The organism is Sphingomonas edaphi (assembly GCF_003583725.1).
In the GTDB taxonomy this organism is placed as follows: Bacteria; Pseudomonadota; Alphaproteobacteria; order Sphingomonadales; family Sphingomonadaceae; genus Sphingomicrobium; species Sphingomicrobium edaphi.
This window is the reverse complement of sequence record NZ_QXTF01000001.1, coordinates 445821-501975: the sequence shown is the minus strand read 5'-3', so window position 1 is coordinate 501975 and position 56155 is coordinate 445821. Positions and strand designations below refer to the sequence as shown.

The following is a 56155-nucleotide window of genomic DNA, read 5'->3' as shown; positions in this document are numbered from 1 at the left end:
CCCGATTGTTGTGACCAGCCGGCAAAGTGGAGAATTTCCACGATCTCCGGGGACTTTCCGCCGATGGCCGCCGCCGCGAAAGCAGCTTCGGCACGTTTGGCGGCGCCTTTTGTTAACCCGGGCGCGCGTTGCCGCAGGACATTGGTCGCGCCCATCGTCCGTAGGTCCTTCACCAAGGCGCTAAGGGTCGAGTAGCGCAGGGTGACCCGATCCACGTCCACGACTGGCATGCCAAAGCCCGCTGCCGATAATAGGCCCGCCAACGACGACGCTTCGATCCGCGGATGGGTCCGTGCCGTCACGCGTCCGCTCTCTCGCTCCGCCTCAATCAGCGACGAGCGCAACAGGGGCAAGCTGTTGCCTCCAGCCATCGCCCCGATGAGCAAAGAATCCGGCACCAGTGCGCGGTGGATGAGCGTCAGCGCTAACGGCAGGTTGTCGACGGTATCGAGTGTCCCAATCGCGATGCAAAGATCGAACTGTTCGATGCCGAAATCGAACATATCCTCCTCAACCGCCAAGCCGCCGGCGGCCTCGGCAAACATTGGACCGGGATCGAATATTTCGACCTCGTCCGAGAACCGGCGGACCCGTTCAACCCACGCGCGGTCCGGACAGCCGAGTAGCATTGCGCGCCGGAACGGCCGGGCGACGTCCCGCAACCGGTCGAGGCACTCATCGAATGCGCGATCGAGAAGGAAAAGTTCGGGGCCGAGCCGCGCGGCGCGGTCGCGGCGGAGCGCCCGCAGTTTGGGATCGAACAGCTTGCTAGTCACGGGCGCGCTTGTGCGGCCGTGTTGCGCGCGCGACAAGTGGCGAAGGATGTCTTTACCAGCCGGAGCTGGGCGGAAGCCTGTGTAAGGGCGCTTCGCAAGGTTGGCACGGCGGATGGAGCCGGATTGCTCGGCAAAGGTGGTGCGCCACTCGCAGTTGATGCGTTAAGGCGTCAAACGGTCTTGAAGGAGTCGCGCGTTGTCGAAGGTTGAAATCTATACCAAGCAGAGTTGTGGATTCTGCATCCGCGCCAAGAAACTGCTCGACATGAAAAAGGTCGACTATACCGAATATCCCGTCGACATGGGCGGCGCGAAAAAGACCGAAATGGTTGAACGCGCGGGCGGCCGGATGACCGTTCCGCAAATCTTTATCGACGGCCGCCATATCGGTGGCTGCGACGCCCTGATGGCGCTGGAATATGACGGCAAGCTCGACGCCCTTCTCGCCGCATGAACCTCGTTCGTATTGCGATTTTCCAGGCACAGAGCGGGATTGATCCGGCCGCCAACGCCATGCGGCTCGCGCAGGCCGTGAGCGATGCAGCAGCGGGCGGCGCGATCATGCTTTTTACGCCCGAAATGTCCGGAATGCTCGATCGAGATCGCGAGCGCGCGTTCGATAAGGCTCGTCGTGAACCCGACGACCAAGTGCTTGCCGCGGTCCGTGCGGCCGCCGCTCAACATCGTATCTGGGTGCATCTGGGCTCATTGGCGCTTCGCGGAGAAGGCGAGAAGCTGGTCAACCGGGGATTTGTCATCGACCCGGCGGGCGAAGTTCGCGCTCGTTACGACAAGATCCACCTGTTCGACGTCGACCTGCCAACGGGCGAAAGCTGGCGCGAATCCGCCATGTACCAACGCGGCGAAAAGGCAGTGATCGTACCGGACACGCCGGTCGGCCGACTGGGTTTGACGATCTGCTACGACGTTCGGTTTCCCGAGCTGTTCCAGCGACTCAGCGACGACAGGGCTGATGTCATCGCCGTCCCCGCGGCATTCACGGTTCCGACCGGAAAGGCGCACTGGCAGGTCTTGCTCCGAGCGAGGGCGATTGAGGCGGAAGCATTCGTTATCGCTGCGGCACAGGCGGGGCAGCACGAAGACGGTCGCGAAACATACGGGCACTCGCTGGCCGCTGATCCTTGGGGGGAACTCCTTCTGGAAATGGACAACCGACCCGGTTTGGCCTTCGCTGACCTTGACCTTGCCCGCATATCGGACGTGCGGAGCCGCATTCCCGTCCACCAGCACCGCAGGCCCATCGCACCGCTAGCGAATTGATTCGCTCGCATTGCTTTCCTAAGGGAGCGGCAAGTGGCTCCGTAGCTCAGCCGGATAGAGCGACGGTTTCCTAAACCGCAGGTCGCAGGTTCGAGTCCTGCCGGGGCCACCATTTTTCGTGAGGGACGCAATGCTCCGCCGGTTGTTTCATGACCATCCCAAGTCGCTTGGAATGAGCTGGACCCAGCATGGGGCGGGCGCGTTATTGATCGGCGCAAGAATGGTGGGGTCGGGTCTGGCCTGCATCGTTCACGCAGCCGTGCCCGGCCTGTTCACCGAGACGGCCGGGCGGACGGTGACCAGCCTTCACAACCAGATGATGAAGCGTAAATCGGGCGCTGCCGATCCTGCCGCGTGGCCCGACTATGAAATCTGACTTTGCCCGCGCCGACGTGCTGATCGTCGGCGGTGGCTTTTCGGGCACGATGCTCGCCGCGCAGCTTGCCCGGCGCAGCCTGTCATCCATCATTATCGAGGGCGCGGATCGAGCCGGTCGCGGCACGGCATTTTCGACGCCAGAAGAAGCTCATCTGCTAAACGTTCCTGCCGCGCGGATGAGCGCTTGGCCTGACCTGCCCGATGATTTCGCCCAGCATGTGCAGCGCCACGGCTTCACGCCTGCCGACTTCGTGCCCCGCCAGGAGTTCGGCGATTATCTTCGCACAATCTTGGATGAAGCGATTGCCGGGGGTTGCGTTCAACTAATTGCAGAGGAGGCTTCTGACGCGTCGCCCGTTTGCGGCGGATGGACGGTCGAGGCAGGCGGGAAGGCCTATGAAGGCAGGGCTCTGGCACTGGCGCAGGGTAACCTGGCGCCCCAAGTGCCGGGCGTCGCCCGGGATCTCCCGCGCAGCATGTTCGTCAATGACCCGTGGAGCGAAGAGGGCCAGGCCGCGATCGCGTGCGCTGCCGAGGACGGCGCGGACGTCCTGTGCATCGGCACCGGCCTGACGATGGTCGATGTCGTGTTGAGCCTGACCGAGGCCGGTCATGCGGGCCGTATCCTGGCAGTATCGCGGCGCGGCTTGGTCCCCCGTTCCCACGCGCCTAATGAAACAGCGCCCGTCGAGCGCGATGATGTGCCGCAGGGGTCGCTGCTCTCGCTGTGGCGTTGGCTTCGGAAGCGGACCGCCATCGTCGGCTGGCGTGCTGCGGTCGACAGCCTGCGGCCCCATAGCCAGGCGCTTTGGCATTCGCTTGATACAAGGGAGCAGAAGCGCTTCCTGCGCCACGCGAGGCCTTGGTGGGATATACACCGTCACCGCATTGCGCCGCAGATCGCGGATCGGCTGGAAGGCATGGTGAAGGATAGGCGGCTGGAGGTCATGGCCGGGCGGGTCGCGTCGCTGGTCAGCGACGGCGCGGCAGTCGACGCAGCGATTACGCCGCGGGGCGCCTCGCAGGACCTACGCCGACGGTTCGGACTGGCGATCAACTGCACCGGGCCGCTCGGCGCCATCCGCTTCACCCGCGACCCGATGCTTCACAACCTTCTGTCAGCCGGACGGGTCGAGCCCGACGGATTGGGGATGGGATTGCAGGTCGATGGCCGCGGGAGGGCGGAAGGATCGGAAAGGCTGTGGGCGGTTGGGCCGCTGACCAAAGGCGTATGGTGGGAAATCGTCGCCGTTCCCGATATCAGGCAGCAAGTAGCCGTTGTGGCGGACGACATCGCCGAGGAGCTTGAACAATGACTGGAAGTCCGGATGACGGCGACTTGGTGAGCGGTGCCCCAAAGATCGCCGTACCCGACGACGTGGCCGATGCGGTCCGGACACTGATCCGCTGGGCGGGCGACGATCCTACCCGCGAAGGCCTGATCGATACGCCGCTACGGGTCGCTCGGGCATGGAAGGAATATGCAAAGGGCTACACCGAGGAGCCGGCTCTCCACCTGTCGCGGACGTTCGAGGAAGTCGGCGGTTACGACGAAATCGTGTTGCTTAAGGACATTCCCTTTCAGAGCCATTGTGAGCACCACCTTGCCCCGATCATCGGCAGGGCGGCTATCGCCTACCTACCCGGCGACAAGGTCGTCGGCATCAGCAAGCTGGCGCGGGTCCTCCACGGATTTGCCCGTCGGCTACAAGTGCAAGAGCGACTGACTGCGGAGGTTGCCGACTGCATTTGGGAAAATCTCGAACCTAAGGGCGTCGCGGTGGTTATCGAGGCGAGCCATGCCTGCATGACGGCGCGGGGCGTGGGGACACCTGGCGTGATGATGACGACCAGCCGGATGATGGGGTGTTTCCGCGACGACGAGCGGAGTCGGAAAGAAGTGTTAGCCCTGATGGGTTATTAACTTTTCGTTTAATCAAATTTGTTGCATTGATTAATTAACCGGGTTACGCACGCCGCCGGACGACCTCGCCCGTCGAACGTCTAACCGTGACGGGGCCGCCCAGAGCAGGGGTGGTCGAACTGTCGCCCCGTGACGCAGAACGAGGGGGACCATTGATGAAAGCATATGTTTCGACAGCCCTGGCCGTAGCGCTGGTGCTGAGCGCCGCCGCGTGCAAGCAGCAGCCGGCCGAGACCAATATGCCCGCAGGGGCCGAGGCTGCCGCCGCGGCTTCGCTGGAGGCAATCAACGGTACCTGGAAAGTCGACCTGGCGAGCCTGAAGTTCGAAGGCCGGCCCGACGAATATTCGCTGAAGGACGGAAGCTATGGCTGCGTAACCTGTACGCCGCCTCTCACTGTTGCGGCTGACGGGGCGATGCACGCGGTTGCTGACCGACCCTATTACGACGCCATGTCGGTCAAGGTGGTCGATGACAGGACGGTCGAGTTCCGGCGCCAGAAGGGTGGCAAAGACGTCTCCGTCGTGACGCAAAGCGTGTCGGCCGACGGGAATGTGCTGACCACCAAGTTCAAGGACATGACCACGCCGGGCCAGACCATCGAGGGCACCAGCACCGCGCGGCGTGCGGGCCCGGCCGCGGCGGGTGCGCACGCGATTTCGGGCCAGTGGAAGCCCGATAAGATTTCCGACTACACCGAGGAAGCGCAGAGCCTGACCTTCAACGTCGCCGGCGATACGGTGACGTCTAGCGGGCAAGGGCAGAGCTACAAGGCCGAACTGGGCGGGCCGGCGGTACCGCTTGAAGGCGATACAGGCGGGACGATGATCAAGGTCGCCCGGGAAGGCGCCAGCGCGCTGCGCGAAACGCAAATTCGCGACGGGAAGGAAATCGGTTACTCGATCATCACGCCGAGCGCCGACGGCAAGACGGTCAGTTATGTCTATACTGACAATCGCGATAGCACCAAGACGAGCTGGACCGGCAACAAGACAGCTTAGGCATCCCCGCCGCAACGGGGTGCAACCTGGGCAGCGCCGCGGGGGCGGCGCTGCCCAACTTCGTAACAAGGAAAGCTAGTTGGCAGTGCCCAGCGCGGCGCCGGCGCGCGCGGCGTCGAACGGGTAACGGACAATCGCGCTGAATCCGTCGACGATGGCGCGGGCCGCGCGGGCGATGGTGCCCGGCCGGTCGACGCCTTGGCGGGCGAACATCGCGACGGCTAGCCGGCGACCGTCAGGCAGGGTCAGGAAGCCGACGTCACTGGTGTAGTTGTTGAGCGTGCCAGTTTTGTGCTGAACCCTGACGTTAGAGGGGAGCAGGCCGCGTATCCGGTTCTTACCGGTCGCGCAGCGGGCCATCAGGTCTAGCAGGTAGGCCTTGCTCTGCGGCCGAAGCATTTCGCCGCTGTCGAGGCGGCGGAGAAGCTGGACCATCGCGCGGGGCGTCGAGCTGTCCCGGATGTCCCACAGGTCGCGGCGGGCAGCGAGAAGCTGTGCGATGTTGCGATCAATGCGCAGGCCAGTCACGCCTTGTTGCGTCAGCCAAGCCTGGACCATCGACGGGCCGCCGAGATTGCGCAGCAACATGTCGGTCGCCTGATTGCTCGAATGGATCATCATCGCTTCCATCAGGCTGCGGGCGGAGCGGCCACCAATAGTGTCGTCGAGCGAGCGGCGGCCATGCTCGACCTGAGCCAAATAATTGGCAGCGACGGCGATCTTGACCGTGCTGGCCATAGGAAAGGGGGTATCAGGATCGACCCCGACCAGTTCGCCGGTCTTAAGGTCGAGCGCCGCGATGCCGACGTTACCGGGATTGTTGCGGATGAGCGAGGCTAGCTGCTGTTGCAGCGGTTGGTAGCGCGCAGGGGCTTCGGCAAGCGCCGGCTGAGCCAAAAGCGTCAGCCAACAGATGAAAAACGCAATGACCCGCATGCCTCTCCCGCCTCTATCGCTGTACCAAACTGCCATTTTGCCCCGTCAAAAGTGACCGAATGGTTAACGAGGCTTAACGCAACGCCGCCGGTGCGGCCACCATGCCGTTAACAGGTGAGTCTGGATTTCGCACGGGTCGTCGCAAGAGAGATTTGGGGCGGGCCCCCGGCTGCCCGCCCGGTATTTGCGACGCTGGAATGTGGGGCGCCGCGGTTGTGCAAGCCGGACGGACAGGGGGAGGGTGGCCTTGTCCGCCCGGCACGCAATTGGGGAGCGCAGACGCTACGCACGCTCAGCCCGAACAGGCGAGCAACGCAGTACAAGGTCTCGCGTCCTTGAAAACGGCAGATAACCGCGGGAAGTTGCGCGTTAACGGTTAACCGATAGGCAATTCGCGACGAACCGTTGAGGCCTGCTCGAAGGTTGTTCGACACCAACTCATCGCGAATGCAGCCCGAGAGTCCGCCGAATTCGCAACCGCGGCAGACGCCTGACTAGTATGTCGAGTGAGAGGTCGGTGCCGGCACACTTGGGTGGCAGAAGCAAGTTGCGAACGGATGACGGATGGCCATGAAAGAAAGCCCTCCGGCGTCGGGGGCCGCCGGAGAGCTTTCCTGTCACTTCCCCATGAGGATGGGGGCGCTAGCCCCCAGAGCCAGCGGATCCTTAAGGGTAGCGGACCAGCTGTGCGTATCGATTCGCCACTGAAACTGGCAATGAACGAAAGTTAGAAGCTTTCGCTTTTTCCCGCCGCGGGCGAACCAGCTAGGGACGATTGTCCCTCGATGATCTGGTAGAATCGGTGACCGACTGGTCATGACCGCTCTTGTCGCTGAAGAAGGACAGGGCAAACAGGCCGCAGCCCAGCAGGATCGAGAAGAAAACGCCACCGAGCGTCGCGACTACGAGATGCAAGTATAGCTCCCCAGTGAACGCCAGGTAAGCGATTGCGCCGGCTGACACGACGACACCGATGGCGACGATCCAACGGACCATGCGGATAAACTCCGCCATGGCCTTGTCCCGGGAACTTTCCATACGCGCGATATAGGGTCCGACCCGCCGCAACCCAAGGGCAATCCCCGCGCAAGTGACTGGACTCCGTCGGTGGGCAGACCTAACGCCGCAACGAGAAGGTGCAGAGGGAACATGGCTGAACAGGTTGCTTGGGAAGATTTCCAGGGATCGTCCGATTTCAAAGGAGCGGACGTGCACCTACCGGACGGAACGGTCGAGCGGATCGAGAAAGACCGGCTGGGCGAGCCGCTGTTCCGCTTTGCAGCCAAAGACCAGATGCTGAACGCCCACCAGATGCTACAGACGCTTCTTCACCAGACAAAATCAAGCCTGCAGGATTACATCCGGCAGTCGACGATTGACGAAGCGGCGGCGAAGGGGGAGGGACGGATCAAGCCCTTATTCCAGGCCCACATCGCCAAAGGCGGATTCCAGTTTCTTAAGGACGGCGGCCTAGTTGATTTCGACAAGCTGCTGTTCGACGTGGAGTTGGTGGTGCGGCCACGAACGTTGACGAATTCGGAATCCCGATAACATTCGAAATTGACCCGTCCCAGTTGTTACGTCGGGTTACGATAGGCCCATTAAGATGCCGAGCAGGGGCGTTGGACGAAGCTGGTCGCCGCCGCGTCACTTAACTTCCTGCTCTCGCAATCTCTGCGCTGATCTAGCACGGCCTCGCAGAGGCCGAGATTCGTCAGTTTTTTCCGACCGTTGCGTGCTGCGCTCAGTTAGAGTGCGACATTTGGGCAACAGCACTTGGAATTGAAGAGTTGCGCCGCAACCGACCCTCTCATAATGTGTTCGGGCAGTTCTGTCCTAGAATGCATTTGAAAGGGGATATCTATGCGGAAGCTGGCCATTTTGGCAGCGCTCGCTTCGACCGCGCTGGCGACCCCGGCTGTCGCTCGCGACAAGTCGTGGTACGCTGGCATCGAAGGCGGGTTGATGCTCGTTGAGGATACCAATCTTGACATCGTCACCGACGATGGCGTGACCCGCACCGAGTACAACAATGCCATCGTGCTCGATCACAAGACGGGTTTCGATGTTGACCTCATTGGCGGTTACGACTTCGGAGGCTTCCGCCTCGAAGCCGAACTCGGCTGGAAGCGTGCTTCGCTCGGCGAAGCGCTGATCGAAGGCGACTTCACCGGTGGTCCGGACGTGCAGGCTGACGTTGACGGTAGCGTTCGCGTTCTGTCTGCGATGGTCAACGGCCTCCTCGACTTCGGTGACGACGATAGCTGGAACGGCTACGTTGGCGCCGGTGTTGGTGTTGCTCGGATCAAGCACAGCTTTAACGACGATGATGAATTCGACGTCAGCGAAGCCGACAGCGGTCTGGCCTGGCAGGTCATCGCTGGCGTTCGCAAGGCGATCAGCGCCAACGTCGACCTGGGCCTGAAGTATCGCTTCTTCAACACGTCGCGCTTCAAGTACGGCAGTGTTGATGATGGCGGCGCGATCGACGGCAAGTTCCGTTCGCACTCGCTGCTCGCCAGCCTGATCTTCAACTTCGCGCCGCCGCCGCCGCCGCCGCCGCCGCCGCCGCCCCCGCCGCCTCCGCCGCCTCCGGCGACGCAGACGTGCCCGGACGGCTCGGTGATCCTGGCGACCGAGGCGTGCCCGCCGCCGCCGCCGCCGCCGCCGCCGCCGCCGCCTCCGCCGGAGCCGGAACGCGGCTAAGCCGGTTGGCTTAGGCCACAAAGTTACCCCGGGAGAGCTCAGGCTTTCCCGGGGTTTCTTTTTGCGCCGTTGTCAGCGCGCGGGGCATGACCTAGGCATGCGCATATGACGAAACAGTCGCGTTGGATGTTCGGACTGGCTGCAGTCCTGATGGTGTGCAGCGGAACTACTTTCGCGCAGGAAGCGGCGCGCGCCGATGGCCCGTTCATGGTGTTCTTCGATTGGGGAAAGCCGGACCTCAATCGGGATGCGGAAACGATCCTGAATCAAGTTGTGGCAACGTATCGAGCTAATCCCTCGAGCCGCCTCCAACTGACCGGGCACAGTGACCGGTCTGGAGAGGCGGCCGTAAACCGGCAATCGGCGCTGAACCGCGCGAAGCATGTTCTCGACTATCTTGCCGGTAAGGGAATCCCAGTTCATTCGATGACTGTCGCCTCGGCCGGGGAGGAGCGCCCGCTTGTCCCGACCGAAGATGGAGTGCGCGAGGTTCAAAATCGTCGTGTGGAAATCCAGTTCAGGAACTGATCGTGCGCCGTTGAACCAGTTCGGCCAACCCGCGTTCAACATCCCGACATCCATGGAGGAACGGCCCGTGTCCAATCGTCAAATAGCATTCAGTCTTGCTGCCGCCATCGGGCTAGCGGCTTGCCAGCAGCAGGCAGCCAACGATTCCAACGTCAACGACAGCGCCAATGCGACGATGACCGAGCCGGCGATCCAGCCGATGACGGCACAACTGCTCGACGGCGCTGGCAAGGCGATTGGCGACATTCAGGTGAGTGAGGATGCGAACGGGGTCACGTTGCGCGTATCGGCGGCCGGATTGCCGCAAGGAGCACATGGGGTGCACCTGCACGAGATTGGCAAATGTGATACGCCCGATTTCAAGAGCGCCGGCGCACACTGGAACCCGGCGAGCAAGCAGCATGGGCGCGATAACCCAATGGGGGCGCATCTCGGCGATCTCGCCAATTTCGACATTGGCAGCGGGCCGGCATCGACGAGCTATCTTGTGGGTGCCGTCAAAATGAGTGGAGCCGAAAACGCGTTGGCCGATGCGGATGGCACCAGCCTCGTGATCCATGCCAAGGCCGACGATTACAAAACCGACCCGAGCGGCGATAGCGGCGACCGTATCGCGTGCGCGGTGCTTGCGCCCGCGCAGGGCGGCTAACGCAAATTTCGCCAGCTCAGTCGGCGACCATAAGGTCTGATTGACCCGCCTTGGCCTTCCTCGGCCGCTTCTTGACGACCGTGTCCGATACGGGCTGCACTGGTGACTTCGCGAGCACGGACTGAAGATACTGGCCGGTAAAGCTCCGCTCGTTTGCGGCGACCGCTTCTGGTGTCCCTTCCGCGACGATCTCACCGCCGTTAACGCCACCGCCCGGGCCAAGGTCGAGGATCCAGTCTGCTGTCTTTATAACATCCAGGTTGTGTTCGATGACGACAACGGTGTTGCCCTGTTCCACAAGGGCGTGAAGGACTTCCAGAAGCTTGCGGACGTCTTCGAAATGCAGACCGGTCGTGGGCTCGTCGAGAATGTAGAGCGTATTCCCAGTGGCGCGGCGCGAGAGTTCCTTGGCGAGTTTGACGCGTTGGGCTTCGCCGCCGCTGAGCGTCGTCGCCTGCTGACCGACCTTAATGTAACCGAGGCCGACCTCCGCCAGCATCGCCATCTTGTCCCGAATGCCCGGAACCGCCTTGAAGAATTCCACCGCATCCTCGACCGTCATGCCGAGCACGTCGGCGATGCTCTTCCCCTTGAATTTCACTTCCAGCGTTTCGCGGTTGTAGCGCTGGCCGTGGCAGACGTCGCAGGTGACATAGACATCGGGAAGGAAGTGCATCTCGATCTTCAATAGGCCATCGCCTGTGCACGCCTCGCAACGTCCGCCCTTGACGTTGAACGAGAAGCGGCCGGGTTTGTAGCCACGCGCCTGGCTTTCAGGAAGGCCGGCGAACCAATCGCGGATCTGGGTGAAGGCGCCGGTGTAGGTCGCGGGGTTGGAGCGGGGGGTGCGGCCGATCGGCGACTGGTCGATGTCGATCACCTTGTCCAGATGCTCGAGCCCCGCGATCTTGTCGTACTTTCCGGCAAGAATGCGCGCGCCGTTCAGTTGCCGCGCGGCAGCGGAATACAGCGTGTCGATGGTGAAGCTGGACTTACCCGACCCGGAGACGCCCGTGATGCAAGTAAAGGTACCCAGCGGGATGGACGCGGTTACGTTCTGTAAGTTGTTTTCGCGCGCGCCGTGGACGGTGAGCTTTTTGCCGGTACCTTTGCGGCGGGTGGCATGCATCGGGATGTGGCGGCGACCTGAGAGATAGTCAGCGGTGAGGCTGTCCTCGCAGGCGAGCAACTCGTCGAGCGTTCCCGCGCAGACCACCTCGCCGCCGCGCACCCCGGCGCCGGGGCCCATGTCGATGATATGGTCAGCAGTACGGATCGCATCCTCGTCATGTTCCACTACCAGCACGGTGTTACCGAGGCTCTTCAGACGCTTCAGCGTCTCAAGAAGACGGTCATTGTCCTTTTGGTGGAGACCAATCGAAGGTTCGTCGAGGACGTAGAGCACTCCCGACAGGCCGGAGCCGATCTGGCTGGCAAGGCGAATGCGCTGGCTCTCGCCACCACTGAGCGTACCACTTGTTCGGTCGAGGTTGAGATAGTCCAGCCCGACATTGTGAAGGAAGCCAAGGCGCTCGTTGATCTCCTTGAGGATAACGCGCGCGATCTCGTTCTGCTGCGAAGTGAGGTGCTGGTCGAGCGAGGAAAACCACTTGAGCGCTTCCGCTACCGAGCGGCGCGCGGACAAGCTGATATCCTCGCCCGCGATCTTCACCGCGAGCGGCTCGGGACGGAGGCGGGCGCCGCCGCAGGTCTCGCACGGATGACTCGCCTGATACTTGCTGAGCTCCTCACGCATCCAGGCGCTTTCGGTCGACATCATGCGCCGCTCAAGATTGCCCAATACGCCCTCGAAAGGCTTCTTCACTTCATAGCTCTTGCGGCCGTCGATGAAGCGCAACGTAACGGGTTTGCCCTTCGTGCCGCGAAGCACAGTGTCGCGCGCTTGCTCAGGCAAGTCCTTCCACGCAGTTTCGAGCGAGAAGTCGTAGGCGCGAGCGAGGCTGCCCAACACCTGCATGTAATAAGGAGAAGGCGGCTGCGACTTGGCCCAGGGCACGACGGCGCCCTTCTGGATGCTGAGCGCGTGGTTGGGAACGACGAGATCCTCGTCGAACTCCAGCTTTTCGCCTAGGCCGTCGCAGGCAGGGCAGGCGCCTTGTGGGGCGTTGAACGAGAATAGTCGCGGCTCGATCTCGGCAATGGTAAAGCCGCTCACCGGGCAGGCGAATTTTTCGGAGAAAGTGATGCGGCCAATCGGCGCGTGGGTGGCGAGCACCTGGCGTTCGGCCGCCTCTTCCAGCGCAGCCGCAACGCCGGTGCGCTCGCTGCCCTTCGGGTCCTGCGGGTCCGCGGGGTCGAGGTAAGCCAGACCCTCCGCCAGCTTCAGCGCGGTTTCGAAGCTATCCGCCAGCCGCGTTTCAATGCCTTCTCGTACGACGATGCGGTCGACGACGACTTCGATGTCATGCTTGTATTTCTTGTCCAGCGCCGGCGCTTCCTCGATCGCGTAAAATTGCCCGTCGATGCGGACGCGTGTGAAGCCAGCCTTCTGCCATTCCGCCAGTTCCTTGCGATACTCGCCCTTGCGGCCCCGGACGACCGGGGCGAGGAGGTAGTGGCGCGAGCCTTCGGGCAGGGCCATCACGCGGTCGACCATCTGGCTGACCTGCTGCGCTTCGATCGGCAGGCCGGTGGCGGGGGAGTATGGAACGCCGACACGCGCCCAGAGCAGACGCATATAATCATAGATTTCGGTGACCGTAGCGACCGTCGAGCGGGGATTGCGTGAAGTCGTCTTCTGTTCGATCGAGATGGCAGGCGACAGACCATCGATATGCTCGACGTCCGGCTTCTGCATCATCTCCAGGAACTGACGGGCATAAGCGGAGAGCGACTCCACGTAGCGCCGCTGGCCCTCGGCATAGATGGTGTCGAATGCGAGGGACGATTTTCCCGATCCGCTGAGGCCAGTGATGACCGTCAGGCTTTCGCGCGGAATCTCGACGTCGATGCCCTTGAGGTTGTGCTCGCGCGCGCCACGGACGGAAATATGGGTCAGCATAAGGCCAATTCGTTCCAGCTTTGTTCTTGATTACCGCGAGCGACGCGAAGGGTCAACGCGCATCCAAGATGGTGATTCTCCGCCCGCCTTCAACCGGTCAGCGGATAGGTCGTGACCGCTTCATAGTGAGCACCCTCGTGGCCAAGACGACTTTCATAGAGAACGAATTGATCGACCTCCCATGAATTGGAACAAAGGCTCACATTGAGCTGGAGAAATTCGTCAAGCCGAGGCTTTGGCCCCTTCCAACGTGCCAGCGTGATATGGGGATGAAAGGCTCGGCGTTCGGCGGTAACGCCGGCCGATTGGCAGGCGCGTTCGACCTTTGCTGCAAGCGCCCTCAGCTGCTCCTTCGGCGTGACGTCTGCCCATAGCGTTCCGCGACGATGTTGCTCGAACTGCCCGACGCCGGCCAGCGCGAGATCGAATTTTTCGAAACGGATCCTGTCGAGCGCGAAAGCAATGTCCTCAGCCAAGGGCCGCTCCACCTCGCCGATGAAACGCAGCGTCAGGTGAAGCTGCTCGTCGTCCTGCCAGCTGATGTCTGGAACCCCGTCCATTGCGTCCAGCAACAGGTCCCTGATGAGGGGCGGCGGACGAATGGCGACGAACAGGCGGTGCATGCGTTTCCTTTCCCGCAAATGAACGAGCCGAGCCATGTCCGGTTTCGCTTGAACATGGGGCGAACATTTCCGATATTATGCCCATTCGGGGATGTGTCGGTGAGGCCCCCCAGAAGAGGAGAGAGAATGCAGAACCAGTATGACCCGCGCACGACGAACGCGTCAGGCTTCGGCCCGGCCGTTTCGGTCGGTGTGCCCCGGGCCGCACGTGATGCGGGCCTGCGGTCCTACATGCTCAAGGTTTACAACTACATGGCGTCGGGCGTGCTTCTGACCGGCATCGTCGCGCTGTTGTTCGCGCCTTATGCGCGCGATGTCCTGATCAACGCCAGCGGAACCGGGCTTTCCGGCCTCGGCTGGCTGATCACCTTCGCCCCGCTCGGCTTCGTCCTCGCGATGAGCTTTGGCATCAATCGCATGTCCACTGCGACGCTGCAGTTGATGTTCTGGGCCTTTGCGACGGTCATGGGCCTCAGCATGTCGACGATCTTCATCGTCTACACCGGCGTGTCGATCGCCCAGACCTTCTTCGCGGTCACTGCGGCGTTCTTGGGCCTTAGCTTGTGGGGTTATACGACCAAGAAGGACTTGTCGGGTTTCGGCACCTTCCTGATCATGGGTGTGGTTGGCCTGCTCGTCGCGATGGTCATCAACATCTTCCTGCAGTCGAGCGCCATGGCGCTGGCGATCAGTGCGATTGGCGTCCTGCTGTTCGCCGGCCTGACCGCCTATGACACGCAGAAGATTAAGTCGATGTACGCCTATGTCGCGGGCACGGACATGATGGGTAAGTCGATCATCATGGGCGCACTGACGCTCTACCTCGACTTCATCAACATGTTCCAGTTCCTGCTCAGCTTCATGGGCAACCGGGAATAGTCTCACCGGAACGCGAAATGACGAAGGCCCGGCGGAGCGATCCGCCGGGCCTTTCTATTTATGAAATTGGGATGTCCGAGAAAGGTCGAGCGTGGACGCCGGACCTTACCGCAAATGGCGGTTGAAAAAGCGGATCGTGCGGCCCCAGGCGAGGTCTGCGGCTTCCTTGTTGTAGCGCTCGGCCGACGTATCGTTGTTGAAGGCGTGGTTGGCGCCGTCATAGGCTTGGTAAGTAACCGCCTTTCCCGCTGCACGCAGCGCCGCGACCCATGGGAACAGCGTTTGCGCCACGCGCTGGTCGAGGCCTGCGTGATGGATTAGCAACGGCGCCTGCACCTTCGATGCTTCCGAAGGGTCGGGAGCGGGGCCGTAGTAGCTCACGCCCGCGTCCAGCCCTGACCCCGCCGCGACCGCGACGCGGTTGACGAATGCGCCGCCCCAGCAGAAGCCGACGATGCCAGCCTTGCCGTTAGTCTTCTTGTCCTTCTTCAAGCGCTCGACCAAGTCGGTCGCTAATGCGACTGACTGGCCAAGGTCGAGTTTGCCAATCGCATCGCGCGCCGCATCCTCGTTGGCGGGCGTACCCCCAGACGGTGTCAGCATGTCGGGCGCGACGGCCATAAAGCCGTCCAGCGCCAAGCGGCGGGCAACATCGCGAATATGATCGTTGAGGCCGCGATTTTCGTGGACCACGACTACCACCGGTGGGCGAACCGCGCCTTTCCTGAGCGCGACATAGCCCTTCAATGGATTGCCAGCTATCAGCTCGCCTTCTCGCGTCACCAGCCGCTTGTCGCCGGCGGGGACGATAGCGGCCGCAGCCGGGCTGGCGGCAATGGTCGCGATCAGGCTGCTCGCGGCAGCGGCGCTCCCCGCAATCAGCGTCATTCGCGCAAAAAAATCGCGGCGATCCATGCCCTCATGGGTGAAGCGGTCGTAAAGCTCGATGGCCTGCTGAAGCCGGTCGGGATTCATAGTGGAACGCCCCCTCGTTGCTGCGCTTACGGTCAGCAACATTCCGGCACTTCATCCGGTTCCCGTCAACCCACCGGCTGCATTTCCGCGATCAGCTTGTTGTCGATGTCCTTGGCTCGCTTGTAGGCATCGCGCTCGGACAGCCGATCGGCATAGGCGACGAAGCTGTTCAGTTTCGGCAACGTGCCGAACTGGACGCCCCACAGAACTGCACTGCCAACATACACGTCCGCAGCAGTGAACCGAGGCCCGCAGATGAAGTCGCGCCCTGCGACGTGTTCGGCAAGCGTATTCACCGCCAGATCGTAATTGCCGTAGCCGAACATCCGGCTGCGCTCTTCGCTGGGTTCGAAGCCAGCTGCCTTGTTGGTTACCGCCTGCTCGAGCGGCCCGGCGGCGAAGAACAGCCAGCGGTAGTAGTCGGCCTTTTCCTCTTCACGCGGTCCAAGCCCAGCCTCGGGAAAGACGTCCGCGAGATAGGTACAGATCGCGGCGCATTCGGTGACGACACTTCCGTGATGAACGATCGTCGGCACCTTCATCATCGGGTTGATTGCCCGGTACGCCTCGCCCTTCATGGACGAGGCGTAGTCGAGCACTTCGGTGTCGTACGGCGCGCCGACTTCCTCCAGCATCCAGCGGACGATCTGCCCGCGGCTCATCGGATTAGTGTAGAAAGTCAGCTCGCTCATCACGCTTCTCCCTGTTGAACTATTAGAACATAACAGGAACGTTTGTATGTGTCAGCCGCGTTCTCCCGGTGCGGTCGCTGCCGGCTGAGCGCCGCCTCGCTCGCCCGCCGTCTGATCGCGGGTGGCGCGGAACTCGCTGTCCTGGCTCCAGTTCGGCCAAACGTTGCTGTTGGCCAAGTTGCGGCCCAAGGCGTGGAGCAGCGTCGCGTCGGCGGCGATGCCGTCGAAGCGCCACTCGGGCGAGAATTCGTCGTCCGGCTGATGATAGCGCTTGGCCGTGTATTCCTTGCTGATCGCTTCGCCGCGCGCGATGCCACCATTGACCAGGTCCTGACCGGATTTGAACGAGATGGCCGGAACGCCGACCTTCGCCATGGTGAAGTGGTCCGAACGGTAAAAACCGCCGGTCTCCGGGTGACGATCAGGCGTGAAGGTCCGGCCCAGCTTCTGTCCTTCGGCAACAAGCATGTCGAGGAGCTCCAGCTTGGCGGTGCCGGAGATGGAGAAGTCCTTCGCCCTCCCGAATACACCCATCGAGTCCGTGTTCAGGACGGCGACTGTCTTGCCTAGGGGATAGAGCGGGTTGGCCGCATAATATTCCGAGCCAAGCAGGCCCTTTTCCTCGGCCGTGACAGCGAGGAAGACGATCGAGCGCTGGGTGCGCGGTTCGCGGGCGAAAGCGCGGGCCTGCTCGATGATATGCGAGATACCCGAGGCATTATCGAGCGCACCGTTGTAAATCCGGTCACCATTCGCGTCCGGCTGCCCGACGCCAAGGTGATCCCAGTGGCCGGTGTAGATGACGGTCTCGTCCGGACGGGTCGTGCCAGGGAGGATGCCGACCACGTTCTGCGACGTGATGACCTCGGTCCTGGCATTGCCATGTGCGGTCAGTCCGGCTTTGAGCGCAACGGGCTGGAAATCCTTCTTTCGTGCAGCCGCCTTCATCGCTTCGAAATCGAGGCCGGATGCCGCGAAGATTTTCTGCGCCAGGTCACGCTGAATCCATCCTTCGAGCGCCGGATGCTCGGCGCCAGGATTGGCGCGGACGATGTCGAACATGGTGTTGGTGTTCGAATTCTTGACCGTGGCCCAGCCGTAGCTGGCCGGCTCCGTTTCGTGGATGACCAGAACGCCGGCCGCGCCCTGCCGCGCGCCCTCTTCATATTTGTAGGTCCAGCGGCCGTAATAGGTCATTGCCTTGCCGCCGAAGTCGCCTTCACCGCCCTCGAAGTCGGGGTCGTTGACCAGCATGACCAGCACTTTTCCGCGCAGGTCTTGGCCCTTGTAGTCGTCCCAGCCGCGCTCCGGCGCCTTCACGCCATAGCCGACGAACACCATTGGCAGGTTGTTGAGCGCGACCGACTTGTCGCCGTTGACGGGTGATCGGGCGGCAATTTCATTGCCCTGAGTCAGCGGCGTGCGCTGGCCATTAATGGTCATTTCCAGATGCGGTGCGGCCGCCCATTCGGACTGCAAAAGCGGAACCGGCTGCGTCCAGCCGCGCTTGCCGTTGACGATGGTGCCGCCCGGCTGCAGCCCGGCTTTCTGAAATTGGTCGATCAGATAGGCGACCGTTTTGGTTTCACCCGCGGTGTTGGGTGCGCGTCCTTCGTACGCATCGGATCCCAGCGTTTGGATGTGTTGCGAGATGCGAGCCGTGTCGAATGTGGGCGACTGGGCGGCGAGCGGAGCCGAAACCAGAGCGATGGCGGTGGCGAAGAGCAGGGCAGGGTTACGCAAGGGGGTAGACTCCTGAAGGAAAGGGTAGATGCGGGGGTTTGGAACCCGCATCCCCTCCCGTCAAGAAAGCCGTAGCGTCAGGCCTCCGGCTTCTCGCTCTTCTTCGCGCGCTTGGCCTTGGCCGCCTTTGGTTTGGGTGCCTTGGGTGGAGCGGGTGAGATTTCGAACACCGGCTGATTGTCCTTGATCCGAACCTTGACCTCTCCGCCATCCACCAGCTTGCCGAACAGCAATTCCTCGGCCAGCGGCTGCTTGATCTTCTCCTGCACCAGGCGAGCCATCGGCCGTGCGCCGTACAGCTTGTCGTAGCCGCGGGTTGTCAGCCATTCACGCGCTTCGTCGTCCAGTTCGATATGAACGTTGCGGTCGGCAAGCTGCAGCTCAAGCTGCAGGATGAACTTGTCGACCACTCGCGCCACGACGGCCGGCGGCAGGTAGGCGAACGGCACCACCGCATCTAGGCGGTTGCGGAACTCGGGCGTGAACATTTTCTTGACCGCATCCTCCTGCGCATCTTCGCGGCTCATCGCGCCGAAGCCGATGCTCTCGCGTGCCATGTCGGCGGCGCCGGCGTTGGTTGTCATGATCAGGATGGTGTTGCGGAAATCGACGGTCTTGCCGTGGTGGTCGGTCAGCTTCCCGTTGTCCATTACCTGGAGCAGGATGTTGAACAGGTCCGGGTGCGCTTTTTCGATCTCGTCGAGCAGCAGGACGGAATGCGGGTGCTGGTCAACCGCGTCGGTCAGGAGACCGCCCTGATCATAACCGACATAACCCGGAGGGGCACCGATCAGCCGACTGACCGAGTGGCGCTCCATATATTCGGACATATCGAATCGCTGCAGCGGGATGCCGAGGATCGACGCCAGCTGGCGCGCAACTTCCGTCTTGCCGACGCCGGTGGGACCGCTGAACAGGTAATTGCCGATCGGCTTGTCTGGATCGCGGAGACCTGCCCGGCTGAGCTTGATCGCCGACGAAAGCTTTTCGATCGCCAAGTCCTGCCCGAACACGACGCGCTTCAGGTCGGACTCGAGCGTTTCGAGGACGCGCTTGTCGTCGGACGATACCGACTTCGGCGGGATGCGGGCCATGGTCGCGACGACGGATTCGATCTCCTTGGTGGTGATCGTTTTCTTGCGGCGGCTGGGCGGCACCAGCATTTGCATCGCGCCGACTTCATCGATGACGTCGATTGCCTTGTCCGGCAGCTTGCGGTCGTGGATGTAGCGAGCACTAAGTTCGACTGCCGACTTGATCGCGTCCGGCGTGTAGCGCACGCCATGGTGGCTCTCGAATGACGAGCGCAGGCCGCTGATGATCTTGATTGTGTCCTCGACCGTCGGCTCGTTAACGTCGATCTTCTGGAACCGGCGCAGTAGGGCGCGGTCCTTTTCGAAATGGTTGCGGAATTCCTTGTACGTAGTCGACCCGATGCAGCGGATTGCGCCCGACGACAGGGCGGGCTTCAGCAGGTTCGACGCATCCATCGCTCCGCCGGACGTCGCGCCGGCGCCGATCACCGTATGGATTTCGTCGATGAACAGGATGGCGTGCGGCATCTTTTCGAGTTCGGTCACCACCGATTTCAACCGTTCCTCGAAGTCGCCGCGATAGCGGGTACCGGCCAGCAGCGCGCCCATGTCGAGCGCATAAATGACCGCTTCCTTCAATACGTCGGGCACGTCACCTTCGACGATCTTGCGCGCAAGGCCTTCCGCGATCGCTGTTTTGCCTACGCCGGGATCGCCGACGTAGAGCGGGTTGTTCTTCGACCGGCGGCACAGGATCTGTACCGTGCGGTCGACCTCCGGCATGCGGCCGATTAACGGATCAACCTTGCCCTGTTTCGCCTTGTCATTGAGGTTGACGGTGAACTGTTGGAGCGCGCTCTCCTTCTTGTCGCCACTCTTCGTCTCAGTCTTTTCCTCGGCGCCTTGAGGCGGTTGCACCTCGGCCGATCCCTCGCCCTTGCCAACGCCGTGGCTAATGTAAGTAACGGCATCCAGGCGACTCATGTCCTGCTGTTGCAGGAAGTAGACCGCATAGCTCTCACGCTCCGAAAACAGAGCCACGAGCACGTTCGCGCCGGTCACTTCGTCCCGCCCGGAAGACTGGACGTGAAGGATTGCCCGTTGGACCACGCGCTGGAAACCGCTCGTTGGAGTGGGATCGGTCGCGCTGTCCGCGACGAGCGCCCCAAGCTCGCTGTCGAGATAATGCTTAACCGTAGCCTTAAGCTCGTCCCGGTTGACGCCGCAAGCGGTCATCACTTGGCTGGCATGGGTGTCGTCGACCAGCGCAATCAGCAAATGCTCCAGCGTCGCATATTCATGGCGGCGCTTCGACGCCTCGCCGAGCGCATTGTGCAGGGTGGTCTCGAGTTCACGCGCGAAACTGGGCATGTGGGGGAATCTCCTTACCCGCTCAATGTCGTCATATGGGGCGCCCCGATCAAGGGCGCGGAGGCGTAACGACCGCTCGGCCTATTTCTTGAACAGCGCATCGGCGGCGCTTCGGTGCGCGGTGACATTGGCAATGTGCCGTTCGACCCGCTCCATTTCGCCGCGCAGCGCCGAAATTCGGGCATGAAGCTCGTCCACCGACAGGGGCCCCAAATCCTGTTTCACGAGCAGGCTCAGCGGATCCTGCGGGCGGCTGGAGAAGAAGTCGTCCTCGTCCATGGCCCCAGCGTTGACCCGGACCGGCCCCAAGTCAATAAGCTTGCCGCTCCGGTAGTGGGCGTGGGGGCGGTAATGAGCGAAATCATCCCGGATGTGATGCGGGCGATCGAGATTGCTTCTCCCGGCGGGCCGGAATCGCTCCGCCTCGTCCAGCGGCCTACCCCCCGGCCGGGCAAGGGCGAAGTACTCGTCAAGGTTGCCGCGGCCGGCGTGAATCGCCCGGACGTCCTGCAGCGAAAAGGTTTTTATCCGCCGCCGCCCGGCGCCAGCGACATTCCCGGCCTGGAAATCGCCGGCACTGTGGTTTCGACCGGACAGGGCTCCACTCACATGATCGGCCAACGGGTGTGCGCGCTGGTCGCGGGCGGAGGTTATGCCGACTATTGCGTCGCGCCGACAGGAACCTGCCTTCCGGTTCCGGAAGTGCTGCGCCTGACCGAGGCGGCCGCAATGCCCGAAACCCTGTTCACCGTCTGGATCAACCTTTTCGAACGCGGTTTCGCATCGGATGGCGATACGGTGCTGGTTCATGGCGGAACTAGCGGTATCGGCACGATGGCGATCAAGTTGGGTATGCTATTCGGCCTTGACGTGATCGTGACCTGCGGCAGCGACGAGAAGTGCGCGGCCGCGATCGCCCTCGGCGCATCCTACGCCATCAATTATCGTACTGCGGATTTCGTCGACGCTGTGAAGCGGTGGACAGATGATCGCGGCGTCGCCGTAGTACTGGACATGGTCGGGGGGGACTATGTCGCGCGCAACCTTCAATGCCTTTCCGACGATGGGCGCCACGTCTCGATCGCTTTCCAGCGCGGCCCCATAGCAGAGGTGCAGATCGTCGAATTGATGCGCCGCCGACTGACGCTGACCGGATCGACGCTCCGCAGCCGAAATCTTGATTTCAAGGCGATGGTCCGTGACGAGATCGCCCAGACCGTCTGGCCCTATGTCGAGGGTAATCGGCTGAAGCCGGTGATGGACCAGCAGTTCCCCCTTGAGCAGGCCGCTGCCGCTCACGAGCGGATGGAGGCGGGTGACCACATCGGCAAGATCGTGCTATCTACCGGCTTATGAGCGGGCTGATCCTGCACGAAGATTCCCGGTCCGGAAATTGTTACAAGATCCAGTTGACCGCGGCCCACGTCGGTATCGACCTGGAGCGCCGCGAGTATAACATCATGAAGGGCGAAACCCGCACGCCCGAATTTCTTCGCGACATCAACGCCAATGGTCGCATTCCCGTCCTGCAGGACGGAGACCGCTTCCTGACCGAAAGCAATGCGATCTGCTTTTACCTCGCGAACGGGACCAGCCTGATCCCGGACGGACATTTCGACCAGGCTGACATGCTCCGTTGGATGTTCTGGGAACAGTATAGTCACGAACCCAACATCGCGACCTTGCGGTTCTGGATGCGGTTTGTCGGGCTCGACGCACTTACCGAGGTGCAGCGGATGCAGATCGGCGGGAAGCGCGAAAGTGGTCTCGCCGCACTCGACCTGATGGATCGGCATCTTGCGGATCGTCGATGGTTCGCGGGCGACCAGTTCAGCCTCGCCGACATCTGCCTGTTCGCCTATACCCACGTAGCCGACGAGGCGAATTTCGACCTTGAGGCATACCCCGAGCTCATCCGCTGGCTTGAACGCGTCATGCTGCTTCCCGGCCATGTCGAAATGGGTGGCCAGACTCCGCTTGCCCTGAACGCCAGCTAGGACTAAATCGCCTCGCAACGCTGGCCGCTCCGGGAAGGGGCGGCCCTAATTGTTTGTGGAGACGAAGATGGCCCAGCCGCTCATGCCCCATGCGACCGCCGCTTGGCTGGTCGACAACACGTCGCTGAGCTTCCCCCAGATCGCCGACTTCTGCGGGCTTCACGTACTCGAAGTGCAGGCGATCGCCGATGACACCGCGGCGACGAAGCTGACCGGGCGAGACCCGATCCGCTCAGGCGAGTTGACGCACGAAGAAATCGAAAAAGGCCAGAAGGACGCCGATTACATCCTCCAGATGCACAAGGCTCCGGATCCGGTCACCCGCACAAAGGGCCCGCGTTACACGCCGGTGTCGAAGCGCCAGGACAAGCCGGACGGTATCGCCTGGATCATCCGCAACCATCCTGAAGTTTCGGACGGCCAGATTTCAAAGCTTATCGGTACCACCCGTACCACGATTGCCGCGATCCGTGAGCGGACACACTGGAACATGGCCAACATCCAGCCGAAGGATCCGGTGACACTCGGCCTCACCTCGCAGCGCGAGCTCGACGCAGCCGTTGCCAAGGCACAGAAAGCCGCCGGCACCGAAGCGGCGCCCGATACCCGCCTGGACAGCGACCGCGACGCACTGATCGAGCAGCTTCGCGCCGAGCGTGAGCAGCATCATCGGGACGCGGAAGCCGCGCTTGCGGCCGAAGCGGGCATCGATACGTCGGACGAGATCGTTCCGGGCATCAAGGACCCGTTCAAGCGTTGATTCCAGCCACGCCAACGGCCAAGAGTTGACCGATGGAACAGGGTGATATCGAAAGCCTGAGCTTCGAAGCGGCATTGGCCGAGCTGGAGCAGATCGTGCGCAGCCTCGAACAGGGGCAGGCGCCGCTTGACGAGTCCATCGATCTTTACCAGCGCGGTGACCGGCTTAAGCGACACTGCGAGGCCCGCCTGAAGGCAGCGCAGGCGAAGATCGAAAAGATCGCGCTCGGACCGGACGGACAGCCGGCAGGGACGAGCCCGTTCGATGCTGGTTGAAGCAGCCGAGTCCGACCTGAGACTGGAGGCGTCTCGAATCGCCGCGAAGGTCGACGCCATCTTCGCCCATTATTTGACTGACACCGGCGATGGTCGTGACCGCCTGTTCCAGGCCATGCGCCACGCGGGCATTGGCGGCGGGAAGCATCTACGGCCGTTGCTGACGGTTGCCGCCGGCCGCCTGTTCGCGATTGACGAGGACCGGGCGGTTCGCGCGGGCGCGGCGATCGAGGCGATCCACGTCTACTCGCTGATCCATGACGATCTGCCCTGCATGGATGACGACGACATGCGGCGGGGCAAGCCGACGGTTCACAAGCAGTTCGATGAGGCAACCGCGGTCTTGGCTGGCGACTGTTACCACGACCTGGCGTTTGAACTGATCGCCGATCCCGCCACGCACGAGGATCCGTTCATCCGGTCGGATTTGGTACTGGAACTCGCGCGCGCGTCCGGCCCGAACGGCATGGCGGGCGGCCAGATGCTGGACCTCGTAGCCGAGGGGCAGGCGCTGGACATCGGTGCCGTTACCCGCTTGCAGCAACTCAAGACTGGAGCACTGATCGAATTCTCGGTCGAGGCCGCCTGCATCATGGGTCGCCTTCCGCCGGAAGGGCGCACACCCTATCGCGGTTATGCGCGTAATATCGGTCTCGCATTCCAAATCGCGGACGACCTGCTTGACCATAGCGGGGACGAAGCCGCCGCCGGGAAGCGGCTGCACAAGGATGCGGACGCAGGCAAGGCGACCTTCGTTTCGTTGATGGGGGAGGAGCGGGCGCGGCAGCAATGCACGCTGCTGGTTACCCAGGCCATCGAGCATCTAGCTCAGCATGGCCATGAGGCCGACCTATTGCGCGCTATCGCCCGCTACGTCGAGGAAAGGGATCGCTGATGCCGGCACATGAACGCGTCGGGGTCTATCCTGGAACCTTCGATCCGATCACGCTGGGCCATCTCGACATCATCCGGCGGGGTGCCCACCTTGTTGATCGGCTGGTCATCGGCATCACGACAAATCCGTCCAAGTCGCCGATGTTCACGGTGGAAGAGCGGCTGGCGATGGTCCGGCGCGAGGTCGCCGATTTGCCCGGCGTGACCGTCGTCGAATTCGATTCCCTCCTGATGGACTTTGCAGAGCGTGAAGGGGCCAGCCTCATCCTCCGAGGTCTTCGGGCCGTCGCCGATTTTGAATATGAGTATCAGATGGCGGGGATGAACCAGCAGCTGAACGACGATATCGAGACTGTTTTCCTCATGGCCGACGTTTCGCTGCAGCCGATTGCGTCAAGGCTGGTGAAAGAAATTGCCATCTATGGCGGGGCAATTAACAAATTCGTGACCCCGGCGGTCGCCGCGGACGTCGCCGCAAAGCTAGCAAAATAGGCTGGCGCGCTTCGTCGGCCTGCGATAGTCGGACGACCACGGGGGTGGGAGTGTAAAATGAACAAGAGCCTGATTGCCTTGCCTTTTCTGGCGTTCGCACTGATTGCCGCCAAGCCCGCGCCTCCGCCTGTCAAGCCTGTCGTCTCGCTCGTCGCGCCGGCCGAAATTGCGGCTGATCCCGCCAATCGCTGGACGCTCGAGCTTTCCAACGGCGGGAAGGTAGTCATTCTGCTGCGCCCCGACGTTGCGCCGCAGACGGTTTACCGAATCCAGCAGCTGACCGCGCAGGGCTTCTACAACGGCCTGAAGTTCCATCGCGTTATCCCAGGCTTCATGGCACAGGGCGGCGATCCCAAGGGAACGGGCGAGGGCGGTTCGCCGCTGCCTGACCTCCAGGCCGAGTTCAACGACCTGCCGCACGTTCGCGGCGTTGCCTCGATGGCCCGGGCGGAAGAACCGAATAGCGCCAACAGCCAGTTCTTCATCATGACCGCTCCGCGCTTCAGCCTCGATCATAAATATAGCGCATTCGGCCGCGTCGTCGAAGGCATGGCCTCGGTCGACTCGATCGCGGTGGGCGAGCCGCCTGCGGAGCCGACGACGATCGTCCGCGCAAGCCTCGGAGGCCCGCTGCCGGCGGCGCCGACGATTGCGGCAGTTCCGTCTGCCGAGCCGGTTGCGCCCGCCGAGACGCCTGCCCAGCCCGCTGCGCAAGAGACGCCAGCAAGTAACTGATGCGCGTCGATCTTTTCGACTTCGACCTCCCGCCAGACCGCATTGCCCTAAGGCCCGCCCGTCCGCGGGACGCGGCGCGGCTGTTGCTCGTCACTGGCGAGGTGATGTCGGATCGAACCGTGCTCGATCTTCCCGGCCTGCTGCAACCCGGCGACGTGCTGGTATTCAATGACACTCGGGTCATACCGGCGCAGCTTGAAGGAAAGCGGGGCGATGCGACGGTCGGCGCAACGCTGCACAAGCGCGAAGATTTGCGGAGCTGGTGGGCGTTCGTTCGGAACGCCAGGCGTGTGCGCGACGGCGACCTGATCGATTTCGGCAACGACGTGCGCGCAAGCGCAGTGTGTCGCGACGAACAGGGCGCGATCCTGCTGCATTTCCATGGCGACGAACCTGTCGAGCTATTGCTTGAGCGGGCCGGTGAGATGCCTTTGCCGCCGTATATCGCCAGCAAGCGCGGCATCGATGATTCCGATCGCGCTGATTATCAGACCATGTTCGCGCGCAAGGAGGGAGCAGTTGCCGCCCCGACGGCCGCGCTTCATTTCACCGAACGGTTGCTCGCCGCAATCGAGGAGCGCGGGATCAAGTGCGAAACGCTGACGCTCCATGTCGGGGCTGGCACTTTTCTACCCGTCAAGGCGGATGACACGACCGCGCACCGGATGCATTCGGAATGGGGCCAGATCGACCGGGCTACGGCGGACCGGCTAAATGCCGCCCGCTCGGCCGGGGGGCGCTTGGTTGCGGTCGGAACCACGTCCCTGCGGCTCCTCGAAAGTGCCGCGGGCGAGGACGGCATCATCAACGCCTTCGAAGGCGACACCGCCATCTTTATAACGCCTGGCTACAAGTTCCGTGCGGTTGATGGGCTGATGACCAATTTCCACTTGCCTAAGTCGACGCTGTTCATGCTGGTCTCGGCGCTGATGGGCCTCGATGTGATGAAGCGCGCCTATGCGCACGCGATCGAGCACGATTACCGCTTCTATAGCTACGGCGACTCCTCGCTATTGTTGCCTGCCTAGGCGCGCTTCGCCTGGCGCAAATGAGGGTTGGCACCGGGTATGCCCCCAAGCCAGTGGCTGAGATCTCGGTCGATGACGCGCGACAACAGGATTACCTCATCGCGCAGGGTGTTGGTAATTTGCTCTCGCATGACGGGGTCAAGCGGGGTTCGCTTGGCTGGAACCTTGTTCCATTCAAGCACTGCCTTGCGGACGCGAAAAATGCCGGAAACCAGAGCGCCTTGGCCAGCGTCCAAAGCCTTCTCTCGCTGACGGAATTTTTCGCCCGCCATGACGGTCCGAACCATCTTCGGCGGGCGCTTAAGCAGCCTTTGCAGCCATCCGATGCGGAATGTCTTGTTTTCTCGCCGCTGCCGCCATTTTGTTTCTTCCCAAGGCTCCAACCCAAGGAAATTGCACATTGACTGATACGTACCTTGTGGATCGCCGACGAGGTCATCAAACAGCACAAAGTGGCAGCGCTCCCGGCCAACTGCGTCGATGAACCGTTCGACCGCCGACCCAAGCGCGCCTGCCTCGTCGTAACGAAGGAAGCGGGGATCGACTGCGGAACGAGGAATTGAACGCCCACGCCGTCGGTCCTCGATCTTCGACCACGCTTCGGCGAAATCTTCGATATTCTCGTCACCTGTGATGAGCAGGCGCTGGTGCAGCGAAGGCAACATTTGAAGGGGATCGCGAAGCGCAATTACGAAACGCGCCTCCGGCCAAAGGCGTAGAACCGCTTCCATCCGCTCTGGCAGGTAAAGATAAGTCACCGAGCCCTCGGCGCGCATCTGTCGATTGTCTGTGCAGCTACCGAAAAAACGCCGCAGATATTCCTCATCGACAAAGCGCTGCCGCTTGGACGGATCGATATCCCCAAGGTCATACTGGGTGAAGAAATGGGGCTCCTTGACCGCCGAGAAGCAAACGTCCGGGTGCTGTTGAAGCCAATCTGCAAGCGTAGTGGTTCCGCAGCGCGGGGCACCGACGATAAACGCGAAACGGGGCGTTACTGACACAAAACTTACCTTGCCGGTTGCTTGGAATGGCCGCGTCTATGGAGAGTAAATGCGGCGGGAGTCAGGCCGCGAAATAGCCCCAAAGCAGACGCGCCGTCAGGCCCAGCGACAGAGCTACTAGCAGCGGCCGGATCAGCCTGGCGCCGAATTTCATTGCGCTATGGCTGCCGATCCACCCGCCGGCCATCGCTCCCGCCGCCATGCACAAGCCGAGCAGCCAGAACATCTTGCCTCCGACCGCGAAAAACAGGACGGAGGCGATGTTGCTGGTGAGGTTGAACAGCTTGGTCAACGCGGTGGCCCGGGTCAGCCCGAAGCCGCGAAGGCCGACGAGCGTGGCCGTAAAGAAGCTGCCCGTGCCGGGGCCGAAAAAGCCGTCATAAGCGCCAATCGCGGCGCCAACGGGCGAATAGCCTCGCGCCGAAATGCGCTGGTGCGCATCCTCGTCGCTCATGCGCGGACTCACCAGCACGTACAACGCGACCGCCATCAAAAGTAACGGGATGACGAGCGCCAGAGCCTTCGTGTTGATGGCCTGCACGGCAATAACGCCAGCGCTCGCCCCGGCGAAGACCAGGATTATGGTCAGCATATTGGCTCGCCAGTCGACCAAGCCTTTGCGGGCATAGTTGAAGCAGGCGACCGATGTGCCGAACATCGACTGCAGTTTGTTGGTCGCGAGCGCATTGATCGGCGGCACACCCGCGAACAGAAGCGCGGGCATCATGATAAGCCCGCCGCCACCGGCGATGGCGTCAACGAAGCCGGTCAGCACGGCGACTGCTGTCAGCGCCGGATATACCCAGGTCTCGATCATGCCCCCGCCTGTAGCGGGCCGGCGTTGGAGCCGCTAGGGAGCGGCCCCGATGACTCGCTTCCAATTCCAGATTGCCGCGACCGACGGTGCAGCTCGCACCGGCACGATCCAGATGCAGCGCGGAGAAATCCGCACTCCTGCCTTCATGCCGGTCGGCACCGCCGCGACCGTCAAGGCGATGAAGCCGGAAAGCGTCCGCGCGACGGGCGCCGACATCATCCTTGGCAACACTTACCATCTGATGCTCAGGCCGGGCGCGGAGCGGGTGGCGAAGCTGGGCGGACTTCACAAATTCATGAACTGGCAGAGGCCGATCCTGACGGACAGTGGTGGCTACCAGGTGATGAGCCTGTCGGAGCTTACCAAGGTCACCGACCAAGGCGTTTCGTTCCGCAGCCACCTGGATGGCTCGAGGCATATGCTATCTCCGGAACGTTCGATTGAAGTGCAGCGCTTGCTCGGAAGCGATATTGTCATGCAGTTCGACGAGCTGGTGCGGCCCGACGTGCCGCCAAAGAAGCAGCGCGAGGCGATGGACCGTTCGATCCGCTGGGCCCGACGCTCACGTGACGAGTTCGACCGGGGCGGGGAGCATGCGGAGCGTTCGGCAATTTTCGGCATCCAGCAAGGCGTACTCGACATGGCACTCCGCAAGGAGTCGGCAGACGCCCTGGTCGACATCGGCTTCGACGGCTATGCCGTCGGCGGCCTTGCCGTAGGCGAGGGGCAGGAGGCGATGCTCGGCTGCCTCGATTTTGCGCCCGGCCAGTTGCCTGCGGACAAACCGCGCTACCTCATGGGCGTCGGAAAGCCAGATGACATCGTCGAAGCGGTCCGCCGCGGAATCGACATGTTCGATTGCGTCCTGCCGACGCGGTCCGGGCGGACCGGGCAGGCCTTCACTGCGGATGGCCCGATCAATATTCGCAACGCACGGTTCGCAGAGGACCAGGAACCATTGGACCCGGATTGCTCCTGCCCGACATGCACGACGTATAGCCGTGCCTATGTTCACCATCTCGTGCGATCAGGTGAAATTCTTGGCGCAATGCTGATGACCGAACATAATCTGTGGTTTTACCAGCAGATGATGAAGGGTTTGCGCGACGCGATTGCGGAGGCCCGTTTCACAGCCCACGCGAGCGCATTCCTCGATCGATACTTGCGTGGCCGAAAAGGCGCCTAGAGGGCGCTGAAAGAGAGGAAGCCGGGAACCGGCCCGTTCCAGCCGTCATCATCTTCCCGTGTCGGCTGTCGGCGGGTCTCCTGCCTTGCGGGCGGAGCGGTCTCTGCGGGACGAGTTTCCTGCTGCCTGGGCTCGGCATTTTCTGCCTTGGGCTTGGCGCGGGAACGGCTTCGCGACTTTTTCTCCGCAGGGGCAGCCTCCGCTTGCTCGATTGCCGCCGGTTCCGCATCGGCGCCACCGGCTCGAGGTAGCTTCAGGCCCGTCAGCTTCTCGATCGCTGACACAGCCTCTGCATCTTCCTTGGTCGCTAGCGTGTAGGCAATGCCCTTGGCTCCGGCGCGGCCTGTCCGACCGATCCGGTGGACATAATCGTCCGGCTGCCACGGTACATCGAAGTTCACAACGTGGCTGACGCCTTTCACATCCAGGCCCCGCGCGGCGACGTCGGAAGCCACCAGGATGTTGATTTCGTCCTTCTTGAACCGGTCGAATTCGGCGATGCGGTCAGACTGATCCATGTCGCCTTGGATCTGCCCGACTGCAAATCCGGAACGCTTCAGGCTGGTCGTCAGCTCGCGCACCGTCACCTTCTTGTTGCAGAAAATGATCGCGTTCTTGAGCTCGTCGCTGCGAAGGATTTGCCGAAGAACGTCGCGCTTCTTGTCGCCGCGAGTAATCAGGAGTCGCTGGTCGATGTTGACGTTGGCGGTCGCCGGACGCGCCACCTCGACCGTTTTCGGATCGCTCAGGAACTTGTCGGCCAGTTTCTTGATCGGCGGCGGCATGGTTGCTGAGAAGAGCAGCGTCTGACGGCCCTTCGGCAGCTTGGTGCAAATTTCTTCGATATCGGGGATGAATCCCATGTCCAGCATGCGGTCGGCTTCGTCGATGACGAGCAGGTTGCAGTCGTTGAGCATGATTTTGCCGCGGCCGAAGAGGTCCATGAGCCGGCCCGGCGTCGCGATCAGCACGTCGACGCCCTTCTCGAGCGCTTTCACCTGGTCGCCCATTTGCACGCCGCCAATCAGCAGGGCCATCGAAAGCTTGTGATACTTGCCGTATTTCTCAAAATTCTCGGCAACCTGCGCAGCAAGCTCGCGCGTCGGCTCCAAAATCAGGGACCGCGGCATTCGAGCACGTGTTCGGCCCTCCGCCAGAATGTCGATCATCGGCAAGACGAAGCTCGCGGTCTTGCCAGTACCGGTCTGGGCGATCCCGATAAGGTCCTTGCCCATCAGGACGGGCGGGATGGCGCCCTTCTGGATAGGCGTGGGGATGTCATAGCCGCTGTCAGTGACAGCGCGCAGCAATTGGTCGGAAAGGCCGAGGTCGGCAAAAGGCATCAAATAATCCGGAAAGAAAGAATGAAATTGCGGCCAGTCGGCACCGCGCCGCGAGGCGCGCTACAGGCCACAAGGGTAAATTGTCAAGGAATCGCTAGCGTTTCGGCCGTGGCACCAGCGTCCTGAACCGCTCGATGCGGCAACTGCCGCCTACTCGCGACCGGACCGTTTCGCGCTTGGCGCAGATGCGGTCGTCATCGGGCTGCAGATAAAAACCCCTGTAAAAGTCGAGCGCCGGGCAGGCGCTGTCGAGTTCAGCTCGCATCAACTGCCGGTTGTTCAGCATGAAATCGATTGACGAGGGGCCGGACAGGGCCGCTCCCCTGATCCGGTCCGCGTCCAGGCATTTGGGCCCTTTTTTCTCTGCCCATTCAATCGCCTGGGACATGCGTCGGCGCACGGGAATACGAAGAATGATCTCGTCGCGCACGACCATGCGCCGCACCACCCGCTGCTCGACGGACGGATCAGCGGAAATGCCCAGCAAGGCCGGAAGAAAGCTGATTAGGGTAAAAAGGGTCATGCGGCGGCAACCATTGCGGGAAGCGGCATGACCGGCAAGCCTTGAATATCGGATGAATTTTCTGCGAATTCGGCGCCGCCCAGCCGGTTCCAAATGCCTTGCACTTGATAGGGCCTGCTACTAGAGCCGGGCGGATTCTTTCGCGGACCCGGCCGGATCATGTTGTCCGAGGGGGTTCGCCCTTTTTCGGAGACTCACAATATGGCGAGCCAAGCGCCGAACAGCCTGCCGCTCTTGTATAACAATCTTGAACCGTTGAACCGCAATCGGCATGCCAATTTCAAGGTGCGGCGCTCGGCCGGTCTCGACCGTATGGCGAACACCCATGCAATTCCTGTCACAGTCGATGAGTTCACGATGGCCCAGCGCCATTTTCCGATTGTGTTTTCCGTCGGCGAGAACTCGATTCCGATCGCGCTGATGGGCTTGCACGAAGGAACGAACACTTTCTTCAGCAAGGAAGGGGCTCTCCTCGACCCCAGCATCTATGTTCCGGCCTATCTGCGCCGTTTCCCGTTCATGCTGGCGCGACTTCGAGACGACAGCGACGAACTGTCGCTTTGCTTCGATCCGACGGCCGACGCGATCACCGAAGATGGCGAAGGGGAGCCGTTGTTCGATGGTGATCAGCCATCGGAAGCGACCAAGGCAGTCTTGGAGTTTTGCGAACAGTTCGAACAGGCTGGCCAGCGCACGCAGGCCTTCATGAGCGAGCTGAAGGACATGGACCTGCTGATGGACGGCGAAGTCGCCATTCAGCCGGAAGGCGCCCAGCAGCCGTTTATCTATCGCGGCTTTCGCATGATCGACGAGGAGAAGTTCCGGAACCTTCGCGGTGACGAGCTTCGCAAGATGAACCAGAGCGGCATGCTGCCGCTGATCATGGCGCACATGTTCTCACTGTCGGTCATCCGCGACGTTTTCGCCCGACAGGTGATGCAAGGCTCCGGTCCGGCAATGCCGCCCGCCCAGCCAGCAACGGCGGAAGCTTGACCGACTGACATTTCGGAGGGCGGTTCCGTTCGGCCGCTAGGCCGGATGATGACGCAGCATTGAAATGGCGCGGCGCCATCCCACATCGGGGATACGCCGGGCCGCTTTCGTCTGATCCCCTTGGGCGTTGGCCCGGCTCGCATCCTCGTCGAGGGTGCGTTCCTCCCTGAACTTCCGGCCATCCCGGCCACGCCGGGGTGGCCGCTTTTTATTCGGCGGCGATAGGAAACGCGCGGTCGGAAAGCATGTCGCCGAGTTGGAGCGCCACTTGTTCCAGCATGCGTGCAATCCGGTCGAATTCCGCGCCGGCGGTGCGTCCATCGCGGTCAAGATAGCAGCCGCGATCGATCTCCAGCTGGATTGCGTGAACGCCCAGCTCTGGGCGGCCATGCCGCGCGACAATCGCTCCGCCCGCGTACGGGTCATTCAACGCCGTGCGGAAACCTTCCGAACGCACAATCCGTGCAACCTCCGCAGTAAGCCATCCGGATGCGCTGCTTCCATTCCGGTCCCCGATCACGACATCCGCATTTGGGGCGGCCCTCGTCGGCATCGAATGGCAATCGACAAGCACCACCTCGCCAAACCTCGCCGCCATGTCGGCTAATCCCGCCGCAATCAGTGCGTGATAGGGCCGGTGCACCTGGTCCACGCGCCTAGCGAGCTCGGCGCGATCAATCGGCTGTCGCCACAGCGCACCGTGGCGATGCGTCCGAGACGGGATCAGACCGAGACCGTGGCGCGCGCGAGGCCCGACCGGAGCGGGTGATATGTTCCGGATCGCTGCGGGGTCGACCTCTTCTTCGTCCCGGTTGCAATCAATGACCGCCCGGGGAACCGGCTGCACGACCGCCCCGATGCCGGCTGAAATGGCTCGCCACGCGAGCCGGTCAACGAGTGGATCTTCAAGAGCTTCGAGCGCCAGCCGCCCCTGCGACGCATTGGCCAGGATACCGGCATCATAGTCGCGGCCCGAATGCGGCACCGACAGAAGGACGGGCAGGCTCGCGCGGGGCGGGTGAACAATTGCGGGAGGATAGGGGTTCATCGGCAACAGGTTGAGCCTAACCGTGCCAAATGCGGACAGCAATCGCTTCCATGCATTGCGCGTGCTGGAAAATATTTAAGGTTAGGCGCATAGAGAGAATGCGATGATCAGGATCCTGCTGGCCGAAGACGATACGTCGATGCGCGAATATCTGCAGCGCGCGCTGCAACGTGTCGGCTATGATGTCGAGGCGGTCGGTTGCGGAACCGAAGCCATGCCGCTCCTCGAAGCTGGCAAATATGATCTGCTACTGACCGATATCGTGATGCCGGAAATGGACGGCATCGAGCTGGCGCAAAAGGCCAGCGCAATCGACCCAGCGATCCGCGTCATGTTCATCACGGGATTTGCCGCAGTGGCTCTTCAGGGAGGCCGTACGGCGCCCGAAGCCAAGCTGCTCAGCAAGCCGTTCCACCTGAAGGATCTCGTCGCCGAGGTTGATCGCCTGTTCCAGACCGAGGACCAGCACGGCCGCCTATAACTGTTGTGCTCGGCGGTCCTTTAACGATTGCAGCACCTGCCGCGCTAAATCCCCTTGCGGGACCGGCGTTCGCCCCTTAAAGGCCCCCTCCAGATGTTCCCGCCGGCCCGCCGGCGGTTACCCCGGGTGGGCGTGTAGCTCAGTGGTAGAGCACTGTGTTGACATCGCAGGGGTCGCAAGTTCAATCCTTGCCACGCCCACCATTTTTTCCGCAGAAAACAGCCGTTTAGATGGTGCTGGCCGAGGCACGTTCGCGCCAGTTTCGGCCCGATTCGCGCATCGGCGTGCCACTTTTTTGGGCACGTGCTGGGCACGGATTGGCCGGCCCGAGGGCGTTAGGTTTTCGTTAGCCACGATTATTTCGTTTGGCCCGATTGACGGCAAAATCGGCTCCACCGATACTAATGATGGCGCCGGCTCCCTTGGGACGATCGGTGGCCGGCTTCACGCCATTGCACAAGCTAGACGCTCGTGGATCTCTGGCCATGGTGTGAAGTGCTTTGGCCAGGGATCCGCGGGCGTCGGGCAATGGGAGCATCCCTTGGCTCGAAAAATTTCTGCCCATGCGCGACCAAGCCGGCGCATGGGACAGGCGGCGGTGGAGCAATCTATCCAGCCGCAAAATCCGGTGAGGACTGCGTTCGCTGAGCTCGCCGCCAGGATCGAAACTGGCGGCGAGGGAATGTCGGCGGGCGCGATCGGTCAAGTCCAAGAGGGCGCGGCCGCAAGCCAATTCGCTCGCCCTCCGCCGGTCGAGCGTCCTGGGGCGACGCCATTGGCAGCGCCCCATCTTCTCACGCCCCAAGACATCGCAGCGCGGCTGCAGGTCGAGACGATCGATGCCCGGCGGTGGGTCTTGAGGCTCTTTAATCAGCACGGAGTGCCCTTCATTCGTGTGCGCGGTCGCTTCCGCGCCACCGAAGAGCAATACCGACAGCTTGTGGAACGACTATCATGCTCAGCATGCGCCAGCGCGGGAAAGCGCAAATCTACTACATCCGTGGTTCGGTCTCGCTCGGGTCGAAACGCATCGACGTCCCAGAGTTCAGTTCAGGCACGAGTGACCGAGATGCTGCGACGTACTTGAAGAACGAACGGGAAACCGAACTTACGCGAGAGCTAATGTTCGGACCCAGGGCGCAAGTAGCGAGAGCTACCATCGCCGACGCGTTCCACGAATATCTGACGAAGCCGGAAAGGCCGAATTCGTCGGATGTGATCCGTGTCGGCAAGATGAATGACTTCGTTGGCGAAATGAGCATGGAAAATCCTCATTCCGTTTGGCAGAAGTTTCGAGAGGCGCATCTGGTCGAGCACGCCCCGGCTGGACAGGATCGTTATCGATCAGTCCTACAGGCCGCGATCAACGTTTACCGGAAAAACCGCAATCTGGAGCCCATCCGGATTGCGACAATTTCGTTCAAGAACAAAAGGGTGCGATTCCTCAGTCGCGAGCAACGTGATCTCCTCATAGCATCGTACGCGCCGCATGTGCAGCCGATCGCGACAGTGCTCTGCTTTCAAGGCTGCCGTACCCAAGAGGGCTTGCAGCTTCAGTGGGGCATCGGCGGCGTCGACATGGAGCGCGGCACGATTTTCTTCGCGCGAACCAAATCTGGGGAGCCCCGGACGGTCGCGATGCATCCTCGCGTTCGCGCTGTGCTCGAGCCATTATGGGAGAGCAGGGGACGGCCGTCTGATGGCCATGTCTTCCTCAACATTGACGGCAAACCTTACCAAGACACCCGGGACGCCAAGATCCAGGGGGGGAATCCGTTGAAGAGTGCCCACAAGACGGCATGCAAACGTGCCAAAATTCTCGACTTCACACCGCATGACTGGCGACACCATTGGGCCAGCCATTGCGTGATGGCCGGCATCGTTCTCCTGACCATCCAGATCATGGGTGGCTGGAAGTCCCTTCGAATGGTGGAAAGGTATGCCGCGGTCGATACGCCGCATCAGCACGACGCCGTCCTCAAAATTACGTAGCTGGTGAAGCGCTTTTAAGCGCCCTTCTCAGTCGCTGAGTGCTGCTCGCCAACCGCCCGTAAGCAGACTTAGTCAGCGTCGGTAGGATTGTAGGACGTGATGGCCAAGACGGGATTCCCAACATGGATCCAGGTCGTTATTCCGATGATAGCGAAATCAATGGTTATGCCATCGATGTCGGGGGAGCAGGACGAATGGCAGGCAAAATTCAGGCGATACGCTTCAAGCAATGGCTTCCCGAATGGGACGAATTCGATTTCGATCCCAGCCAGCACCGTCGTAAGCCCGACGCGCACATCCTCTTGTTTTCCATGCCGGCAGTCCAATTGCGCGCGCTCAGCGGCGTCTATCGCCGAACGCGCGACAATGACGGCGGTGAAGGCCTGCAGCGGCTTCACGATCCCAAGAGATCGGCGGCGATTCGCGATTTCGTGCGCTACGGTCATCCCTACAGCGGCCTGCCGATCGCCGCACGTGACGACTCCTCGGCCGCCATGCGCAAGCCCGGCTGGTTGCCGACCGCAATTGTGGTCAACATCTTAACCAAGGACGACGAGCGACGGGGCCGGAAAGTCGACCCCAGCGATCTCGTATCGATCAGCGACGATGGAAACAGCCGGGGCGAGTTAACGCTGCCGTACGCAGACCGGCTGGAACAATGGACTCCGTCGGCTCTCGAGCCCTTCGAAGTGATCGATGGTCAGCACCGGCTTTGGGCTTTTGATGAGGCGTTGAAAGACGGCAGCCTTCCCGGCGACTTCGAGCTCCCGGTGGTGGCATTCACCGGCCTCGACGTTGGGTGGCAGGCATATCTATTCTGGTCGATCAATGTGTCGCCCAAGCGCATCAATCCCAGCCATGCTTTCGACCTGTTTCCGCTGCTGAGATCGGCCGAATGGCTGGAAACCTTGTCAGATTTACGCATCTATCGTCAGGCGCGCGCGCAGGAACTGACAGAAATCCTCTACGCACAGCCAGAAAGCCCCTTTCACAATCGCATCAACATGCTCGGCGAATCCTCGCGGACGGCGCCCCGTGGCGCGGGCGTTACGCAGGCGGGCTGGGTACAGGCGATCACCACCAGCTTCCTCTCGACCGGCAGCGGGCGTTCCGCTTCCGGTCTGTTCGCTGCCGACGTTACCCCGGCCACGGGGCCGTTGCCTTGGTCGCGCCCCCAGCAAGCTGCCTTCCTCATCGCTTTGTGGGAAATGGTGCGCCGCGCGATCCTCGACGGCAAGTATGGCTGGGTCGACCAGCTAGTCCATGCCGGCGGACAGGAGAGCCTCGCGCACGACTCGGCTGACGCCTTCACCGGCAACCGCACCATGCTGAACCAAGAGCAAGGCGTTCGGGGCGTCCTTGCCGTTGCGAACGAAATCTTCTTCGCGCTTGCGAAGCTCCGGCCCAAGTTGTTCGACCTCGATACTCGGATCGTCGCGGGCGCGGCTACGACGCCGGAAGATGTAACCCTAGCACTCACTGAGCTCGAGCAATCCGAGCTTTTCGACCAGGTCCGCGCGTTCGGGGCTGCGATCGCCGGCTTCGATTGGCGCTCCGCAGACGCCCCGGGCCTGTCGGACGAGCAAAGGCTGCTGAAGCGCGCGTTCCGGGGCAGCAGCGGATATGTCGCTCTTCGCGAGCAATTGTTTCGCCATCTTTCGAGCGGCCCTAAGCCCATCGGCGACATTGCCGACGAAGCGCTGAAGCGCCTAGCCTGAGATGACCGCACAGCTCAGCGTTGCCGACCGAACCAGCCTCGCGCTCGCCGACCCGGCGGTTGTCATCAACGCGCTCGGCCGGTTCAGGACGCAGGCCTGTCCTCCTTGGCTGCCGGCGGGCTATCCTTACTCTGATGGCGCGTTGCCCAAGGCGCAGGCCGCGTTCGCAGCCGTCTCCGGCGCTGATATGCTTGAGGTCATTGCCGTCCGTGGGCCATTGCACGCGGTCGACGGCTGGACGTACCTTGGACGAGCATTATCGGCGCTTCTTGCCGGACAGGCGCACGCTTCGCGACATCTCGCCTATTACGCCGAGCTTCGCGCGGCCTTGTCGATCCTGGCAAGCTCCGGAATCGGAGTTTTCAATCGCCGCAATGCCGTCATCGACAGCGCTGGGGCCGTGCACTTGCTCGACGAGCATGGCACGCACGACATGGCTTGGCTGGCACTGGCGGAGTGGTCGACGGCGCCATCGAGCGTCAAGCGGCTCATTGGCCCGATCGGTTTCGCCGGCGCGTCCCTTCTCGATCCTTTTCGCGAGTTCTTTCCGGCTGGAGTTTCAACGGCCCTCGCGCAGCTTATGACCGAATGGGGCTTCGACCTTGAGCAAGGCGTGTCCGACCGCGACCAGCGCAACTGGTCGAGCTACCAGCCGACGGCGCTCGGCCCTATTACTACCACACCAGCTGACGACGCGGCCTTCCTCGCCATGTTCTGGCACGCGTGCCGCCCCAACGGCGTCGAACTTGAGCGCCACCTCCTGCGCATCCTGCTCGAAACTGAGGCCCGCTCACATTTCCTTACGGTTGCCGATTATGAACATCGCTACGATCGGCTGCACGAAAGCGTCAAAGCCGTCGTTCCGTTCGATTTTCTAAAGCGCGTGACCGACCCAATTGACCATGACTTCCTGATCCAGATGTCGGTAAAGACATTGCCGGCCCCGCCTTATGCGATGATGTGCCGCGCCGCTTTGCTGCTGCGGTTGGCGACGGGCATGGCCGAAGACAATCTACGTGCCGCCGGCGTTCAGCCGTGCCACCATTTCCAGGAGTGGTGGCAAGACTTCGGCGCGAGTCACGGCTTGTGGGCGCCGGGCATGCCACCCGCTGCCAGCGCTGATCTCTGGTCGGATATCGACCTCGCGCTCGAGGAAAGCGCGTTGGCGCCGACCGGCCATCGGCTCGAGTGGGTGACCGCGCTTGCCAGCAATGCAGTCCGCGTCTGCGAAACGGAGCGGGCGGCGCTTTGGGGACTGTTTCAGTGAAATATATGGGCTCCAAGCGCGCCATGCTGGGCAATGGCCTAGGCGAGGCGCTCGGGCGCTCGCTCGGCGAGGTCAATCGCGTGTTCGATTTGTTCACGGGCTCGGCCGCCGTCGCGTGGCACATCGGCCAACGCTACGACGCGACAGTGCTGGCGAGCGACCTCCAAGAATACTCAAGGGTTCTGGCCGCGGCGGTGATCGAGCGGACCGAGGCAGTGACTGATCGGGTCTGGGTCGACAGTTGGATAGAGCGAGCATCGGAGCGGCTGTTTGATCATGCGCAATGGGCCGAGATAGCCAAACTCCAAGAAAATCTGGGCAAAATCGGCGCTTCGGAAGCGGCGTCGAGCGCGCGCGACCAATATCTTGGAGACGGTTTTCCGCTGAGCAAGGCTTATGGCGGTTATTATTTCTCAATGTGGCAGGTCGCATGGCTGGATGCCTTGCGTGCAACCCTGCCCAGCCAGTCGGGTCTTCGCGACCTTGCCCTTGCGAGCATTATCCAGGCAGCTAGCCGCTGCGCGGCATCGCCTGGCCATACGGCCCAACCTTTCAAGCCGAACGAAAGCGCCGGTAAATTCCTGATCGAAGCTTGGCGGCGCGACTTGCCTTCCATTGTTCGCAGTCGGATCGACGATATCGCGCCGCGCCATGCAAAGCGCGAAGGGAAGGCCCATTGTATGGACGCAATCGAACTCGCCGACCGGGCCAAGCCGGGCGACCTTTGCTTCCTCGATCCGCCCTATTCAGGTGTCCACTACAGCCGTTTCTATCACGTCCTCGAGTCCATCGCACGCGGTGACGTGGGCGAGGTTTCGGGTTCGGGGCGTTATCCCAACCGGAGCGACCGCCCGGTCTCGGATTTCTCGATGTCCAGCAGGTCGAAGCGCGCCTTCGACGATCTGCTCGCGGTCTTGGCGCGGCGGAAGGTGGCAGTGATCATTACGTTTCCGGCGGGCTCTGCGTCGAATGGCCTCAGCGGCGAAGACGTCAAGGCGCTCGCTGCCGATCATTTCCGCATCGAGGAAGAGAAGGTCTCGTCGCGCTTCTCGACGCTCGGCGGAGATCTAAAGCACCGAGCGGCACGTCAGGACGCTGACGAGCTGATCCTGACCTTGTCGGCAAACGTGTAAGGCTCATTGCTCGCGCGAACAGTGGGTCCATTGAGGCCGCATGCAGCCGACTGAACGAATGGCTGAATTTCGGCGTCCTTGATCACGCAAATTCATGGCGATAGCGGCAAACCATGAGACCGTTCGGCTCGGGTCGCTTGGATTAACTTAGGAGTTGCGACGGCATGAAGATTCAGACGCAGCGGCAGATGATTGACCGGCTCATTCCGACCTTTCCGGCGATTGCGAGCGATTTTGAAGAATTCGGCGGCAAGTTACTCGACCATTTACTGCAAACGCCGCTCGAGCATTCGGGCGTGAACTACTTGGGACTGCCGGTCAGCAGCGTGCTCGACAGCACCAGCGACGATGGTGCTGTCGTCGCACAATATTCCTCCGAACGGGGTTATTTCGCCGCCGGCATGGACAAGGCCTATACCGACATCGACAAGGCGCTCAGTCGACGACCAAATGCGAGACGCATTCTGCTGATCGCCGCGGAAAGAAAGCGGCCGATTGCCGCCGACGATTTCAAGAAAAAGGTGCTCGCCGAGCCACGGATGAATGGCCGTTCCATCGGGATTTTGGGGGCGCAGACCATCGCGGGTCTGATAGTGCGCAAGCTCCTTTTCAACGATGCAGCTATCGAAGAGTTATCGCAATATCTCCCGGTTCTTGCGGAGCTGCGCGACGAAGCTGCGCGTGACCGGCTGTTTCCGACGCTACAGTCGCAGCATAGTCCAAGGCCCTTCATCAACGCCGAGATCAGCCAGCGCCTAGCCAGCAGCCCGTGCCTCATTCTGACGGGCATCGGTGGCAGTGGAAAGTCCGCCGCGGCAACCGCCTTCGGCGTCGAAAGCGTGCAGAATTATCATCTGAGGATTTGGCTCGAGCCCGAAGAATACAGGGGCGCGACCGCGCTACAGGGCATGCCGCTCGTTCGGGGCGGAGCCAAGAGGAACATCGCGAACTTGTTGAAGCGCCAGCGCTGCCTGCTGGTTATAGACGATCCATCACATGACATCGAGCAAGCGCAACTCGCGACCCTTTGCGGTCCGGGATCACACGTGTTGGTGACCGCGCGCGCGAGCCTTGCTGGAGAGTACCGCATGCCGGAGCTCACCCCGGAAGAGGGTCAGGCAGTCCTCAACGGATACCTCGAGGAGCCTTGCCCGCCGGAGATCTTTGCCAAGGTCTGGGCCACCGTCGGCGGCCATCCTTTGAGCTTGGCGCTGATGAATGCAGCCATTCGCAACGGGGCGACTTGGGAAGACCTCGCGCTCGATTGTCGCGAGGTTGGCCAGTTGGCGGATCCGCAGCAGCGGCTCGCTGACCGCTTGCTTGATCGCTACCGGAGCGTCCTCAGGGACGAGCTGTCGTTCTTCCGCTGGGCAGGACGGCCGGAGTCTGACTACCGTTTTGCGCGCGAAGCGATACTGCCCGCTGGAATCCGTAAGCTCAACGACCGTGCCCTTACCTCGTCGGACCGACCGACGGCCGTGCGTCTCCACGACGTCGTGTTCGCCAGCCTCTCTAGCCTCGATTGGTGGAGGGCGGATGAGGATAGTCGCTGGAACAACATGCTCGAGTGCTATCTAGCTAAGACGTGCGATCTTAATGACCTCAGCTTCCGGACCGCAGCACTTAGTTTGCGCGATCGCTTGTTTGCTCTCGTGAACAGTGGCGACCGGCGGCCCGCATACGTGCTCGCACTGCTCGAAGTCACTAGCCCTGAGAGCAGCGAGGAAATAGCCGTCGAAAACCCGGTTAACCGGGCGAAAGTGGTCTCGGCCGCCGGCCGGTCCGTCCATCCTCTGTTGATCCGCGAGATCATCGAGACCTTTGAATGGCAATATCTGCGCGCCAAGCATGACGGGAGCGATCAGGCTTCGGCCTACGTGAAGGAGGGGTTGGGGCTTTTCACAGACTTGCTCAGTCTGCCGGGACTCACGTCGCGGCAGCGATCGGAGGTCCGCCACCATTTCGGAAAGGCGCTGGCTTGGGCCGACCGGCACGAGGACGCTTGGCGCGAGTTTGAAGCCGTACTCGCCAGCGATGCGCCGCTCGACGCGTCGCGGCTCCAGCTAATGCGCGGCTACAAGAGAGAGGGCGAGAATGAGAAGGCGATCGCTCTTGGTGAGGAAGTCATCAGCGCCGCCGAAGCGCAGCCTAATAAGATATCGCCCTCGCTACTTCTTGCCGTGTTACAAGCCATCCCTTGGCGGGAAAAAGCTGCGCGTGAGCTAATCCTGAGACCGCGCCAGGATTTCATTGTCCGCACCATCATAGAAAATGCCAAGGCGGGCCTCGAGCAGGCCTACGGTACCTTGGCCGCTGTCGCGCGGTATTGGTCCCAAGAGTCTCCTGCAGTCCTCGAAGATGTTTTGCAGGCGGTACCGAGGCCGGACATTGCCCGGTTCGAGAGCGATGATGCGCGTGCTGAATTTGGCGACGTCATGTTCGAGTACGGCCGCAGCCTTGGCTCCGACGGGGGGGCTGCGTTGCAAGTGGCCTTAGACCTGTTCGAAAGCTCGGCAGGCCTTTCGCCGTTCCACGAGCAGCGGAAGGCGGAGCTTCTTATAGAGTTGGGTCGTGCTGGCGAAGCCGAACCAATCTTGAGGGCGCGAGGAGACTTGGAAACGAATTGCTGGATTCAGCGCCTAATAGCGCTCGCTCTTGCCCGCCAAGGTAGGCCCGTGGAAGCCTTGCATTGGATCGACCTTGCCTTGGACAACCAAGCTTGTTGCTCGCGCTTCCATGAGTTCTGGGAGCATCGGTTCGAGATTCGCGCGGCGCTTGGAGAGGGTGATGCGATGGACGATTTGCGCACGGCGGGCGCGCTTGCGCCATTAGGACCCATTAAAGATCGCTTGCTAGCCCGCGCCGCGATTTCTTCGAAGTGAATGCTTGTACTCCGAGGGGCATTAACGATCCCTCTGGGAAGGCGACAAAGGTTGAGATCAGCACGGTCCCGCTTACTAGTGGGGCGCTGCTCGGAAGCTGAATGTCGGCCACCGGTTGGTTGAGAGAGCGGTTCTGTTCAGCGCCGATCACAGTCGTTCCGAGCGATCTTGGACAGACCTGCGAGCAGGCAAACATTCAGATTTCGATCGCTGCTTTGCCACGGCGATCAACTCGCAGTCTCGCTCAAACGCGGCAGTCCGTGCTAAGCGCTCGATCCGCCCAAGGTAGGGATTGATAGAGCGCTCGAACCCTCTCGAACTGACCGTCGAAAGGCGGCAGGTCCGAAATTTCCAACCTGAGCGTTTCCCATTCTCTCGCCGCTCGCGTCTTGACCTCCGGGTCGTTAATTGACTCTTGGGTGGGCTCAATGTCGCGCGTCCGGCATTTTTCGATGAGTGTGGTCAGGATTTGGTGCCGGGCGGCCTCGTCGACGGGATTTGTCTCGAGAAGGAAGGCGATGTCATACACGTCTTGTCGCCTGTTCCGCTTTCGAATGGGCTGCTGAAGCAGGGCTCGGAATTTCTCGGCGATCAACTCTTCGACGGTGAACGCTTGCACGGCCACGGCGGCCCGCAGGAGATTGAGTTCCTGAAACGCATATACTTGGTCGCGGAAACTGATCTCGATGATGAGAATACGGCCGGCACGGCCCTCTGCCAGCGCCACCTCCTGCTTCGAGCCTCGATCTGCTGACCCTATCCGAAGCTCTAATGCGGGGAAGCCTGCATCTTCGAAGAGTTCGGGCCTTGGGCGTCGACGGACTCCCTGCACGCGGCAAAGCAGGTCCAAGTATCCCAATTTCCGAGCGGCGGCAGGCAAAGAAGCATCCAGCTCTTCTCGCAGCAGTTCGTCGAAGCCATCAGGGGGGACGGTCGCTGAAAAATCGACATCTCCCGTCACGCGCTTCGAGCCGAACGCGATCGCCATTAATGTCCCGCCCTTCAGGACCAGGCTCTGGTGCAGGGTCTCGGACAGTCCAATGGCGGCAAGCACGATCTCGGTGACTTGCCGGTCGCGATGTAACTGCGGGTCAGGGCGTGCAGCGTCGACCCAAGCTCGAATGTCAACATCGACGGTATCGGAAGGCTCAGTCGGTTCAGACATTAAGTGCGATCATCCATTTTTCAGAGAATCTACTGCCGTACGGCGACTTGGGGTCGAGCTTTCGCGAGCCACCCCGCTGAGCGCAAGCCATCCACTTTTCGACAGCCGGATTTGAGACGCCGAGCAATTCATCGAGGATGTAGCCCGCGCGAACCTTCAAAATTGGACTGTCGAACGCTTCAACTGCATTGATGATCTCGTCCATGTTATCTTCCGCATACCGGTGAAAGACATCCAGCACGTGATGGATGCCTCCGCAGAGATCGGCCTGGTCGAGCATGTCGACGAAGACCCTTCCAAGCGGGGCTATGCGGCTAGCGGTGCCAGCGATTGGTTCTGGCTTGGCTGGATGGCGTGTCTCGTGCAATACAACCTGCCTACGCCGCACTTCGGGTTTCAAACCGATACGCATCAGTTGCGGCAGCGTGGAGGGGTGCGGCTCGCAGCTGAAGTCTTCGCTCATCTTTACATCACGCAATGCGGTCCAGAGCGCACGCGCAGGGGTGGTCATGTGTAGTGCTTCAGGGGATCGGTCCGTTAGGCCGTATCTCTGCATGGCCGAGAGATGCGAAACGTACGCGAAGGGGTCCACTAGACAGATGGCCTCATCCGCCGGTGGCGCTGTGGCCGCTTGCACCACACGCCAGACGCCGGCATTGAAATCGTCGTCGGGCGCCAGGACCAAGCGCTTTTCAAGTGTGCGTATCATGGCTCGAACGTGTGATCGCGCCCAGATCGAAGGTACACGAATCACCTTTTCGCCGCCCAAGCTGGGCTCGTCGAGCAAGGGGCGCACCTTCAGATAGAGAGTGTATTCTGTGACGAGGGCCGTGCCTTGCTCCTCCAGCAGCTTCGCGATTGCGTGACTAAAATATAGCGACACAGCATTGAACTCCATACGTCCTAAGGACGTATGGAGTTCAATGCATGCGTTGTCAAGTCAATCTTTGGAGAGGTTACTCATTATGGAATCAGCATCACAGGCCCTACGTCCTAAGGACGTAGGGCCTGTGATGCAGTAAAAGCAAGTCTTTTTGGACAAAGACTGCATCGCCATGCCGGGCTGAGCGTTAGCGATATCGCGGCGAAGTCTGAAAATTTCGAAGGTAGCGGTATCGCAGCACACCACGGTGCTGGGATCCTAGCCTTTTACAAAGCGTAGTCGGCGCCTTGCTCAAGCGGATTATTGCCGAACATGATTCATCAAACACGGGCGCCAATCGGTGAACAGATAACAGCCCAAATTTGAATCTGTTAGGCGGCCATTCGCGAAACCAGGGCGAAGCGAGAACCATTCGCGGGATTCATTATACGGATGCAGCTAGCCGTTTACGACTTTTCAATCGTCGCCGCGTGAGTAGGATGACGAAGAGGGGGACGCGTTTTGTCTGCTGACAGTCTTGAGAGTGCATTCGAGGCATTCCGTGAGGAACTGGATTTTACGGTCGAAGCCTCCGGTGAAAGTCCGGCCGCCGCATTTTTCCGCATTTTCGCGGAAACGGCCGCCGAGAACGGCGATACAATTGATCTGATCCATACGCCGGTTCGGAGGGAGGGCCGGGGAGGCTATCAGGTAGATGGCGCAGCGTTCGATTCCGAACGAGGGGTCTTGTACCTCGCCATTTGCGACTTCCGTGGAATTGACACCCTAGAGACGATCAACAGCGCCGACATCGATGCACTTACCCAAAAGGTGCGCAGGTTTATCGAGTTTGCCGTAGCTCCGGGTAATCTGGAGGCTTTTCCAGCGCAATCTCCGGAGTTCGAAGCTGGCCATGCGCTCGCATTCCAGACAGCTTCAGTTCGCCGTATCCGCGTTATGGTATTTTCCAACGCGCGCCTGTCGACCCGAAGGCCGCCCGAGCCCGCTCCAGAAATTACCGGCCTGCCGGTAGTTTACAACTTTCTCGACTTCGCGCGATACGCCAGCATTGTAAGCTCGCGGGGCAGCCCTGAGCCGATCACTGTCGATCTGCAGTCACTTAGCGGAGCGCCGATCCCCTGTTTGCAGGCATTCGGTGCCGACGATGATTATCAGTCGTATTTGATCGCGCTGCCGGGGACCCTGCTCGCTGATATCTACGGACTCTACGGCGCAAGGCTGCTGGAGCAGAATGTCCGCACGTATCTCCAAGCTCGGACAAAAGTGAACAAGGGCATCCTGACAACCATCAAGGATGCTCCGCACATGTTTCTGGCCTACAATAATGGTCTTACGGCTACTGCGTCGCGCGTAGATACGGTCAGAACTGCAGATGGCTCGATAGCGATTGCCTCGATTGATGACCTCCAGATCGTCAATGGCGGTCAGACCACGGCGTCTATTCTATATGCACGGGACCGGTCAGGGGCAGATCTTGAAGGCGTGTATGTCCAGATGAAGCTTTCGGTGGTGAAGCCGGAACTCATCGAGAAGATCGTGCCGCAAATCTCGCGGTTCGCTAATACTCAGAACAAGGTCAACGAAGCCGACTTCTTCGCCAGCCACAAGTTCCACGTGACAATGGAGCAGATTTCGAGGCGTCTTACGGCTCCGCCGCGACCCGGCGCTACGTCAGGTTCAAAGTGGTTCTATGAGCGGGCTCGGGGTCAGTATCGAGACGCGAGAGCCTACGGAACGCCGAAGCAGAGGCGCGACTTCGATCTGGAGTTTCCTGCTGCCCAGCTGATCGACAAAACAGATCTCGCGAAGTCCGAGCTGACATATGCGGGGTTGCCCCATGTGGTTTGCCAAGGAGCCCAGAAATGCTTCCTGCACTTTGCCGACAAGGTTGAAGGCGAATGGGCTACGTCGGAACTCAGCTTCAACGATGAATGGTACAAGGCGGCTGCCGCCAAGGTGCTGTTGTTCCGCTGGGTGGACCGTATGGTCGGTCAAGCGGATTGGTACCGTGAGGATAGAGGCTACAAGTCCCAGACAGTAGCCTACACGATTGCTTGGCTTGCCAGTAGGGCGAGAAAATCCGGGAAGGCCGGCCTCAACCTCCAGCTCATCTGGAACAGCCAGGACGTTCCCGAAGAGATTGCGGAGGCAATCCGCCAGCTCGCGCCCCAGATTTCGAAGGCAATCAAGGACACTCCTGAAACGGTCCGGAACGTCGGAGAGTATTGCAAGAAGCAGGCTTGCTGGAACCTCATCGACCGGATGACCTTCAACGTTCCGGAACTTCCTGAAGCCTTGTTACTGGACAAGGAGGAATCAAAAACCGCTGCGCGCGAGGGCAGGGCAGTCCGGCAAATCGACCGGGGAATTGAGCTCGAAACGCGCATCCTCGCCTTGATGCCCTATGCGCAGAAGCTGCATACGCAAGCCGATCGGATGCGTTTGCTGTCGCCGACATCCAGGTCGGCCCTTGCGAAACTGGGCTCAGGAAAATTTCCTCTGCCTCCCGGCGACACCAAGGCAATCGGCGACCTTCTCAAGCGGATGGCTGAGGAAGGATTTGACACTGCATCACTAGACGGCGGGTCCGCGAAGTCGGTCAGCCCGACAACCGACACGATCAAGCTGACGTCGACCGCCACCAAAGTGATCCGGATCTGACCGTGGGATGCGGATGCCCGAATGCGGCTGCGAGACGTCGATGACCGCCTTGCCGGTGGATGCCGCATGGACGGTGAGGGGAACCCAGCTCGACTTGGTTGTCGGGGAAGATCCGCTCGGTGTGTCCGCGGACGAAATCTATTCGATCTTGTTCGACGGCAATACAGCTGTCCGAGGGCGTGAGCTCAGGCTGGGATCGCGTCCGGAGGGTCTGTCATTTTCCCGCTATCCCGCAAGCCTTTCGGTCGAGGCATGTCTTCCGGATCCCTCGCAGGATGGCGGGCTTTCCTGCAAGGTACTGGCAAGGGCAGGCGATCACGAGGCTGAAGTTTCCCTCGAAGAATCCGCGCCGGACCACGTCGTGCTGGGAGGAAAATGGTATCCGCTGGCGTCAGGCGCGCTCGCGGATGCCGCAAGGGGTCTGGCCGCGTGCGGCATCTCGCAACCCGGCGCCATTTCCCTTCGACAATATCTTGAGTTGCGCAAGCACGCGGCCGAGTTGCCCGGCTTCGCCGACAACGTTCCTCTGGCCGACTCCAAGCCGGAGTTCGTGCCGCAGAGAGAGACATCGCAGCTCATATCTTTTCGTGGTGATCTTTATCCCTACCAGCATGATGGCTGGCAGTGGCTGACATACATCTGGAGCGAACGGCTCGGCGCGATCCTTGCGGACGAGATGGGTCTGGGGAAGACCATACAGCTAATTGCGCTGCTGGCAGCGCCTGAGCGCGACGAGGCGTCGCCGTCACTGGTGGTTGCTCCATCAACGTTGATGGAAAACTGGCGACGGGAGGTGGAGCGGTTTGCGCCCGGCCTGAAGACAGTCATCCATCAAGGCGCCCGGCGTACCGGCGATTATCGCGCACTGCTTCCCTTCGACCTGACCATCACCTCCTATGAAACGGTGGTCCGTGACAGCAGCATGTTCGAGATGATCGACTGGCGGACCGTCATCCTGGACGAGGCGCAGGCAATCAAGAACGCCGGGACGGCGCGAGCCCAGGCCGTCAAGGCGCTAAGACGCCGTTGCGGTATCGCCGTAACTGGCACGCCGGTTGAAAACAGCCTCACTGACCTCTGGTCATTATGCGATTTCGCTGTTCCGGGTTTGCTCGGCGACCAGCAGTCTTTTGAAGCTACCTATCCGAACGACCGCCTCGGCGCCGCTGCACTTGAGCCAATGACTTCACCCATCATGCTGCGGAGGCGAGTGGCGGAGGTTGCCAAGGATCTTCCCGAGCGGATTGATATCCCACAGGTCCTGCTGCTGTCCGATAGCGAGGCCGAGGAATATGAGAGGATCAGACTGGAGACGCTGGCTGAGTTCCCAGCTGCCGGCGCCCTGGTTGCTCTTACCCGGCTGAGGATGTTCTGCGCGCATCCAGGCTTACTCGACGATACGCCGATCGGCATCGAGGAGGGCTTGCAGTTCACAAAGACTCAGCGACTGTTCGAGATCGTAGACGAGGTGTTCAGCTCACGACAAAAGCTGCTCGTATTCACGTCTTACAACGAGATGGCCGACCTGATCGTAAGAATTGCCCGTGAACGGTACGGCGTGTTTGCCGATGTTATCAACGGCGCCACGCCAATCAGCGACCGCCAGGGTGTCGTTGACCGGTTCTCCGAGGAAGTCGGGCCTGCGATTCTGGCCCTTAATCCAAAGGCTGCAGGGGCGGGACTGAATATCACCGCCGCAACGCATGTCGTTCACTATAATCTCGAATGGAACCCGGCGGTTGAAGACCAGGCGTCGGCACGTTCCCATCGCCGGGGCCAGCAGCGTCCCGTGACCGTCCACCGCCTGTTCCTTGCGGACAGTGTGGAGGAGGTGGTGAACGACCGGATCGCGCGAAAACGAACTCTTTCGGAGACAGCGGTTGTCGGCGTTGACGGCAAGGCCGAGACCGTCGCGGATATCCAGCGCGCACTACAGCTCAGCCCGGTAGGAAGGACAAGAAAATGACCCATGCCATTTCGAAAGTCCTCAGTCCTAACGACACCGGGGAGACGGGCGCTCACCAAGCAGGAATTCTCGTTCCTAAAGATTCCGAAATACTCGGCTTCTTCCCTACTCTTCCGGCAGATGTAAAAAACCCTCGCATGCATCTCTACTTTCGAGATGACGAAGGGGCGCAGTGGGAATTTGCTTTCATTTACTACAACAACCGGTTTTTTGGCGGGACACGCAACGAGTACAGACTCACAAGGATGACGCCGTACATCAACGGAAATGGGCTGAAAGCAGGGGACGAACTCATCCTGGAACGTCATCCCGGCGGCGCCCGTACGGTTACATTCCGGCGAAGCCGGGCTCCGGTCGTGGAGGAGGGCGTCCTGCGGCTGGGATCCGGATGGAAGATCGTCGCCGCGTAGCGATAAGTTTGAAAGGGAGCAGCAATGGCAGTTGAATCGGTTGAGACACCGCCCGATCCGGAGCGGATGATCGAGGGCCTGCGGGACACTGGCTACAAGTTCAATACGGCAGTTGCCGATATCGTGGACAATTCAATCGCTGCGCGCGCGACGCTGGTCGACCTGCAAATCCTGATGGACCTCAGGAACAACATCCGTGTGTCCATTGCCGATGATGGCGAGGGCATGGACCGCGAGGGCCTCATCAACGCCATGACCTACGGGTCGCGGCGGCGTTCGGATCCCTCGAGTCTGGGCAAGTTCGGTCTCGGATTGAAGACGGCGTCCACCGCATTTTCTCGCCGTCTCAGTGTGGTGTCGCGGCCTGGCGACGTTCCCGCCCTGGAAGCGACATGGGATCTGAAGCATGTCGCTGAGCAGGGATGGAAGCTGCTTCTGTCCGACGAGCCGGACGCCGAGGCGCTTGAGCATCTGAACGAAGTAGCGCCGCACAAATCGGGTACGGTTGTGCTGTGGACGGACGTCGACCGCCTGATCAAGGACTATAGGATGCCCGGCGGCAGCGCGGCTCAGAATGCGCTGAACAAGGCCATTGGCGGCCTGCGCAGTCATCTCGCCATGGTGTTTCAGCGTTTCCTCGACAGCAACGACAAGCGGGCACGCGATGTCATCATTCGAGTCAACGGTGAGAAAGTTCTTCCTTGGGATCCCTTCTGCACCGAAGTGTCCGACAAGGTCGGTGACCACGAGCAGAAGGTTGAGATCGGCGAGGGGAAGGAGGCGAATTTCGCGTTGCGGGCCTACATCCTCCCAAGGAAAGAGGAGTTCCCGTCAGACGCGGCCCTGAAGCAGTCGCGGCTCGGCAATGATACCCAGGGTATCTACATCTACCGCGAGAACCGCCTCATCCAGGAGGCTACCTGGCTGGGCATGTATTCCAAGGAGCCGCATGGTTCGCTGCTGCGTGTCGAATTCTCCTTCACTCACGAGCTGGACGAAGTCTTCGACATCGATTTCAAGAAATCGCAGATCAGCCTCAACGAGGATCTTTGGCTATACATTCGGGACCGTTTCCTCACCGCGCCCCGTCGGGAGGCCAACAACCGTTATCGCCAGGGGAAGAGGAGCGAGGCTCGCAAGAAAGCGTCCGGCTATCATGACTCCTCGAACCGTAACATCGGATCCAAGGAAGGTGAGATCGGCGGGGCAAACGTAGACGTCCAAAATCCCAACACGGGGATGTCGCAGCTCACTAACCGGAACGGCACCTTCCGGATCAAGCTTAAGATTGGACATGCTCAAAAGCCGGGCGAGCTCTTCGTCCAGCCAGTCGATCAGCTCGACGACAACGCTTTATTCGAGCCGGCAATCATTGACGGCCATAAGGCCGTCCGCATCAATACGTCTCATCCCTATTACCACAAGGTCTATGTGCCGAATTTGGCCCAAGGGGTGACGGTTCAAGGCATGGACTCTCTCCTCTGGGGGCTATGCGTCGCCGAGCTCAGCACGATCAGTGACAGCACTGCCCAACATTTCGAAGAAATGCGCTTCGAAGTGTCCCGGATTCTTCGCAAGCTGGTAGAGGACCTGCCTGAACCGGATCTTGAGGATGTGGCGGCCTGATCACGGGCTGCTGGCGCAGCAGCTTGGTGATCATTTTGGAATAGCGTTGGAAGGCAGGCCACTGCCTTCCAAGGGCGGGTTTCCGGCATTCGAACTGTCACCGCTGAACTGCCCACCCGCCGACGCGTTCCGCATCGCGGTCCGGACACAATGGCGAAGCCTGCACCTCACCTTTCAGCCGGGTGCCTATGCAGGCGAACTGGTTCTGCAAATGGGCAGGGCCAGCCCCGAGCGCCGCGCTCTTTTCGTTCAGCTGGCAGGCAAGTGCGAAGCCGAACGGGCGCGCATATCGTTCTCCGTAAATGGTGCTGCTTTGCGTGTGGAAGCAGCGGAATCTTGGCCGGAGGAGTGGCGCCGCCTAGACCTCGCTCTTGAGAAATCACCTGCAACCGTCAACACCGAGAGCTTCGCGGATAACGATGGTGAGGTTTTCAGCTGGACCAGGCGGTTCACGGGATTGGTGCTGGCACTGGTGCCATTGGAAGAAGATGTTTCCGACGAAGATGAAGTCGGCGGCTATGAGGGACTGCCCGAGGGAGCTGCAATCAGAGTTGCAGTGAACCGGTACGAGCGGAGCCGCATCAACCGGGCAGCCTGCATCGAGTTACAGGGTTCCGTTTGCAAGGTCTGCAAATTCGACTTCGAGGAGGCATATGGCGACACGGGTCGCGGCTTCATCCAAGTGCATCATGTCACGCCAGTGTCGGAAATCGGGGAAGGGTATCGCATCAATCCCGCGAAAGACCTCGTTCCTCTGTGCGCGAACTGCCATTCGATGGTTCATCGCAGGACACCACCCTTCACCGTCGATGAGCTACGTGAAATAAGGTTTCGCGGGAAGCGGACGGGTCGGATCAGTGGCCTCTGATTTCGCCTTTCGGGCTATCACTCGTTAGCCAAGACGCGAGGCGAGCAGAAAGTCTCTCTGTCGATACTCGGGCAGGACCCTTCAGTGCACATTCCCAGACGTGCAGTTGGCGCCATCCCAAACGCTCTAGCTCCTCCGCTACCGTGGCGTCCCGGCTCCTGTTGCGCTCGATTTTTTCTCGCCAGAATTCCGTCCGGGTTGCTGGCAGACGGAACAACGCACAGTCATGCCCGTGCCAAAAGCAGCCATGGATATGGATGATTGCATTCCAGCGCCGGAGTACAAGATCAGGCTTCCCGGGCAGATCTGGAACATGCAACCGAAAACGAAATCCCGATGCGTGCAGTATACGCCTGACCACCAGTTCCGGCCGGGTGTTGCGCCCGCGAATGCCGGACATCATCCGGCTGCGTGTTTCTGATGATACTACGTCAACCAAAAGCCTGAACGGACTCTCCGTGCCTAGGGGCCGAAATGCCAAGAATTCTGTGAAGCGCCGGTTCCATATAGCGGGCAACGGTCTCTACGACCGGCACGACGACGGCATTCCCAAACTGGCGATATGCCTGCGTGTCCGAAACCGGGATGAGCCATTCGCGGTCACCCCCCTCGAATCCCATTAGGCGGGCACACTCCTTCGGCGTCAGCCTTCTCGGCCGACGCCCCTTCTGCTCGACCAGTATTTCGGATCCGTCCTTGAAATACCGGGCGGATAGGGTCCTCGCGACGTCTTTAGGGCCAACCAAGCCATATCCGAAGCCGTTTCCGGCCTTTTCGTGTTTCTCGCGATAGGCCTGAAGATAATCCCAGAGCTTCGTGCTTAGCGTATATTTGGAATCAACCTCGTTGTGGGACTGGAGGATGGCACCCATCTTCGGCCAATGCTCCTTCGGAGGTATCACATTGTCAAAACCGTCAAATGTGAAGCCGGCATCTTCTCTGAATCCGGCAATGAATATTCGTTCGCGCTTCTGCGGAACCCACGGCTCCGCACTGATCACTCGATGGCTAATCTTGTAGCCGAGATCGTCTTCAAGAGTTCGCCGGATGACTTCAAAGGTGCGTCCCTTGTCATGCCTTTGGAGGTGCTTGACGTTTTCAAGCAGGAACGCTGCCGGCCGGTGATGTCGGAGAATGCGTTCAATTTCGAAGAACAGGTTGCCCTGCTTCGCATCCTCGAAACCGTGCTTCCGTCCGAGCGAATTCTTTTTCGAAACGCCAGCCAGAGAAAAGGGCTGACACGGAAACCCTGCAAGTAGGACATCATGCCTCGGGATGCGGCCGGGGTCGGCCCCAAACGGAGTGATATCCCCGACCATCACGTGATCGTCCTGCTCGGGAAAGTTCCGGGAATACGTAACCTGTGCCCAACGGTCCCATTCGCTGGTGAAGACACACCGTCCCCCAATCGCCTCAAAGCCAAGCCGAAGGCCGCCAATGCCGGCGAACAGGTCAATAAATTCAAATTTCGGCTGGGCAGCAGAACGATTGCGCCTTGCAGCCAAATCGCGGAGTCGATCTCGGACCAGTTTTGGGACTTCACTTTCACCCGAAATGTACCGCCTGATTTGGCGTCCGGAGATGCCGAGTTCGTTTTCGGCTTCGTCCAAGCCAAGTCCTGACCGGCGCAACTCGGCATCAAAACCGCTCGTCAAATCGTGCATTGTTACCCCGCCGGTACTGGGAAGATTTCGGACATCCTGACCAGATCATTCCCAGTTGCGCAACGGGATCTCTCCAACAAAATCTGTGGATAAAAAACCGTCCTACGGGCTTCATAAATCCGTTGCGCCCGCCGTCGCCCCAACAACGTCTCACCTATTAAACCCCGGAGCATTGCTGCTCCGGGGCCAGCGGAATCGAACGGGGCGGTCCCCACTAGTTGGAAGTCGGATCGCGTAGCTGGTCGCTTTTCTTAAGCGCGGCGTGCAAGGCTTGGGCGGCCGGAATAAAAACCTCCAGTTGCGCCGGGTCTAGCTTGGAGAAGCTCGCAAGGTTACTGCAGAGCCCGCGAGATGCCAGAAGGCCAGTATCCGATATCGCCATGAGCGTTTTCGCTGACGTGCCCTCAAAATGTTGCAGATCTTTCATCAGGGGCTGCAGCGTTTCGCGAACGCCGTCCCCGACGATTGACCTGACGTGCGCCGACTTGGCAATTTGGCCGAGTTGTGCCGCCATCAAAGCAGATGCCATCGCGAATCCTGGTTCCGGATTGAGGATAATCTGATCCAGAGGAAGCGCACGACGAAGCCGGTAGGCCTGAAGGCCCGGCGGAACATACGGCACTGTCACCTTGGGCACAGGAAGCTGGTCGATCTCCTTGCCAAACAGCTCCGATCCATCGCGCTGGTTCCTGATCACCGCAAATTCCATCGTCGAACCAAACTGTTCATAAAGATCCTTCACGCTGGCGCCCGAACCAGCCTTGTTGGGGCTGGTGACCGCTTGGATGATCAGTCGTCCGCCTTGAGCGTGCACGTGCGCAGCGATTTCCTGCAGTCGGCCGGAAACCTCTTGGCCAGCGCTCAGGAGGTTGGCGCCAGTGTCAACCACGGCGATGTCCTGCGCCTTCACCTCATTCAACCAGTCCGGTAGTTCGCGGTGGTCGTCGAACTCCCCGGACCATTCCAAGCGGTCCGCCGAGGAGGGGCCATTGCGCGTCGAAAAACCCCTGAGGCCGGGATCGACGTCCAGCACAGCGACGCTTCGTCCGGCAAAACGGGCGAGAGCCATCAAGATCTCGCTCCAAGTGGTCTTACCGTCGCCACCGCCGTTGTTGATGATCAGGATCAGCGTGAATAGCACTGTCTCAACCATGGCTTGGTCTCCTAAGCGTTAGGTTGCGAGCTGGAAGGGAAGCCGGGATCGTTGCGCTGGCCGAAAAGATTCGGCAGCGAGCCACGGGGTGCGGCACATCCCTGCTCGGTCAGCGGCTGTCCGAACGGGGGCGTTGCCGGCAGCGGCGTGCCGTTACTGCTCGACGGGCTGCCGCCGCTCGACGCCCGGTTTGCGCCGGCGCGCTTCTTCCCGCGCTTGGGCGCCGAGCGGTTGAACGCCGTGCGGACTGCAGAAGCCTTTGCCTCGTCGTCGTACATGGCAGCAGCGATCTGCTCCCAGGTCCAGCCCGCTGCTCGCCGCATTCTGATTTCCGGCAGCAGGGCGCGGACCTCGTGGGCGATCGACTGCTTCTTCTGTTTCCGGGGCGGCGCGCTCCCGTTCAAACGCGTCCTCAGCGCTTCTATCTTGCCTTCATGACCGTCAATGCCAGGGTTAGCCATCATCAATTCCTTTCTGGCACCAAAAGTACCAAGCGAAAAGCAAGACGGAAAAGACACCAATCAAAAATATAATTTAAGTATTGACACGCGGCATCAGGCTTGATCCGCGTAACGGCCTATCTTCGACCTTTGCGTATGGCAGATCATCTGGCATCCTTTAGGGATGACGAAGCAGGATTCAGTAATTACTAACAGGCAGTTAACTATTTTCA

53 protein-coding genes and 2 tRNA genes (1 of these 55 running past the window's edge) are annotated in these 56155 nt (G+C 61.0%); 34 read left to right on the top strand and 21 right to left on the bottom strand.

Going from position 1 to position 56155, the window contains the following annotated elements; translation table 11 throughout:
* A protein-coding gene (locus D3M59_RS02565) for a class I SAM-dependent methyltransferase (RefSeq protein WP_119531308.1) crosses the window boundary here: on the bottom strand, window positions 1-776 show its 5' portion. The gene continues 16 nt to the left of window position 1, outside the view; only the first 776 of its 792 coding nucleotides appear in the window; it begins with the start codon at window positions 774-776; its stop codon lies off the left edge, out of view.
* A 196-nt stretch (window positions 777-972) separates the two neighbouring features.
* On the opposite strand from D3M59_RS02565, the gene grxC reads away from it, so the two are divergent.
* The 7 genes from grxC (at window position 973) to D3M59_RS02530 (ending at window position 5360) form a co-directional block, all read left to right on the top strand.
* Window positions 973-1230, top strand: a complete 258-nt coding sequence (grxC, locus tag D3M59_RS02560; RefSeq protein WP_119531306.1) for a glutaredoxin 3 — start codon at window positions 973-975, stop codon at window positions 1228-1230.
* On the top strand, window positions 1227-2057 hold the full coding sequence (locus tag D3M59_RS02555; RefSeq protein WP_119531304.1) for a carbon-nitrogen hydrolase family protein: 831 nt from the start codon (window positions 1227-1229) through the stop codon (window positions 2055-2057). Before grxC ends, D3M59_RS02555 begins: the two co-directional genes overlap by 4 nt.
* Window positions 2058-2092: 35 nt before the next feature.
* A tRNA-Arg gene (locus tag D3M59_RS02550) sits at window positions 2093-2169 on the top strand.
* Between the two features lie 18 nt (window positions 2170-2187).
* On the top strand, window positions 2188-2433 hold the full coding sequence (locus D3M59_RS02545; protein ID WP_119531302.1) for a DUF6356 family protein: 246 nt from the start codon (window positions 2188-2190) through the stop codon (window positions 2431-2433).
* Window positions 2423-3751, top strand: coding sequence for an FAD/NAD(P)-binding protein (locus D3M59_RS02540; protein WP_119531300.1), 1329 nt, complete (start codon window positions 2423-2425; stop codon window positions 3749-3751). Before D3M59_RS02545 ends, D3M59_RS02540 begins: the two co-directional genes overlap by 11 nt.
* Window positions 3748-4359 (top strand): GTP cyclohydrolase I FolE, encoded by a 612-nt coding sequence (folE, locus tag D3M59_RS02535; RefSeq protein ID WP_119531298.1) that lies wholly within the window; start codon window positions 3748-3750, stop codon window positions 4357-4359. The genes D3M59_RS02540 and folE overlap by 4 nt, the downstream gene beginning before the upstream one ends.
* 155 nt (window positions 4360-4514) lie before the next feature.
* Entirely contained in the window at window positions 4515-5360 is an 846-nt protein-coding gene (locus D3M59_RS02530) for a hypothetical protein (protein WP_119531296.1), read from the top strand.
* A 75-nt stretch (window positions 5361-5435) separates the two neighbouring features.
* On the opposite strand, the gene D3M59_RS02525 is transcribed toward D3M59_RS02530, so the two are convergent.
* Together D3M59_RS02525 and D3M59_RS02520 are read right to left on the bottom strand one after the other, a co-directional pair.
* Complete coding sequence (locus D3M59_RS02525; protein ID WP_119531294.1) at window positions 5436-6296, bottom strand: serine hydrolase; 861 nt, start codon at window positions 6294-6296, stop codon at window positions 5436-5438.
* A gap of 765 nt (window positions 6297-7061) precedes the next feature.
* Complete coding sequence (locus D3M59_RS02520; RefSeq protein WP_233543108.1) at window positions 7062-7334, bottom strand: hypothetical protein; 273 nt, start codon at window positions 7332-7334, stop codon at window positions 7062-7064.
* A 111-nt stretch (window positions 7335-7445) separates the two neighbouring features.
* Between D3M59_RS02520 and D3M59_RS02515 the strand changes: the two genes are divergently transcribed.
* The 4 genes from D3M59_RS02515 to D3M59_RS02500 all read left to right on the top strand — a co-directional run bounded on the left by D3M59_RS02515 (window position 7446) and on the right by D3M59_RS02500 (window position 10179).
* Window positions 7446-7847 (top strand): hypothetical protein, encoded by a 402-nt coding sequence (locus tag D3M59_RS02515; RefSeq protein WP_119531292.1) that lies wholly within the window; start codon window positions 7446-7448, stop codon window positions 7845-7847.
* A 312-nt stretch (window positions 7848-8159) separates the two neighbouring features.
* Window positions 8160-9002, top strand: coding sequence for an outer membrane protein (locus D3M59_RS02510; RefSeq protein ID WP_119531290.1), 843 nt, complete (start codon window positions 8160-8162; stop codon window positions 9000-9002).
* A gap of 105 nt (window positions 9003-9107) precedes the next feature.
* A complete protein-coding gene (locus tag D3M59_RS02505) occupies window positions 9108-9530 on the top strand; it encodes an OmpA family protein (RefSeq protein ID WP_119531288.1) in 423 nt (140 codons plus the stop codon).
* Window positions 9531-9597: 67 nt separating this feature from the next.
* Window positions 9598-10179: a superoxide dismutase family protein gene (locus D3M59_RS02500; RefSeq protein ID WP_158581927.1), complete on the top strand. Its 582-nt coding sequence runs from the start codon at window positions 9598-9600 to the stop codon at window positions 10177-10179.
* A gap of 16 nt (window positions 10180-10195) precedes the next feature.
* On the opposite strand, the gene uvrA is transcribed toward D3M59_RS02500, so the two are convergent.
* The gene (gene uvrA, locus D3M59_RS02495) at window positions 10196-13201 is read right to left on the bottom strand and encodes an excinuclease ABC subunit UvrA (RefSeq protein WP_119531284.1); all 3006 of its coding nucleotides are present in this window, start codon (window positions 13199-13201) and stop codon (window positions 10196-10198) included.
* 89 nt (window positions 13202-13290) lie between these two features.
* A complete protein-coding gene (gene thpR, locus D3M59_RS02490) occupies window positions 13291-13824 on the bottom strand; it encodes an RNA 2',3'-cyclic phosphodiesterase (protein WP_119531282.1) in 534 nt (177 codons plus the stop codon).
* 126 nt (window positions 13825-13950) lie between these two features.
* Here thpR and D3M59_RS02485 point away from each other — a divergent pair, with 126 nt between their 5' ends.
* Complete coding sequence (locus D3M59_RS02485) at window positions 13951-14703, top strand: Bax inhibitor-1/YccA family protein (RefSeq protein ID WP_119531280.1); 753 nt, start codon at window positions 13951-13953, stop codon at window positions 14701-14703.
* A 105-nt stretch (window positions 14704-14808) separates the two neighbouring features.
* On the opposite strand, the gene D3M59_RS02480 is transcribed toward D3M59_RS02485, so the two are convergent.
* The 5 genes from D3M59_RS02480 to D3M59_RS02460 form a co-directional block, all read right to left on the bottom strand.
* Window positions 14809-15678: a dienelactone hydrolase family protein gene (locus D3M59_RS02480; protein ID WP_119531278.1), complete on the bottom strand. Its 870-nt coding sequence runs from the start codon at window positions 15676-15678 to the stop codon at window positions 14809-14811.
* A 65-nt stretch (window positions 15679-15743) separates the two neighbouring features.
* Window positions 15744-16373: a glutathione S-transferase family protein gene (locus D3M59_RS02475; RefSeq protein WP_119531277.1), complete on the bottom strand. Its 630-nt coding sequence runs from the start codon at window positions 16371-16373 to the stop codon at window positions 15744-15746.
* Between the two features lie 48 nt (window positions 16374-16421).
* On the bottom strand, window positions 16422-18113 hold the full coding sequence (locus D3M59_RS02470; protein WP_233543107.1) for a M28 family metallopeptidase: 1692 nt from the start codon (window positions 18111-18113) through the stop codon (window positions 16422-16424).
* Between the two features lie 77 nt (window positions 18114-18190).
* Window positions 18191-20518: an ATP-dependent Clp protease ATP-binding subunit ClpA gene (gene clpA / locus D3M59_RS02465; protein ID WP_119531273.1), complete on the bottom strand. Its 2328-nt coding sequence runs from the start codon at window positions 20516-20518 to the stop codon at window positions 18191-18193.
* An 81-nt stretch (window positions 20519-20599) separates the two neighbouring features.
* Window positions 20600-20797, bottom strand: coding sequence for a DUF1192 domain-containing protein (locus D3M59_RS02460; protein ID WP_199662344.1), 198 nt, complete (start codon window positions 20795-20797; stop codon window positions 20600-20602).
* Window positions 20798-20869: 72 nt separating this feature from the next.
* On the opposite strand from D3M59_RS02460, the gene D3M59_RS02455 reads away from it, so the two are divergent.
* From D3M59_RS02455 to queA, 8 genes are all read left to right on the top strand, one after another.
* Window positions 20870-21874, top strand: a complete 1005-nt coding sequence (locus D3M59_RS02455) for an NAD(P)H-quinone oxidoreductase (protein ID WP_233543106.1) — start codon at window positions 20870-20872, stop codon at window positions 21872-21874.
* The gene (locus D3M59_RS02450; protein ID WP_119531269.1) at window positions 21871-22515 is read left to right on the top strand and encodes a glutathione S-transferase family protein; all 645 of its coding nucleotides are present in this window, start codon (window positions 21871-21873) and stop codon (window positions 22513-22515) included. The genes D3M59_RS02455 and D3M59_RS02450 overlap by 4 nt, the downstream gene beginning before the upstream one ends.
* Before the next feature lie 67 nt (window positions 22516-22582).
* Complete coding sequence (locus D3M59_RS02445) at window positions 22583-23275, top strand: DUF1013 domain-containing protein (protein ID WP_119531267.1); 693 nt, start codon at window positions 22583-22585, stop codon at window positions 23273-23275.
* 32 nt (window positions 23276-23307) lie between these two features.
* The gene (locus tag D3M59_RS02440) at window positions 23308-23550 is read left to right on the top strand and encodes an exodeoxyribonuclease VII small subunit (protein ID WP_119531265.1); all 243 of its coding nucleotides are present in this window, start codon (window positions 23308-23310) and stop codon (window positions 23548-23550) included.
* Window positions 23540-24445 (top strand): polyprenyl synthetase family protein, encoded by a 906-nt coding sequence (locus D3M59_RS02435; protein WP_119531263.1) that lies wholly within the window; start codon window positions 23540-23542, stop codon window positions 24443-24445. Before D3M59_RS02440 ends, D3M59_RS02435 begins: the two co-directional genes overlap by 11 nt.
* Window positions 24445-24936 (top strand): pantetheine-phosphate adenylyltransferase, encoded by a 492-nt coding sequence (coaD, locus tag D3M59_RS02430; RefSeq protein ID WP_119531261.1) that lies wholly within the window; start codon window positions 24445-24447, stop codon window positions 24934-24936. The genes D3M59_RS02435 and coaD overlap by 1 nt, the downstream gene beginning before the upstream one ends.
* Window positions 24937-24993: 57 nt before the next feature.
* Window positions 24994-25671 carry a peptidylprolyl isomerase gene (locus D3M59_RS02425; protein WP_119531259.1) on the top strand — a complete coding sequence of 226 codons (678 nt, stop codon included), beginning with the start codon at window positions 24994-24996 and terminating at the stop codon, window positions 25669-25671.
* Window positions 25671-26699: a tRNA preQ1(34) S-adenosylmethionine ribosyltransferase-isomerase QueA gene (gene queA, locus D3M59_RS02420; RefSeq protein WP_119531257.1), complete on the top strand. Its 1029-nt coding sequence runs from the start codon at window positions 25671-25673 to the stop codon at window positions 26697-26699. The genes D3M59_RS02425 and queA overlap by 1 nt, the downstream gene beginning before the upstream one ends.
* On the opposite strand, the gene D3M59_RS02415 is transcribed toward queA, so the two are convergent.
* Together D3M59_RS02415 and D3M59_RS02410 are read right to left on the bottom strand one after the other, a co-directional pair.
* Complete coding sequence (locus D3M59_RS02415; protein WP_119531255.1) at window positions 26696-27703, bottom strand: sulfotransferase family protein; 1008 nt, start codon at window positions 27701-27703, stop codon at window positions 26696-26698. The genes queA and D3M59_RS02415 overlap by 4 nt on opposite strands.
* A 61-nt stretch (window positions 27704-27764) precedes the next feature.
* Window positions 27765-28520, bottom strand: coding sequence for a TSUP family transporter (locus tag D3M59_RS02410; RefSeq protein WP_119531253.1), 756 nt, complete (start codon window positions 28518-28520; stop codon window positions 27765-27767).
* A gap of 49 nt (window positions 28521-28569) precedes the next feature.
* Here D3M59_RS02410 and tgt point away from each other — a divergent pair, with 49 nt between their 5' ends.
* Window positions 28570-29706: a tRNA guanosine(34) transglycosylase Tgt gene (tgt, locus tag D3M59_RS02405; RefSeq protein ID WP_119531251.1), complete on the top strand. Its 1137-nt coding sequence runs from the start codon at window positions 28570-28572 to the stop codon at window positions 29704-29706.
* On the opposite strand, the gene D3M59_RS02400 is transcribed toward tgt, so the two are convergent.
* Both D3M59_RS02400 and D3M59_RS02395 read right to left on the bottom strand, forming a co-directional pair.
* The gene (locus D3M59_RS02400) at window positions 29703-31049 is read right to left on the bottom strand and encodes a DEAD/DEAH box helicase (RefSeq protein ID WP_119531249.1); all 1347 of its coding nucleotides are present in this window, start codon (window positions 31047-31049) and stop codon (window positions 29703-29705) included. The two genes, tgt and D3M59_RS02400, sit on opposite strands and share 4 nt — an antisense overlap.
* A 94-nt stretch (window positions 31050-31143) precedes the next feature.
* Window positions 31144-31572, bottom strand: a complete 429-nt coding sequence (locus D3M59_RS02395) for a hypothetical protein (RefSeq protein ID WP_119531247.1) — start codon at window positions 31570-31572, stop codon at window positions 31144-31146.
* Window positions 31573-31773: 201 nt separating this feature from the next.
* On the opposite strand from D3M59_RS02395, the gene D3M59_RS02390 reads away from it, so the two are divergent.
* Window positions 31774-32565 (top strand): SapC family protein, encoded by a 792-nt coding sequence (locus tag D3M59_RS02390; protein ID WP_119531245.1) that lies wholly within the window; start codon window positions 31774-31776, stop codon window positions 32563-32565.
* A gap of 208 nt (window positions 32566-32773) precedes the next feature.
* Here D3M59_RS02390 and D3M59_RS02385 read toward each other — a convergent pair whose 3' ends face one another.
* Entirely contained in the window at window positions 32774-33613 is an 840-nt protein-coding gene (locus D3M59_RS02385) for an N-formylglutamate amidohydrolase (protein WP_147416681.1), read from the bottom strand.
* Window positions 33614-33716: 103 nt separating this feature from the next.
* On the opposite strand from D3M59_RS02385, the gene cpdR reads away from it, so the two are divergent.
* The 7 genes from cpdR (at window position 33717) to D3M59_RS02345 (ending at window position 43086) form a co-directional block, all read left to right on the top strand.
* Window positions 33717-34094, top strand: coding sequence for a cell cycle two-component system response regulator CpdR (cpdR, locus tag D3M59_RS02380; RefSeq protein WP_119531241.1), 378 nt, complete (start codon window positions 33717-33719; stop codon window positions 34092-34094).
* Window positions 34095-34222: 128 nt separating this feature from the next.
* A tRNA-Val gene (locus D3M59_RS02375) sits at window positions 34223-34297 on the top strand.
* Window positions 34298-35048: 751 nt separating this feature from the next.
* Window positions 35049-36086, top strand: coding sequence for a tyrosine-type recombinase/integrase (locus D3M59_RS02365; protein ID WP_119531237.1), 1038 nt, complete (start codon window positions 35049-35051; stop codon window positions 36084-36086).
* A gap of 194 nt (window positions 36087-36280) precedes the next feature.
* A complete protein-coding gene (locus tag D3M59_RS02360) occupies window positions 36281-37804 on the top strand; it encodes a DGQHR domain-containing protein (protein WP_158581926.1) in 1524 nt (507 codons plus the stop codon).
* A gap of 1 nt (window position 37805) precedes the next feature.
* The gene (locus tag D3M59_RS02355) at window positions 37806-39071 is read left to right on the top strand and encodes a hypothetical protein (RefSeq protein ID WP_119531233.1); all 1266 of its coding nucleotides are present in this window, start codon (window positions 37806-37808) and stop codon (window positions 39069-39071) included.
* Window positions 39072-39076: 5 nt separating this feature from the next.
* The gene (locus D3M59_RS02350) at window positions 39077-40204 is read left to right on the top strand and encodes a DNA adenine methylase (RefSeq protein WP_119531231.1); all 1128 of its coding nucleotides are present in this window, start codon (window positions 39077-39079) and stop codon (window positions 40202-40204) included.
* Window positions 40205-40368: 164 nt separating this feature from the next.
* Window positions 40369-43086, top strand: coding sequence for a hypothetical protein (locus tag D3M59_RS02345; RefSeq protein WP_119531229.1), 2718 nt, complete (start codon window positions 40369-40371; stop codon window positions 43084-43086).
* A 244-nt stretch (window positions 43087-43330) separates the two neighbouring features.
* Here the strand turns inward: D3M59_RS02345 and D3M59_RS02340 are convergent, their stop codons facing one another.
* On the bottom strand, window positions 43331-44251 hold the full coding sequence (locus tag D3M59_RS02340; RefSeq protein ID WP_119531227.1) for a nucleotidyl transferase AbiEii/AbiGii toxin family protein: 921 nt from the start codon (window positions 44249-44251) through the stop codon (window positions 43331-43333).
* The gene (locus tag D3M59_RS02335) at window positions 44244-45149 is read right to left on the bottom strand and encodes a type IV toxin-antitoxin system AbiEi family antitoxin domain-containing protein (protein ID WP_119531225.1); all 906 of its coding nucleotides are present in this window, start codon (window positions 45147-45149) and stop codon (window positions 44244-44246) included. The genes D3M59_RS02340 and D3M59_RS02335 overlap by 8 nt, the downstream gene beginning before the upstream one ends.
* A 486-nt stretch (window positions 45150-45635) precedes the next feature.
* On the opposite strand from D3M59_RS02335, the gene D3M59_RS02330 reads away from it, so the two are divergent.
* From D3M59_RS02330 to D3M59_RS02310, 5 genes are read left to right on the top strand one after another with little or no spacing between them, the layout of a single operon-like run.
* Window positions 45636-47795, top strand: a complete 2160-nt coding sequence (locus D3M59_RS02330; protein ID WP_119531223.1) for an AIPR family protein — start codon at window positions 45636-45638, stop codon at window positions 47793-47795.
* Window positions 47796-47835: 40 nt separating this feature from the next.
* The gene (locus D3M59_RS02325; RefSeq protein WP_158581925.1) at window positions 47836-49761 is read left to right on the top strand and encodes a DEAD/DEAH box helicase; all 1926 of its coding nucleotides are present in this window, start codon (window positions 47836-47838) and stop codon (window positions 49759-49761) included.
* Window positions 49758-50171: an EcoRII N-terminal effector-binding domain-containing protein gene (locus D3M59_RS02320; protein ID WP_119531219.1), complete on the top strand. Its 414-nt coding sequence runs from the start codon at window positions 49758-49760 to the stop codon at window positions 50169-50171. The genes D3M59_RS02325 and D3M59_RS02320 overlap by 4 nt, the downstream gene beginning before the upstream one ends.
* A 24-nt stretch (window positions 50172-50195) precedes the next feature.
* Complete coding sequence (locus D3M59_RS02315) at window positions 50196-51797, top strand: ATP-binding protein (protein ID WP_119531217.1); 1602 nt, start codon at window positions 50196-50198, stop codon at window positions 51795-51797.
* On the top strand, window positions 51784-52665 hold the full coding sequence (locus D3M59_RS02310) for an HNH endonuclease (RefSeq protein WP_119531215.1): 882 nt from the start codon (window positions 51784-51786) through the stop codon (window positions 52663-52665). The genes D3M59_RS02315 and D3M59_RS02310 overlap by 14 nt, the downstream gene beginning before the upstream one ends.
* Here the strand turns inward: D3M59_RS02310 and D3M59_RS02305 are convergent.
* The 4 genes from D3M59_RS02305 to D3M59_RS02290 form a co-directional block, all read right to left on the bottom strand.
* Entirely contained in the window at window positions 52652-53104 is a 453-nt protein-coding gene (locus tag D3M59_RS02305; protein WP_119531213.1) for a very short patch repair endonuclease, read from the bottom strand. The genes D3M59_RS02310 and D3M59_RS02305 overlap by 14 nt on opposite strands.
* Window positions 53097-54329 carry a DNA (cytosine-5-)-methyltransferase gene (gene dcm, locus D3M59_RS02300; RefSeq protein ID WP_119531211.1) on the bottom strand — a complete coding sequence of 411 codons (1233 nt, stop codon included), beginning with the start codon at window positions 54327-54329 and terminating at the stop codon, window positions 53097-53099. The genes D3M59_RS02305 and dcm overlap by 8 nt, the downstream gene beginning before the upstream one ends.
* 214 nt (window positions 54330-54543) lie before the next feature.
* Window positions 54544-55482, bottom strand: coding sequence for a nucleotide-binding protein (locus D3M59_RS02295; RefSeq protein WP_119531209.1), 939 nt, complete (start codon window positions 55480-55482; stop codon window positions 54544-54546).
* A gap of 11 nt (window positions 55483-55493) precedes the next feature.
* Window positions 55494-55946 (bottom strand): hypothetical protein, encoded by a 453-nt coding sequence (locus tag D3M59_RS02290; RefSeq protein WP_119531207.1) that lies wholly within the window; start codon window positions 55944-55946, stop codon window positions 55494-55496.
* Window positions 55947-56155: the final 209 nt, after the last annotated feature.

What these genes read in the sequence shown, in the direction of transcription:
- D3M59_RS02555 (WP_119531304.1), top strand. Translation starts at nt 1,227, where the DNA reads ATGAACCTCGTTCGTATTGCGATTTTCCAGGCACAGAGCGGGATTGAT.
- D3M59_RS02545 (WP_119531302.1), top strand. Translation starts at nt 2,188, where the DNA reads ATGCTCCGCCGGTTGTTTCATGACCATCCCAAGTCGCTTGGAATGAGC.
- D3M59_RS02540 (WP_119531300.1), top strand. Translation starts at nt 2,423, where the DNA reads ATGAAATCTGACTTTGCCCGCGCCGACGTGCTGATCGTCGGCGGTGGC.
- folE (WP_119531298.1), top strand. Translation starts at nt 3,748, where the DNA reads ATGACTGGAAGTCCGGATGACGGCGACTTGGTGAGCGGTGCCCCAAAG.
- D3M59_RS02530 (WP_119531296.1), top strand. Translation starts at nt 4,515, where the DNA reads ATGAAAGCATATGTTTCGACAGCCCTGGCCGTAGCGCTGGTGCTGAGC.
- D3M59_RS02525 (WP_119531294.1), bottom strand. Translation starts at nt 6,296, where the DNA reads ATGCGGGTCATTGCGTTTTTCATCTGTTGGCTGACGCTTTTGGCTCAG.
- D3M59_RS02520 (WP_233543108.1), bottom strand. Translation starts at nt 7,334, where the DNA reads ATGGAAAGTTCCCGGGACAAGGCCATGGCGGAGTTTATCCGCATGGTC.
- D3M59_RS02515 (WP_119531292.1), top strand. Translation starts at nt 7,446, where the DNA reads ATGGCTGAACAGGTTGCTTGGGAAGATTTCCAGGGATCGTCCGATTTC.
- D3M59_RS02510 (WP_119531290.1), top strand. Translation starts at nt 8,160, where the DNA reads ATGCGGAAGCTGGCCATTTTGGCAGCGCTCGCTTCGACCGCGCTGGCG.
- D3M59_RS02505 (WP_119531288.1), top strand. Translation starts at nt 9,108, where the DNA reads ATGACGAAACAGTCGCGTTGGATGTTCGGACTGGCTGCAGTCCTGATG.
- uvrA (WP_119531284.1), bottom strand. Translation starts at nt 13,201, where the DNA reads ATGCTGACCCATATTTCCGTCCGTGGCGCGCGCGAGCACAACCTCAAG.
- thpR (WP_119531282.1), bottom strand. Translation starts at nt 13,824, where the DNA reads ATGCACCGCCTGTTCGTCGCCATTCGTCCGCCGCCCCTCATCAGGGAC.
- D3M59_RS02485 (WP_119531280.1), top strand. Translation starts at nt 13,951, where the DNA reads ATGCAGAACCAGTATGACCCGCGCACGACGAACGCGTCAGGCTTCGGC.
- D3M59_RS02480 (WP_119531278.1), bottom strand. Translation starts at nt 15,678, where the DNA reads ATGAATCCCGACCGGCTTCAGCAGGCCATCGAGCTTTACGACCGCTTC.
- clpA (WP_119531273.1), bottom strand. Translation starts at nt 20,518, where the DNA reads ATGCCCAGTTTCGCGCGTGAACTCGAGACCACCCTGCACAATGCGCTC.
- D3M59_RS02460 (WP_199662344.1), bottom strand. Translation starts at nt 20,797, where the DNA reads ATGGACGAGGACGACTTCTTCTCCAGCCGCCCGCAGGATCCGCTGAGC.
- D3M59_RS02455 (WP_233543106.1), top strand. Translation starts at nt 20,870, where the DNA reads ATGAGCGAAATCATCCCGGATGTGATGCGGGCGATCGAGATTGCTTCT.
- D3M59_RS02450 (WP_119531269.1), top strand. Translation starts at nt 21,871, where the DNA reads ATGAGCGGGCTGATCCTGCACGAAGATTCCCGGTCCGGAAATTGTTAC.
- D3M59_RS02445 (WP_119531267.1), top strand. Translation starts at nt 22,583, where the DNA reads ATGGCCCAGCCGCTCATGCCCCATGCGACCGCCGCTTGGCTGGTCGAC.
- D3M59_RS02440 (WP_119531265.1), top strand. Translation starts at nt 23,308, where the DNA reads ATGGAACAGGGTGATATCGAAAGCCTGAGCTTCGAAGCGGCATTGGCC.
- D3M59_RS02435 (WP_119531263.1), top strand. Translation starts at nt 23,540, where the DNA reads ATGCTGGTTGAAGCAGCCGAGTCCGACCTGAGACTGGAGGCGTCTCGA.
- coaD (WP_119531261.1), top strand. Translation starts at nt 24,445, where the DNA reads ATGCCGGCACATGAACGCGTCGGGGTCTATCCTGGAACCTTCGATCCG.
- D3M59_RS02425 (WP_119531259.1), top strand. Translation starts at nt 24,994, where the DNA reads ATGAACAAGAGCCTGATTGCCTTGCCTTTTCTGGCGTTCGCACTGATT.
- queA (WP_119531257.1), top strand. Translation starts at nt 25,671, where the DNA reads ATGCGCGTCGATCTTTTCGACTTCGACCTCCCGCCAGACCGCATTGCC.
- D3M59_RS02410 (WP_119531253.1), bottom strand. Translation starts at nt 28,520, where the DNA reads ATGATCGAGACCTGGGTATATCCGGCGCTGACAGCAGTCGCCGTGCTG.
- tgt (WP_119531251.1), top strand. Translation starts at nt 28,570, where the DNA reads ATGACTCGCTTCCAATTCCAGATTGCCGCGACCGACGGTGCAGCTCGC.
- D3M59_RS02400 (WP_119531249.1), bottom strand. Translation starts at nt 31,049, where the DNA reads ATGCCTTTTGCCGACCTCGGCCTTTCCGACCAATTGCTGCGCGCTGTC.
- D3M59_RS02395 (WP_119531247.1), bottom strand. Translation starts at nt 31,572, where the DNA reads ATGACCCTTTTTACCCTAATCAGCTTTCTTCCGGCCTTGCTGGGCATT.
- D3M59_RS02390 (WP_119531245.1), top strand. Translation starts at nt 31,774, where the DNA reads ATGGCGAGCCAAGCGCCGAACAGCCTGCCGCTCTTGTATAACAATCTT.
- D3M59_RS02385 (WP_147416681.1), bottom strand. Translation starts at nt 33,613, where the DNA reads ATGAACCCCTATCCTCCCGCAATTGTTCACCCGCCCCGCGCGAGCCTG.
- cpdR (WP_119531241.1), top strand. Translation starts at nt 33,717, where the DNA reads ATGATCAGGATCCTGCTGGCCGAAGACGATACGTCGATGCGCGAATAT.
- D3M59_RS02365 (WP_119531237.1), top strand. Translation starts at nt 35,049, where the DNA reads ATGCTCAGCATGCGCCAGCGCGGGAAAGCGCAAATCTACTACATCCGT.
- D3M59_RS02360 (WP_158581926.1), top strand. Translation starts at nt 36,281, where the DNA reads ATGGCAGGCAAAATTCAGGCGATACGCTTCAAGCAATGGCTTCCCGAA.
- D3M59_RS02355 (WP_119531233.1), top strand. Translation starts at nt 37,806, where the DNA reads ATGACCGCACAGCTCAGCGTTGCCGACCGAACCAGCCTCGCGCTCGCC.
- D3M59_RS02350 (WP_119531231.1), top strand. Translation starts at nt 39,077, where the DNA reads ATGGGCTCCAAGCGCGCCATGCTGGGCAATGGCCTAGGCGAGGCGCTC.
- D3M59_RS02345 (WP_119531229.1), top strand. Translation starts at nt 40,369, where the DNA reads ATGAAGATTCAGACGCAGCGGCAGATGATTGACCGGCTCATTCCGACC.
- D3M59_RS02340 (WP_119531227.1), bottom strand. Translation starts at nt 44,251, where the DNA reads ATGTCTGAACCGACTGAGCCTTCCGATACCGTCGATGTTGACATTCGA.
- D3M59_RS02335 (WP_119531225.1), bottom strand. Translation starts at nt 45,149, where the DNA reads ATGGAGTTCAATGCTGTGTCGCTATATTTTAGTCACGCAATCGCGAAG.
- D3M59_RS02325 (WP_158581925.1), top strand. Translation starts at nt 47,836, where the DNA reads ATGACCGCCTTGCCGGTGGATGCCGCATGGACGGTGAGGGGAACCCAG.
- D3M59_RS02320 (WP_119531219.1), top strand. Translation starts at nt 49,758, where the DNA reads ATGACCCATGCCATTTCGAAAGTCCTCAGTCCTAACGACACCGGGGAG.
- D3M59_RS02315 (WP_119531217.1), top strand. Translation starts at nt 50,196, where the DNA reads ATGGCAGTTGAATCGGTTGAGACACCGCCCGATCCGGAGCGGATGATC.
- D3M59_RS02310 (WP_119531215.1), top strand. Translation starts at nt 51,784, where the DNA reads ATGTGGCGGCCTGATCACGGGCTGCTGGCGCAGCAGCTTGGTGATCAT.
- dcm (WP_119531211.1), bottom strand. Translation starts at nt 54,329, where the DNA reads ATGCACGATTTGACGAGCGGTTTTGATGCCGAGTTGCGCCGGTCAGGA.
- D3M59_RS02295 (WP_119531209.1), bottom strand. Translation starts at nt 55,482, where the DNA reads ATGGTTGAGACAGTGCTATTCACGCTGATCCTGATCATCAACAACGGC.
- D3M59_RS02290 (WP_119531207.1), bottom strand. Translation starts at nt 55,946, where the DNA reads ATGATGGCTAACCCTGGCATTGACGGTCATGAAGGCAAGATAGAAGCG.